We start from the raw sequence: 54867 nt of genomic DNA on the forward strand, positions 1-54867 counted from the left end.
GCGAGGGCGGGCTGCGCCGCGCCATCGAGCGCATCCGCCGCGAGGCCGAGGAGGGCGTGCGCGCGGGCTGCACCCATGTCATCCTCACCGATGAGGCGATGAGCCCCGAGCGCGCGCCGATCCCGATGATCCTGGCCACGGGCGCGGTGCATACGCATCTCGTGCGGCAATCGCTGCGCACCTTCACCTCGCTCAACGTGCGCGCGGCCGAGTGCCTCGACGTGCATTATTTCGCGGTGCTGGTCGGCGTGGGCGCCACCACGGTCAACGCCTATCTGGCGCAGGAATGCATCGCGGACCGCCATGCGCGCGGGCTGTTTGGCAGCGTCACGCTGAAGGAGGCGGTGAGCCGCTATAAGAAGGCGGTGGATAAGGGGCTGCTGAAGGTGATGTCCAAGCTCGGCATCTCCGTCATCTCCTCCTATCGCGGCGGCTATAATTTCGAGGCCATCGGGCTCTCGCGCGCGCTGGTGGGTGAGTTCTTCCCCGGCATGCCCTCGCGCATTTCCGGCATCGGTCTGCCCGGCATCGCGCATGAGGTGCTGGAACTGCACAAAGCCGCCTGGAGCGGCAATGTGGTGCCGCTGGATATTGGCGGGCAATACCGCCTGCGCCGCACCGGCGAGGCGCACGCGCTCGACAATAACGCGATTCATCTGCTGCAAACCGCGGTCGGCACCGGCTCGTACAAGACCTACAAGAAATATACCGAGATGGTGCGCAAGCAGAAGCCGATCGCGCTGCGCGACCTGCTGGATTTCCGGCGCGACGGGCTGAGCCCGATCTCGGTGGACGAGGTCGAGAGCATCACCGAGATCCGCAAGAAGCTGCTGGCGCCGGGCATCTCGCTCGGCGCGCTCAGCCCGGAGGCACATGAGACGCTCTCGATCGCGATGAACCGCATCGGCGCGCGCTCCGATTCCGGCGAGGGCGGCGAAGACCCCGCGCGCGCCGAGCCGCGCCCGAATGGCGACAACGCTTCCAGCGCCATCAAGCAGATCGCCTCGGGGCGTTTTGGCGTCACCGCCGAATATCTGAACGACTGCAAGGAGATCGAGATCAAGGTCGCGCAGGGCGCCAAGCCCGGCGAGGGCGGGCAGCTGCCGGGCTTCAAGGTGACCGAACTCATCGCCAAGCTGCGTCACTCCACGCCAGGGGTGACGCTGATCTCTCCGCCGCCGCATCACGACATCTATTCGATCGAGGATCTGGCGCAGCTCATCTACGACCTCAAGCAGATCAACCCGCGCGCCACGGTGTGCGTAAAGCTGGTCTCGCGCTCTGGCATCGGCACCATCGCCGCGGGCGTGGCCAAGGCCAAGGCCGACGCCATTCTGGTCTCCGGCCATGTCGGCGGCACCGGCGCGTCGCCGCAATCCTCCATCAAATATGCGGGCATGCCGTGGGAGATGGGGCTCTCGGAGACGCATCAGGTGCTGATGCTCAACCGCCTGCGCCATCAGGTGGTGCTGCGTACCGATGGCGGCATCAAGACCGGGCGCGACGTGGTGATCGCCGCCATGCTGGGCGCCGAGGAATACGGCATCGGCACGGCCTCGCTGGTGGCGATGGGCTGCATCATGGTGCGCCAGTGCCACTCCAACACCTGCCCGGTGGGCGTGTGCACGCAGGATGAGGCGCTGCGCAAGAAGTTCGAGGGCTCGCCGGAGAAGGTGATCAACCTGTTCTCCTTCGTGGCCGAGGAAGTGCGCGAGATCCTGGCCTCGCTCGGCTTCAAGTCGCTCAAGGAGATCATCGGCCGCACCGACCTGCTGCATCAGGTCTCGCGCGGCGCCGATTATCTCGACGACCTCGACCTCAACCCGATCCTGGCCCAGGCCGACCCCGGCCCCTTCGCGCGCTATTGCACCCGCGAGGGCCGCAACGAGGTGCCGGAGACGCTGGACGCGCAGATGATCGAGGACGCCGAGCCGTTTTTCATGAGCGGCGAGAAGATGCAGTTGCAGTACAATATCCGCAACACGCATCGCGCCATCGGCACCAAGTTCAGCTCGCAGATCGTGGCCAAATACCGCAAGGCCAAGCTGCAGCCGGACCATGTGACGGTGCGTCTGCGCGGCTCGGCCGGGCAGTCGCTCGGCGCCTTCGCGGTGCGCGGGCTGAAGCTGGAAGTGTTCGGCGACGCCAACGACTACGTGGGCAAGGGGCTTTCGGGCGGCATGATCGTGGTGCGCACCGGGCCGTCCTCCAAGCTCAAGACCAACGAGAACACGATCATCGGCAACACCGTGCTGTATGGCGCCACCTCGGGCGAGTTGTTCGCGGCCGGGCGCGCGGGTGAGCGTTTCGCGGTGCGTAACTCGGGCGCGACGGCGGTGGTCGAGGGCATTGGCTCCAATGGCTGCGAATACATGACCGGCGGCACGGTGGTGGTGCTGGGTGAGGTGGGCGATAATTTCGGCGCCGGCTTCACCGGCGGCGTGGCCTTCGTCTACGACCCGCACAAGACCTTCGAACTGCGCGTGAACCCGGACACGCTGCGCTGGCAGCGCGTGGCCTCGGCGCATTGGGCGGGCGTGCTGAAGGAGCTGGTCGAGCGCCATGTGCAGGAAACCGAGAGCCGCTACGCCGCGACGCTGCTGAATGACTGGAACCGCGAATTCCAGAATTTCTGGCAGGTGGTGCCGAAGGAGTACGTCAAGTACCTGCCGGTGCCGCTGGACGAGGCCGCCGAGGCCGCACGGGCCTGAGATTTATCCACCGGCGCCGCCTTTCAGCATGGCGGCGCCGGTGGCATAAAGCGCCTATGCGAGTCCTTTATCACCTCCCGCTCTCCCCCTATTCGCGCAAGGTGCGTCTGGTGATGGCGGAAAAGCGCCTGCCATTCGAATTGCGGGTGGAGAAGGTGTGGGACCGTCAGCCGGATTATCTGGAACTCAACCCCGCCTGCACCGTGCCGACGCTGGTCGAGGATAACGGGCTGGTGATCCCCGATTCGCGGGTGATCTGCGAGTATCTGGAGGAAGCCTATCCAGAGACGCCGCTGCTCAGCAAGGTGATGCCCGAGCGGGTGGAGACCCGCCGCCTCGTCGCCTGGTTCGATGAGAAATTCCATTCCGAGGTCACGCGCCATCTGCTCTGGGAAAAGACCATGAAGCAGGCGCTGAAGATCGGCCCGCCGGACGCCAACGCGCTGCGCGCGGGCTATGCCAATCTCAAGCAGCATCTGGTGTATATCGGCTGGCTGGCGGAGCATCGGCGCTGGCTGGCCGGGGCCAATCTGTCGCTGGCCGATTTCGCCGCCGCGGCGCAGCTCTCGGCGCTCGATTATATCGGCGATGTGGACTGGTCGGCCTCGCCCGCGGCCAAGGATTGGTATGCGCGGATCAAGAGCCGCCCGTCCTTCCGCGCCGTGCTGGCCGACAAGGTGACCGGCATCGCGCCGCCGCCGCATTACGCCGATCTCGATTTCTAGGCCCGGCGGATGAACACCGCGCCCGGCACGCTGCTGATCTTCGGGCTGGGCTATTCCGGCCGGGCGATCGCGCGCGCGGCTGTTGCCGCCGGATACGCCGTTACCGCCACCACGCGCGCGGGCGCCGCGCCGGAGCCGGGGGTGGCGCTGGTGCCGTTTTCGGCCGCCGGGGCCGCCATTGCCGCCGCCACGCATCTCATCGCCACCGCCGCGCCGGATGAGGATGGCGACCCGGTGCTGGCGCGCTATCGCGCCGCCATCGCCGCCGCGCCGCATCTGCGCTGGCTGGGCTATCTCTCCACCACGGGCGTCTATGGCGATGCCGGCGGCGCCTGGGTGGACGAGGCGACGCCGGTGAATCCAGGCTCCGCGCGCGCGCGCCGGCGTGTGGCGGCGGAGCAGGCCTGGGCGGCGCTTGGCAAACCGCTCGCCATTTTCCGGCTGGCCGGGATTTACGGCCCCGGACGCTCGATGTTCGACGATCTGCGCGCCGGGCAGGGGCGGCGCGTGGTCAAGCCGGGGCATGTATTCGGGCGCATCCATCGTGACGACATCGCCCAGGGCGTGTGCGCCGCGATGGCGCGCGCGGCCACCGGCATTTTCAACTTCGCCGACGACGAACCCGCCGCCAGCGCCGATGTGGTGGTTGAGGCCGCGCGGTTGCTGGGCATGGCGCCGCCGCCACCCGTGCCCTATGAGCAGGCGGTGCAGGGCATGTCGCCCATGGCGCGCAGTTTCTGGGCCGAAAACCGCAAGGTGAGCGCGGCCCGGACCAAGGCGGCGCTCGGAATCGCTTGGCGCTACCCCAGCTACCGCGAGGGCTTAGCCGCCATTCTGCGCGAGGAGCGCACGCAGCGCCGCGATCAATAGCGCCAGATCCTGCGGGCGCGAGAGCCGGTGGTCGCCATCCTTCACGAAGGTGAGGCGCACATCCGGGGTTTCCAGCCGCTCGGCCAGGGTCAGGCTGAGCCGCCAGGGCACATCGGCATCCTGCATGCCGTGCAGGATGCGCACTGGCCCCGCGATGGGCAGCGGCGCGTGCAGCAGCAGATGCGCCCGGCCTTCCTCCAGCAAGTGCCAGGTGAGCGGCAGCGGCTCGCCATATTCCGAGGGGCGGTGGAGCACGCCCTCGCGGCGCAGCGTGTCGAGCTGTGCGGGTGTGAGTTCCTCGCGGATCAGCGTCTCGGTGAAATCGGGCGCGGGGGCGATGAGCAGCAGCCCGCGCAGCCGGGCTTGCAGGCGCATGGCGAGCAACAGGGCGATCCACCCGCCCATCGAGGACCCGACCAGGATCACCTCCTGCTCCGGCACCACTTGTTCGATGATGAAGGCGGCGTCCTCGGCCCAGGCGCCGATGCTGCCCTCGATGAATTTGCCGCCGGATTGGCCATGGCCGGAATAGTCGAAGCGCAGCATGGCCTGGCGGTCGTGGCGGCAGATTTCCTCCAGCGCCAGGGCTTTGGTGCCCGCCATGTCCGAGGCGAAGCCGGGGCAGAACACCACCACCGGCCCGGCGCCGGGGAGGTATTCATAGGCCAGATCGATCCCCGGCTCGCGGCTGAGTTTTGGCATTGTCATTCCCCCCTGAATCGCTGATAGCCCGCTCATGAATACTCGACGGCTGACGATTCTCCAGGTACTGCCGCAACTTGGCATGGGCGGGGCGGAGCGTGTGGCGGTGGAAGGCGCGGCGGCTGTGCATCTGAGCGGGCACCGCGCGCTGATCGCCGCCGCCCCCGGGCCGCTGGCGGCGCTGGCCACGCGGGCCGGGGCCGAGCTCGTGCGGCTGCCGCTCGACGCCAAGAGCCCGCTCGGCATCTGGCGCAATATCCGGCGGCTGGAAGAGGTGATCGAGGAAAACGAGGTGGATTTGATCCACGCGCATTCCCGCGCGCCGGCCTGGTCAGCCTATCACGCGGCGCGGCGGCGCAAGATCCCGTTCGTGACCACGTATCATGGCGTTTACGGCGAGCAGAACGGGCTGAAGCGCCGCTATAACCAGGTGATGGCGCGCGGGGACCGGGTGATCGCGGTGAGCCATTACGTGGCGGAACTGATCGGCGCGCGCTATGGCGTGGGCGAGGAGAGGGTGCGGGTGATCCATGGCGGTGTGGATACCGCGGTGTTCGACCCCGCCACCGTGCTGGGCGACCGCGCGGTGAAGCTGGCGCGGGCATGGCGGGCCGATTCCGGGCAGCCCACGGTGGTGCTGCCGGGGCGGCTAACCGGCTGGAAAGGGCAGAAACTGTTCATCGAGGCGCTCGCCAAGATGCGCAACCAGGAGGTGCTGGGCGTTCTCGTGGGCTCCGACCAGGGGCGCGGGGCTTATACCGCCAGCCTGATGCGCCTGGCCGAAACGCTGGGCGTGGGGGCGCGGCTGCGCTTGACCGGGCATGTCGAGGATGTGCCCGCGGCGATGATGCTGGCCGATGTGGTGGTGAATTGCTCGACCAAGCCCGAGGCGTTCGGGCGCACCATCGTCGAGGCGCAGGCGATGGGCCGCGTGGTGGTGGCCGCCGACCATGGCGGCGCTCGCGAGACGGTGCTGGACGGGCAGAGCGGCTTTTTGGTGCCGCCCGGCAACGCCGCCGCCCTGGCCGCCATGCTGGACGCGATTTTGGAGATGCCGGCGCAGGCGCGCATCGAGTTCGGGCAGCAGGCGCGGGCGCATATCGTGCGCAGTTTCTCGCTGCCAGTGATGCAGACGCGCCTGCTCAACGTGTATGCGGAGCTGCTGGGGTGAAGGTGCTGGTGATCAAGCACGGCGCCTTTGGCGATATCGTGCTGGCTTTTCCGGCGATGGCGGCGATCCGGGCCGCGCATCTGGGGGCGCGCATCACGCTGCTCACCACCCGCCCTTATGCCGGGCTGCTCGGCGCTTCCCCATGGTTTGACGAGGTGCGGGTGGACGCCAAGCCGGAAGGGGGGAACCTGCCCGGGTTGTGGCGGCTGAAGCGGCAGCTCGCCGGGTTCGACCTCGTTTATGATCTGCAAACCTCCGGCCGCTCCTCGCGCTATTTCGCCCTGGCCGGGCGGCCGCGCTGGTCGGGCGTTGCCAGGGGCTGCGCCCTGCCGCACCGCGATGCGCGGCGCGATTTTATCCATACCCGTGAGCGGCTGGAAGGCCAGTTGCGCGATGCCGGGATCGTCACGCTGCCGCCGCCCGACCTCTCCTGGCTGGCGGGCGATGTCTCCGGTTTCTGCCTGCCCGCGCGCTATGCCGTGCTGGTGCCCGGCGCCGCCCCGCACCGGCCCGAGAAGCGCTTTCCGGCGGAGAAATTCGCCGAGGTGGCGCGCGGGCTGGGGATGCCGGTGGTGGTGGTCGGCACCGCCGGGGAGCACGATCTGGCGCGGGCGATCGGCGGCATCGACCTCACCGGGCGCACGGATTTCTTCCAGCTCGCCAGCGTATTCCGGGGCGCGGCGCTGGCCATTGGCAACGATACCGGGCCGATGCATCTGGCCGCCGCGCTCGGTGTGCGCTGCATCGCGCTGTTTTCCGCCGCCTCCGACCCGGCGCTCACCGCCCCGCGCGGCCCCGATGGCGGCTGGCCCATCATTCTGCGCGCGCCAAATCTGCAAGACCTGGCGGTTGCACAGGTCCTCGCCGCCCTGCCATAAGGCCCTAGATTTTCAAGCCAAAGAGAGAGACATGCCTGTAATCACACTGCCCGATGGTTCCGTTCGCTCCTTCGATGGCGCGGTGACGGGCACTACCATCGCCGAGGCGATCGGGCCGGGGCTGGCCCGCGCCGCGCTCGTCATGGTGGTGAATGGCGTGGACATGGACATGGCGCGCGAGATCACCGAGGATTCCGCGGTGAAGTTCATCACCCGCAAGGATGAGGCGGCGCTGGAGCTGATCCGCCACGACGCGGCGCATATCATGGCCGAGGCGGTGCAGGAGCTTTATCCCGGCACGCAGGTGACGATCGGCCCCGCCATCGAGAACGGGTTCTACTACGATTTCTACCGCAATGAGCCGTTCAAGCCCGAGGATCTGCCTGCCATCGAGGCGAAGATGCGCGAGATCGTGGCGCGCAACGAGAAATTCGTGCGTGAAGTGTGGAGCCGCGACGCGGCGATTGATTTCTTCGCCGCCAAGGGTGAGCGCTTCAAGGCCGAGCTGATCCGCGACCTGCGGGAGAGCGAGACGATCACCATCTACCGCCAGGGCGAGTGGCTCGATCTCTGCCGCGGGCCGCATCTGCGCTCCACCGCCGATATCGGTACCGCCTTCAAGCTGATGAAGGTCGCGGGCGCCTATTGGCGCGGTGACGCCAAAAACCCGATGCTGAGCCGTATCTATGGTACCGCCTGGCGCGACCAGAAGGAGCTGGATGCCTATCTGCACCAGCTGGAGGAGGCCGAGCGCCGCGACCACCGCAAGATCGGCCGCGAGATGGACCTGTTCCACATCCAGGAAGAGGCGGTGGGCAGCATCTTCTGGCACCAGAAGGGTTGGAAGCTCTACCGCACGGTGGAGGCCTATATCCGCCGCCGCCTGGAGCAATCCGGCTATGAGGAAGTGCGCACGCCGCAGCTGGTGGACCGCAAGCTGTGGGAGATGTCCGGCCATTGGGACAAATATCGCAAGAACATGTTCATCGCCGAGGTGGTGGAAGAAGACACCATGCTGGCGCTGAAGCCGATGAACTGCCCCTGCCATGTGCAGATCTTCAAGCAGGGGCTGCGCTCTTACCGCCAGCTGCCGTTACGCATGGCGGAGTTCGGCTCCTGCCACCGCTATGAGCCCTCGGGCGCGCTGCACGGCATCATGCGCGTGCGCGCCTTCACGCAGGATGACGCGCATATCTTCTGCACCGAGGACCAGATCGCTGATGAGACGGTGAAGTTCGTCGAGCTACTGGAGAGCGTGTACAAGGATTTCGGCTTCGAGAGCTTCACCGTGAAATTCTCCGACCGGCCCGAGGTGCGCGCCGGCGCCGACGAGGTGTGGGACCGCGCCGAGGGCGCGCTGAAGGATGCCTGCGCCAAGGCGGGCGTGGCTTATACGCTCAACCCCGGCGAGGGCGCGTTTTACGGGCCGAAGCTGGAATTCGTGCTGCGCGACGCCATCGGGCGCGACTGGCAATGCGGCACCATCCAGGTGGATTTCGTGCTGCCCGAGCGGCTGGACGCGGAATATGTGACCTCGGAGAGCGGGCGCGCCCGCCCGGTGATGCTGCACCGCGCGATCATCGGCAGCTTCGAGCGCTTCCTGGGCATCCTGATCGAGCAATATGCCGGGCGCTTCCCGCTCTGGCTGGCGCCGACCCAGGCGGTGGTGGCGACCATCGTGTCGGACGCCGATGACTACGCGGCCGAGGTGGCGGCGGCGCTGAACAAGGCCGGGTTGGCGGCGGAACTGGATGTGAGCAACCAGAAGATTCAGGCCAAGATCCGCGAGCATTCGCTGCATCACGTACCGAACATCCTGGTGGTGGGGCGCAAGGAGGCCGAGGAGCGCAAGGTCGCCCTGCGGCGGCTGGGCGGCGCGGCGCAGGAGATTTTGCCCCTGGAAGACGCCATCGCCCAGCTCAAGGCCGAGGCGACGCCGCCCGATCTGCGGAGGGCGTGAGGTGTCGCTGAAGATCGGCATCGTTCCCGTCACCGCGTTTCAGCAGAATTGCACCATCCTGTGGGATGACGCGACCATGCAGGGCAGCATCGTGGACCCGGGCGGCGATGTGCCGGACCTGCTGGACCTGCTGAACAAGGCGGGCATCACGCTCACCGGCATCTACATCACCCATGGCCATATGGACCATGCCGGAGGCGCGGCCGCGCTTTCCGAGGCGACGGGCGTGGCGGTGACCGGGCCTGATATCGCCGATAAATTCCTGCTCGAAGACATGGAGAGCGCGGCCAAGCGCTTCGGCCTCGTCGCGCGCAACTGCACGCCCACCGCCTGGGTGAAGGAGGGCGACATTATCACCCTCGGCGGCGCTGAATTTGAAGTGCGGCATTGCCCCGGCCATACGCCCGGCCATGTGGTGTTCATCAACCACGCGCATAAATTCTGCATCGTTGGCGATGTGCTGTTCCGCGGCTCAATCGGGCGCACCGATCTTGGCGCCTATGGCAACCATGAGCAGTTGATCGCGAGCATCCGCGCCAAGCTGCTCAGCCTGCCCGATGATTACCAGTTTACCTGCGGGCACGGGCCGAGCTCGACCATTGGCGAAGAGCGGCGCAGCAACCCGTTTCTATAACGGGTCGATATCCACCCAGGAGAGATGTCCGCCCTTGCCGGCGCCGGTGTCGAGAAACACCGCGGTGCCGCCGCTGCGGGCGGTGCGGACATACGGGCGGCCATCGGTGCTGCGCTGGTCATGCCCGGCATACACGGTCAGCCCGGCGGGAATATCCTCGACCCAGCGCAGCAGCCGCTCGGGCTTGCCGGAGCCGGTGACGCGGCCGCTGGTCTGGCCATAGAGCGCGCGAGAGAGCAGCGGCCCGGCGCGGCCGGGGGGAAAGGGCGGCGGCGCCTCGACCAGCATGCCCGGATGAAACGCGCCATGCACGAAAAACATCTCGCCAATCTGCGCCCAGGCTGGCGCGGCCATAATCGTCTCGCGCGTGCGCTCGCGCAGATGGAGGGGAAGTTCAACCAGGGTTCGGGCCAGCGGGGCGCCGCGCACATTGTCGCCGCGCAGGGCGCGGGCGAGTTTGAAATCGTGATTGCCTAGGATGAACAGGCCGCGCTTTTCCTCCAGCAGCCGGAACATGATATGCAGCGCGCCGGGCGTGTCCGGCCCGTCATCGACCAGATCGCCAAGCTGGATGACGAAACGGTCGGTCTCGGCGGCGGCGGCGAAGGCCCGGGAATCACCGTGGACATCACCGACAACGCGCAGCCTCGCGCCTGGGGGAATCATGCGCAGCCGCCTGAAATTGCTGACCTTAACAACATTACAACTGTTACATGGTCGGCCCCGGACGAATTGGCAAGATTGCGCCAGGATGAAACGGCAATAACCTTGCCTTAAGCGTCCTTCAATGTCTGATACGCGGCGAGCGCGCGCTCACGTCCCGTGGCGAGGTCGATGACCGGGCGGGGGTAGTTGCCGCCCAGCTTTACCCCGGCATGGGCCAGGATCGCCGGGTCGGTCTCCCACGGCGTGTGAATGCAGGCGGCGGGGAGCTTTGCCAGTTCCGGCACGAAGCGGCGGACATAGGCGCCCTCGGGGTCGAATTTCAGGCCCTGCAGCACCGGGTTGAAGATACGGAAATAAGGCGCGGCATCGGCCCCGCAGCCCGCCACCCATTGCCAGGAGGCGCCGTTGGCGGCTTCGTCGGCATCGACCAGCGTGTCCCAGAACCAAGCTTCGCCCGCCTGCCAGGGGATGAGCAGGTGTTTCACCAGGAAGGAGGCGCAGATCATCCGCACGCGGTTATGCATCCAGCCGGTCTGCCAGAGCTCGCGCATGCCCGCATCGACGATGGGGATGCCGGTGCGCCCGCGCTGCCAGGCGCGCAGGGCCGCCGCGTTGTCAGCCCAGGGGAAGCGGACGAATTCCGGGCGGATGGGGCTGCGGCGGATTTCGGGGTGTTGCCAGAGCAGGTGCAGCGAGAATTCGCGCCAGAGCAGTTCCTTGAGGAAGGTCTGCACGCCTTGGCCTTGGCCGCTGGCGGCGGCGCGGTGCCAGACGAGACGCGGCGAGATCTCGCCGAAATGCACATGCGGGGAGAGCTTGGCGGTACCGGGCTGGGCGGGCAGGTTCCGGGCCTCGGCATAAAGCTGCACCGGCCCGGCCAGGAAGGTCTCCAGCCGCGCCAGCGCGCCAGCCTCGCCGGGTGTCCACTCGGCGCGCATCCCGCCCGCCCAATCGGGCTTGGCGGGCAACAGCGCCCAGTCCTCCAGCCGGTCCGAGGCTACTTCGAGGCCATGGATCACCTTGGGCGCGGGCAGCAGCATCTCTGGCACCCCGGCGGCGAAGCAGGCCTTGGAGAAGGGCGTATAGACCCCGAACAGCCCGCCCGCCTTGGTGGTGATGCGCTCCGGCGCGAAGAGCGCGGTGGAGAGATGCCGGTGCAGGCCGATATTCAGCGGCTTCAGCGCGGCGTCGAGCGCGCGGTCGGTCTCGCGCCAAAAGGGCTCATGCGCGCGGGCGGCATGCACGGCGCTGACGCCGAGTTCGGCGGCCAGAGCGGGGATGATGCGCGCCGGGTCGCCCCGGCGCAGCAGCAGCGTGCCGCCGCGCGCCACGATGTCGGCCCCCAGCGCCGCCAGCGAGTGATGCAGCCACCAGCGGCTGGCCGCCCCGGCGCGTTCGTCGAGGATATAGAGTAGGGCCACCTTGCCGCCCGTGGCGCAGGCCGCGTGCAGGGCGGGATTATCAGCGAGCCGCAGGTCGTTGCGGAACCAGACGAGGCTCGCGCTCATGCCACGTCGGCCAGCCGCCCGAGCTGCTCCAGGGCGAAGGAGAAGAGTTGCTCCTGCCCGAGCAGGAACACGCGCAACCCGCGCGGGAACAGCCGGGAAATGGCCGGTTCGCGCACGTCCATGCCGCCAGCGGGGTCGCCAAAGGCGGGCAGGAGCAGGCGTTGCGCATCAGCCACGAAACAGGGGCGGGCGAGGCGCTTGCCGCGCAAATCGATGCTCGCGCGGGGGCGTAGCAGGCCGGAGATCTCGATCTCGCGCGGGGCGAGGCGGGTGGCGGGCTCGTGGCGGAAGATGAACGCCCCCTCGCGGTGCTGCGCCGTGCAGGTGCCGGGCAGGGCGCCGCCGGGTTCGCTGTTTTGCGCCGAGACCCAGATGAACGCCGCCTCGCGGGCCATCGCGTCGAGGCGGGCTCGATCCTCGCGGCTGAGGCGCTGGGCTGCCAGCTCCGCTCCGTTGCGCCCCAGCAGGATGAGCTTGGCGGGGCGATAGAGCCGCAGCAGCCGGTTCAGCTGCTCGATGGCGGCACGGGCGTCGTGCGCCAGCGGCAAGGGCGCGCCGAATTGCGGATCGGCGAGGATGAGAACACGCTTTTTCGGCAGAAACCCGGCGCCCGACGGGTCGAGCATCAGGCGTTCATCGCGGAAATGCAGGGGGGCTGCGGTCATGGCCTCGCAAAAGCATATTCCGCCGGGCGCCGCTATGCCTAAATTGTTTGTTACCTTTGCCCCTGTCGCGCGGGCAACATAACCGCCAGATTAAGCTTTGCTATAGATATGCATTGTTAACCCCGGCCGCGCGGGGCCGTGGCTATAGTCTCGCTCTCCCTAACGAAGGAACGTGGCATGTACGGAACTCATAGCAAGACGGCGCGTGGCTTCGAGCAGCAAATGGCGGCGTTTAACCCGGCTGGCGTGATGGATGACTGGCGCCAGCGCACGTTGCGCGTGTTGCGCGCGCAGGAGCGGCTGATGCAGGGCATGGCCGCCGCGGCGCGGTTGGAACTGCGCTTCGGGCAGGAATGCATGGTTAGCGGGTTTGGCTTGCTCAATGGCGGTTGGCCGGAGCCGGGCCATGCGAGCAAGCACATGGCCGATGACATGGAACGTCTGATGAGCGTGATCCGCGAGGTGAATGATGAGTTGCGGACCAGCTTCACCGAGGCCGGGAAAATGTTGAGCGAGGCCGAGGCCGCCCCAGCCAAGGGCGAGGCCGCCGCCAAGCCGGCGGAGCGGCGCACCAAGATCGTGGTTGAAGACTCGGCCGAGGAGAAGAACGCGAAAGCCGCCTGATCAGGCTGCCGTCGCGGCTTTCTTGGCTTTGGCGGCGGGCTTCTTTGCCGCCGCCTTTTTAGCCGGGGCTTTTTTGGCGGGCGCTGTCTTGGCCTCGGTTTTTTTGGCCGGGGCCGTTTTGGCGCCGGCTTTTTTGCCCGCCGCGCTCTTCTTGCCCTTGGGCGCCAGGGTCTTGCCCTTTTCGGCCAGCAGGGCGACGGCCTCGTCCAGCGTCACCTCGGTCATCTCCTGCCCGCGCGGCAGGTTGGCCACAGTGTTGCCCCATTGCGCATAGGGGCCGAAACGGCCCTTGCGCACCAGCACCGGCTCGCCATCCTTGGGATGCGCGCCGACGGTGCGGATCGAATCTTGCTTCTTGGCGATCAGGTCCATCGCCCGGTTGAGGCCGAGATGCAGCACGTTGTCGTCGCGGTCGAGCGAGGCGAAGATCGCGCCCATTTTCACATAGGGCCCGAAGCGGCCGATATTGGCCTCGATCTTCTGCCCGGTCTCGGGGTGCAGCCCAACCACGCGCGGCAGTGAGAGCAGGCCGAGCGCGTCCTCCAGCGTGATGTTGTTGCCATCCATGCCCCGCGCCAGCGAGGCGCGCTTGGGCTTGGCCTTCTTGTCGTTGGGGTCGGGCTCGCCCTGCTGCACATAAAGCCCATAGGGGCCGCGGCGCAGCGTGATGTCCTCGCCGGTTTCCGGGTTTTGGCCGAGCACGCGCAGCCCGTCCTTCAGGCTTTCATCCGGGGTGTCGCCGCCATCCACCGCGAGTTTGCGGGTATATTGGCAGGTGGGATAATTCGAGCAGCCGATGAAGCTGCCGAAGCGCCCGAGCTTCAGCCCCAGCCGGCCGCCGCCGCAGGAGGGGCAGGCGCGCGGGTCGGAGCCATCCTCGCGGGCGGGGAAGAAATGCGGGCCGAGATCGGCGTCTAGCGCATCGATCACGTCGGAGATCTTCAGCCCCTTGGTCTGCTCGATGGCGGCGGAAAAATCATCCCAGAACGCGCGCAGCACATGGCGCCAATTGGCGTCGCCCTCGGCGATCTCGTCGAGCTGCTCCTCCAGATTAGCGGTGAAGCCGGTATCGACGTAGCGGGCGAAGAAGCTGGTGAGGAAGGCGGTGACGAGGCGGCCGCGATCCTCGGGGATGAAGCGGCGGTTTTCCAGCCGCACGTAATTGCGGTCGCGCAGCACGCTCAGGATAGAGGCGTAGGTGGAGGGGCGGCCAATGCCCAGCTCCTCCATCTTCTTCACCAGCGAGGCCTCGGAATAGCGCGGCGGCGGCTGGGTGAAATGCTGGCTGGCGGTGACATCGCGGGTCTTCGCCGGGTCGCCCTTGGCGATGGGCGGCAGGATGCGGGTGTCGTCGTCATCCTGCGCGGCGTCGTCGGTGTCCTCGTGGTAGAGGCGCAGGAAGCCGTCGAAGGCGAGCACCGAGCCGGTGGCGCGCAGGGTCTGGCCGGCGCCGTCGGTGAGGTCCACAGCGGTTTGGTCGAGCTCGGCCGCGGCCATCTGGCAGGCGAGGGCGCGCTTATAGATCAGCTCGTAGAGCCGCGCCTGGTCAGGGCTGAGCATACGCGCGACCTTGGCCGGGGTGAGCGAGATATCGGTGGGGCGGATGGCCTCGTGCGCCTCCTGCGCGTTCTTGGCCTTGCTCTGATATTCGCGCGGCGCGGCAGGCAGGTAATTGTCGCCGAATTCCGCCTTGATCTGCTCGCGAATGGCCTGCACGGCCTCCTTGGCCAGCTGCACGCCATCGGTTCGCATATAGGTGATCAGGCCGACCGTATCGCCGCCCATGTCCACGCCCTCATAGAGCTGCTGGGCGAGACGCATGGTCTGCTGCGACGAGAAACCGAGCTTGCGGCTGGCCTCCTGTTGCAGGGTGGAGGTGATAAAGGGCGGCGGCGGGTTGCGCTTGGTGCGCTTCTTCTCGACGGCGCTGACGCTGAAGCGCCCGGCGCGCACCGCGGCCTCGGCGGCGCGGGCGGCGGTCTCGCTGGCCAGGTCGAACTGGTCGAGCTTCTTGCCCTGGTAATGCGTCAACCGCGCGGGATAGGGGGCGCCGGTGGGGGTGAGCAGCACCGCCTCCACCGTCCAATATTCGCGGGCCTTGAACACCTCGATCTCGGCTTCGCGCTCACACACCAGGCGCAGCGCCACCGATTGCACGCGCCCGGCCGAGCGTGAGCCGGGCAGCTTGCGCCACAGCACCGGCGAGAGGGTGAAGCCGACCAGGTAATCCAGCGCCCGGCGGGCGAGATAAGCCTCGATCAGCGGCATATCCAGCTTGCGCGGATGCGCCATCGCGGTCTTGATCGCGGTCTTGGTGATCTCGTTGAAGGTCACGCGCTCGACGGTCACGCCCTTGAGCGCGTGCTTGTCCTCCAGCATGGCGCGCACATGCCAGGAGATGGCCTCGCCCTCGCGGTCGGGGTCGGTGGCCAGATAGAGCGTCTTCGCCCCCTTCAGGGCGCGGGCGATCTCGCCGATCTGCTTGGCGCCGCGGTCATCGGCCTCCCAATCCATGGCGAAATCCTCGTCCGGGCGGACGGAGCCATCCTTGGGCGGCAGGTCGCGCACATGGCCGAACGAGGCCAAAACCCTGTAGCCGTCGCCCAGGTATTTGTTGATGGTCTTGGCTTTGGCGGGAGATTCGACAACGACGATATCAGTCAAAGGCCGTTCCAATCATAATTCTTCGAGCCGTGCCACCCGGTTGCCGGGGAGCATTTCCACCCGCCCGGCGAGTTCTAATTCCATGACGACCGCGTTGATCGCGGCGCTCGACAACTGGCAGCGCCGCGCGATCTCGTCAACACTGACGGGTTCCAGCCCGATCAGGGGCGCCACGTCGCGCCGGGCGCGGGTCAGTTCGTCGGTGCTGGCAGCTTCGTCGCGCGCCGGGGGGGCAGGCTCGGCGAAGCCGGGCAGGCGGGGGGCGCCGCGCGGGGCGGGGTAGACAGGCAGGTTGGCGAACACGTCCTCGGCGCAATCGACCAGATGCGCGCCCTGGCGGATGAGGTCGTTGGCGCCCTTGGCGCGCGGGTCGAGCGGCGAGCCGGGCACGCCGAACAGTTCGCGCCCGGCCTCGTTGGCGAGGCGCGCGGTGAGCAGCGAGCCGGAGCGGGCGGCGGCCTCGATCACCACCAGCCCCAGCGCCAGCCCGGCGATGATGCGGTTGCGCTTGGGAAAATGCCGCCCCTGCGGCGCCGTGCCGAGCGGGGCCTCGGCCACCACCGCGCCGGTCTCGGCGATGCGCTGTTGCAGCGCCGCATTCTCAGGCGGGTAGGGCGCATCCAACCCCCCGGCGATGACCGCCACCGTGCGCCCGGCGCGCAGGGCGCCGGCATGGGCCGCGGAATCGATACCGCGGGCGAGACCGGAGACGATGCTCAGGCGCGGGGCGAGATCGGCGGCGAGCAGCTCGGCGAAGCGCATGCCATTGGCCGAGGCGTTGCGCGCACCCACGATGCCGACCGAGGGCGCGCTGAGCAGCGCGGCGTCGCCCAGCACGGCGATGGCGGGCGGGGCGTCGGGCAGTTGGGCGAGATAATCCGGGTAGCCGGGTTCATCGAGGAACAGGAAGCGCCCGCCCAGCTTGGCGAGGGCGGTATATTCGCGCTCCACCTCGGCCAGGCTGGGGATGCGCGGCGCGGTGGCGCGCCCGCCCGCGCGGGCCAGGGCGGGCAGGGCGTCCAGCGCTTCCTCGGGCGTGGGGAAGCGCGCCAGCAGGCGGCGATACGTAACCGGGCCGACGCTCTCGGTGCGCACCAGGCGCAGGCGTTGCAGCGCGGCGCTCACCTCAGCCAGCGGCCTTTTTCTGGCCGATGCGCGGCTCGGTGCCCGCCAGCAGCCGGGCGATGTTGCCGCGATGCGTCCAATACACCAGCGCGGCGATGAGCAGGGCGAGCAGGGCGGTTTTGGGCGCGGCGACGAACCACGCGGCCACCGGAGCCACCGCATAGGCGACCAGGGCGGAGAGCGAGGAATAACGCAGTGTAAAGGCCGTGAGCAGCCATGCGGCGCAGCACACCAGCCCGAGCGGCCAGCTCAGGCCGAAGAACACGCCAAGCCCGGTGGCCACGCCCTTGCCGCCCTTGAAACCCAGCCAGACCGGGAAGAGATGCCCCAGAAACGCCGCCAGCCCGGCCACGAACACGCCGTGATGGCCATAAGCGCCGACCCAAACCACGGCGAGCGTGCCCTTCAGCGCGTCGAGCAGCAGGGTGGTGGTCGCCAGCGCCTTATTGCCGGTGCGCAGCACATTGGTGGCGCCGATATTGCCCGAGCCGATGGCCCGGATATCGCCCAGCCCGGCGGCGCGGGTGAGCAGCAAGCCAAAGGGGATGGAGCCGAGCAGATAGGCGAAGGCGGCGATCAGCAGATAAGTGGTGATCATCCATACACCCGCTTGCCGGATTTCCAGGTGCCAAGCACCACGCCCTCCAGGGCGCGGCCATCGAAGGGCGTGTTCTGCGCCTTGCCAGGCAGCGCGCCGGCCTGCACCTGCCAGGAGCGCTCGGGATGGAACAGCACGAGATCGGCCGGGCGGCCGCGCGCGATCACCCCAGCCTCGATGCCCAGCCATGCGGCCGGACGCTTGGTGAGCAGCGCCAGGGCCTGGGGCAGGGTGAGCTGCCCCTCCTGCACCCGCGCCAGGGTGACGCCGAGCAGCGTGGCCAGCCCGGCGCCGCCCGGGGCGGCATCGGCGAAGGGCAGGCGCTTATCGTCGGGGTCGCGGGGTTGATGATCGGAGGCGATGGCGTCGATCGTGCCGTCAGCCAGGGCGGCGATCACGGCGAGGCGGTCAGTCTCGGTCCGCAGCGGCGGCGAGAGTTTGCAATAGGTGCGGTAATCGCCAATCGCGGTCTCGTTGAGGTCGAAATACGGGGGCGCGGTGTCGCAGGTCACCTTCAGCCCCTTGTCCTTGGCCGTGCGGATCAGGTCCAGCGCCTCGCCGGTGGTGACATGGGCGAAATGTACCGCGCCGCCGGTGAGTTTGGCCAGCCTGATGTCGCGCGCCACGCAGATCGCCTCGGCGGCGGCGGGGATGCCGGGCAGGCCCATCCAAGTGGCCCGCGCGCCGGCGGTGGCGGCGCCGCCACGGGCCAGCTCCGCATCCTCGGGGTGTTGCACGATGCGCATGCCGAACCCGGCCGCGTAGGCCAGGGCGAGGCGCATCATGCGCGACGAGGCGATGGCCTTGCCGCCATCGGTGAACGCCACCGCGCCGGCGGCTTTCAGCAGCCCGTATTCGGCCAACTCCTCGCCCCGCAGCCCGCGCGTGGCGGCGGCGTAGGGCAACAGTGAGACGGACCCGGTCTCTACCCCGCGCGAGATGATGAGATGCAGCAGCGCCGGATCGTCGATCGGCGGGGCCGAATCCGGCAGCACGGCGATGCTGGTGATGCCGCCCGCGGCGGCGGCCTCGGCGGCGCTGGCGATGGTCTCGCGGTATTCAAAGCCCGGCTCGCCGAGCGAGGCGCGCAGATCAACCAGCCCTGGCGCCAACACCGCGCCCTCGGCCTCGACGATGGCGGCGCCATCCGGGCGGCCGAGATTCTGCCCGAAATCGGCGATCACGCCGCCCTGGACGAGCAGATCGCCCTCGATCAGATTTTGGGCGGCTTCGTCCAAGTAACGGATTTTACGGAATAATGTGCTCATGGCGTTATCCTCGCGCCAGGGTGTCGAGCACCGCCATGCGCACGGCGACGCCCATTTCCACCTGCTCTTGAATGCGCGAGCGCGCGGCGTCGTCGGCGATGGCGCTGTCGATCTCGACGCCGCGGTTCATCGGGCCGGGGTGCATCACCAGCGCGTCCGGCTTGGCGAAGCCGAGCTTGCGCCGGTCCAGCCCGTAATAGGCGAAGAATTCGCGCGTCGAGGGCACCATGCCGCCGGTCATGCGCTCCTTCTGCAGGCGCAGCATCATCACGATATCGGCGCCTTGCAGGCCTTCCTCCATGTCGTGGAACACGCTCACGCCGGAGGTGGCAATGCCGCCGGGGATGAGGGTGGGCGGGCCGATCAGGCGGACGAAATTGCCCATCATGGTCAGCAGCAGGATGTTGGAGCGGGCGACGCGCGAATGCGCGATGTCGCCGCAAATGGCCACGGTGAGGCCGGCGATGCGGCCCTTGTTGCGGCGGATGGTCAGCGCGTCGAGCAAGGCCTGGGTGGGGTGCTCATGCGTGCCGTCGCCCGCGTTGATCACCGCGGCGCCCACTTTCTCGGCCAGCAGATGCGGCGCGCCGGAGCGGTTGTGGCGCACGACCAGCAGGTCGCAATTCATAGCGTTGAGGGTGGCGGCGGTGTCGAGCAGCGTCTCGCCCTTGGTGACCGATGAGGTGGCGACGGACATGTTCACCACATCCGCCCCCAGGCGCCGCCCGGCCAGCTCGAAGCTGGTCCGCGTGCGCGTGGAGTCCTCGAAGAACAGGTTGATGAGGGTACGCCCGCGGAGCAGATCACGCTGGGTTTTGCCCGACCGGTTGAGGAGCACGTAGCTCTCAGCCAGATCGAGCAGCGAGGTGGCGGTGACGGGGTTGAGACCCTCGATCCCGAGCAGATGTTTCAGCGATGCCATTAAAGCCCGCTTAGATCACACTCACCCGCCTCTGGGGAAGCCCCGCGATCAGAGCGGGCGAAGATCGGCCATGCGCGCCTGGGTGACGGGGTAGCCCGCGTCCTCGGGGATGCAGAGATGCGGCTCGCCGCCGATGTCACGGATTTCCGGGATGATGAGCCGGGCCGGAATGGCGGCGAGATGCGCCAGCGTGGCGGCATGGCTGGGATGCGCGGCCAGGCGCTCCAGATTGCGCAGGGTGGGGAACACCAGCGGGTAGCCGCCGCCGAGAAATTCCGCCGCGCCGCGCCAAAGCAGATGCACGGCTTCGTCCTCGTCATGCGCGGCCTCGGCCTCGCCCTCGCGCCGGGCCACGTAAAAGCGGGTGTCGAAGCGCCGCTTCACCGCATGGCCGGGGCGCCAGCGGCTGAACGGGGTAAGCAAGCCGAGGTCCAGCGCGCGGCCCGATTCGGCGAGCAGCGCGCTGAACGCCGCCCCGGTTTTCAGCGCCGCGCGCCAGGAGGCGATTTGCGCCGGGCTGGGGGCAGGGCGGATGGCGGTGGCGATGCCGGTCTCCTCCAGCGTCTCGCGGATGGCGGCGACGCGGGCCGCGCCATCTTCGGCCTCGGCCGGGGCGTTGCGGGCGAGCGCGGCGCTGGCGGCGATGGCGTGGTCGTCATCCTCCACCCGCCCGCCCGGAAACACCAGCGCCCCGGCGGCGAAGCGCATCGTCTCGGTGCGCTGGAGCATCAGGTGACGGGCCGGGCCGGGGGCGGATTCGTCGAACAGGATGAGCGTGGCGGCGGGGGCGGCGGCGTCAGACATGGGCGTGCGCCGGGCGGACCAGGAAGAAATACAGCGCATTGGTAAGCAGGCCGAAGCCGAGCATCGGCACCACCATGGCGGCCACGCCGAATCGCGTGAAGCTGGCGGCGACGATGACGCTGGCCAGCACCGCCACCGACATTTGCAGCGTGGTGAGCACCGCCGCGGCCACGCCGGCGATCTCGGGCAAAGCCTGCATCGTGCCGTGCGAGGCGTTGGGCGCGGTGAGCCCGTAGCCATAGGCGCTGAGCACGAGCAGCGCGGTCAGGTTCCAGGCGCCAGCCGTGCCGGTGGCGAGCAGCGCCACCATGCCCAGCCCCGTGGCCAGATACAGCCCCAGCCCGGCCCTGAGCGCCGCGCCATGCCCCACGCCGAGGCGCGAGAGCATTGGGTTGCTGAGCGCGCCGAGCATGATGCCCGCCGAGGCAGCGGCGAAGACCAGCCCATAAACCCGCGCCGACAGCCCGTAATGCCCGATGAACACCAAAGACGAGCCGGAAATGAAGGAGAATTGTACCCCGAAGCTGACGCCGAACACCAGCGCGTAGCCCAGCGCCGCGCGGTGGCTGAACAGCAGCCCGTAGCCATGCAGCACCTGGCCGAACAGGCTGCCCTGGCGGTTGGGGGATTTATGCGTCTCCTCCAGCCCCAGCCAGATGGCCGCCAGCAGCACCAGCCCGCCCAGCGCCAGCGTGGCGTAAATGCTGCGCCAGCCGGCGATGAGCAGAAACGCGCCGATGCTGGGCGCGATCATCGGGGCCACGCCCATCACGGTTTGTATCTGCGAAAGCTTGGCGCGTCCGGCGGCGCCCTCGAAGCAATCGCGCACCAGGGCGAAGGCGAGGGCTGTGCCGCCACCAGCGCCGGCGCCCTCGATAAAGCGCGCGGTGAGCAGCCCCATGATGGAGGGGGCGGCGGAGGCGGCGAGGCTACCCAGGGTGAACAGCGCCAACGCCACGGCCAGCACCGGGCGGCGGCCGAAACGGTCGGAAAGCGGACCATAAACCACCGGCGTGGTGGCGAACCCGGCCATGAACAGGCTGAGGGTGAGGCCTGTCATGCCGGGGGCGGTGTTCAGGCTGGTCCCGATCTCGCGCAGGGCGGGCAAGGCCATGTCGATGGAAAACGGCGGCAGCGCCGCCAGCGCGGCGAGAAAAATAAGGAAGATCAGGCTATGCGGATTTTTCACACGGACGCTCCCGGCTATGGTTTTGCCCGCATGGCGGACCTTGGCGCAAGAATAGGGGGAACGGCGCGATTGTCGAGGTTCGCCAAAATATTCGGGATTTTTTAGGGCGGCCATAAAACGCAGAATCAATATTATGGAAAGTAAGAATGGCGGTAGCCGCGCATTAAGCAGATGGAAACACGGCCACCCGCATATTGCGAGTGCTTTTGAGCTATACAGATGGAGTGTTGCCGTGGAGCTCGTGCTGACGCCTGATCGCGGCCGCCGCCATAATGCAGTGCCTGGTGCATCAGCGCCCGCGAGCACGATGCAGCGCGTGAAAAGCATGGTCACCGGGCTGGAGCGGCGGTTTCAGGAAATCGCGGCGATCGCCGATGTCATCAACCATGTCGCGAAACACACCAAGCTGCTCTCCTTCAACGCCACCATCGAGGCCGCGCGGGCTGGCGAGGCCGGGCGCGGCTTTTCGGTGGTGGCTTCGGAGGTACGGACCCTGGCCGAGCGCACCGCCAGCGCCACGGCCGATATCAACGCCATCCTGCCCCAGGTGAAACGCGAGATCGCCGACGCAGTGCAGGGCGTGGAGCAGGAGGAGGCCGAGGCGCTGATGCAGAGCGCCATCCGCCTCGCCGGGCTGGAGGCGGCGCGGGTCGAGGCGTGGTTCCGGCAGATCGCCACCACGCTGCAAGCGCTAAAACACACTCTGCTCGGGCAGAGCAAAGTGCCCGGCGCCCTCACCCGCGAGGGGTTCGACGCCGTGATGGCGGAATTCCTGGTGCATAATCCGGGGCTGCTCGCGCTCTCCTGCTGCGTGGAGCCCAACGCCTTTGACGGGCGCGACGCCGAATTCGCGAACACCGAATACACCGACGCCACGGGCCGCTACATCCCCTATTGGAACCGTGGCAGCGGGCGGATCATCTGCGAGCCGCTGCAGGGCTACGACACGCCCGGCCAGAATGATTATTACGAATTGCCGCGCCGGGCCGGGAATGACGTGATGATGGAGCCCTATGACTACCCGGTGGCGGGACGGATCATGCGGATCACCTCGCTGATGTCGCCGTTCAATCTGCGCGGGCGATTTGCGGGCGTGTTCGGGGCCGATTTCGCGCTGGATGGCTTGCAGGCCGAACTCGCGGGCAACAAACCGTTCGGCACGGGCGATCTGGTGCTGCTCTCGCATGGCGGGATGTATGCCACCCACCCCGACCCGCTGCGCATCGGCCACATGGCGAACGACCTCCCCGGCCCGGCCAAACAGGCGGTGGCCGGCGGGCAGCGGCATGAATGGGTGGACGAGCAAGGGATGGCGCGCATCCTGCACCCGTTGCGCATTGGCGAGGCCGGGCAGCCCTGGGCGCTGATGCTGGTCTTCGACATCGCCGGCACGCTCAACCGCCGGGCGCGCTAAATCTCCAGCACCATGCCGTCATAGCCCGGCTCCACACCTGATGGCAGCGTGGCGCGGAGCGTGCCGTAATCCATCTCCGGGCCGAGATGCGTGAGCACCGTGCGCCGTGGCCTCAGCCGCTCGACCCAGGAGAGCACAGTCGGCAGCCCGGCATGGGTCGGGTGGTCGTGCGAGGGCGTGAAGCAATCCACCACCAGCAGGTCCAGCCCCTCCAGCGCGGCGAAATTGCCGGGGCTGAAGCGCACTACATCGGTACAATAGGCCGCGCGGCCTAGGCGCAAGCCGAGCGAGCGGGAATAGCCGTGATCCTGGTCGAGGGGCAGGATGATTTCTCCCGCAATCTCAAATGGTTTCTTCGGCTTGATGATCTCCGGGCGCAGGATCGGGCGGGAGATAAACCCGCCCCGGTACGGCGCGAACACATAGCCAAAGCGCTGCTTCAGCTCCGCCAGCACCGGCTTGGTGGTGTAGGTGGGCATCGGCCCGCCCATGATGCGGTTGAGGATGCGCACCTCATCGATGCCCGCGACGTGGTCGGCATGAGCATGGGTGTAGATCAACGCGTTGATCCGGCCGATGCCGCAGCGCGTGAGCTGGAGCCGCAGATCCGGCGAGGTATCGACCAGAATATTTTTATTATCAGAGGTTTGGATGACGATGCTGGCGCGGGTGCGGGCGTTGCGCGGCTCGTTAGGGTCGGTCTTGCCCCAATCGCCTCGCCCGTCCGGCCCGCCAATTTGCGGCAACCCGGCTGAGCCGCCCGTGCCCAGCAGGATGAATTTCATGCCGCCTTCCGGAACAGCGTCTTGAAGTTCCGCGTGGTGAGATCAGCCAGAGCATCCGGCGCCAAGCCCTTGATTTCGGCCAGCATCGCCGCCGTATGCACGGTATAGGCAGGCTCGTTGCGCTTGCCGCGGAAGGGCGCGGGGGCGAGATAGGGCGAGTCGGTCTCGACCAGCAGGCGCTCGGGCGGCACGTCCCTGGCGATCTCGCGCAGTTCCGGCGCCTTGGGAAAGGTCAGGATGCCGGAAAACGAGATATAGCCGCCCATCTCCAGCGCCGCCTCGGCCAGGGCGCGGGTGGAGGAGAAACAATGCAGCAGGAAGCCGAATGCCCCGCCCCGCGCCTGTTCTTCCTTTAAGATCAGCGCAATATCGTCATCGGCGTCGCGCGCATGGATGCAGAGCGGCAGGCCCGTGAGCTGGGCGGCGCGGATATTGGCGCGGAAATTCTCGGCCTGAATATCCTTGGGGGCTTTGTCGTAAAAATAATCCAGCCCGGATTCACCGATGCCGATCACCTTGGGGTGCTGGGCCAGCGCGGCCAGCGCCTCGGGCGTGGTCACGGGCAGCACATCCGCCGCGTGGTTGGGATGAACCCCCACGCATGCCCAGACATTATCAAATTTTTCTGTAATGTCAATGGCTTGTTTGGATTGTTCAAAGGTGACGCCGATCGTCACCATCTCCCCTACCCCCGCCGCCACGGCGCGCGCCACCACCTCGGCGCATTCGCCGGGCTTGTTGAAATAATCGAGATGGCAATGCGTATCGACCAGCATCAGCCGGCCTCCACCACGCGCGGGAACAGCCCGGAGGGCGTGGGCAGCGGCGTGCCCTCGGCCAGTGGCGCGTCCAGCGCCGCGAGGCTGCGGTCTTCGCCCACGGCCAGATAATCGAGCAGCTTGCCCATGGCCTCGGGCATGAAGGGTTGCAGCACCACGCCCAGCACGCGCAGCACGGCGCAGAGCGTGTAAAGCACCGTGTTCATGCGCGCCGTGTCGGTCTTGCGCAGGCTCCAGGGGGCTTGGTGGTCGATATAGGCGTCGGCGGCGGCGATCACACGCCAGATCTCGTTCAGCGCCTCGTGGAAGGCGATGCGCTCCATCGCCGCCCTCACCTTTTCGGGCAGTTCATCGGCGAGCGCCAGCAGCACATGGTCGGCCTCGTGCAACTCGCCCTTGGGCGGCACCGCGCCGCCCGCGTTTTTGGCGATGAAGGAAAGCGTGCGCTGCGCCAGATTGCCGAGCCCGTTGGCGAGGTCGGCATTGATCCGCCCGATCAGGGCCTTGCGGGAGAAATCACCGTCATTGCCGAAGGGCACCTCGCGCAGCAGGAAATAGCGCACCTGATCCAGCCCGAACTCGGCCACCAGCGGGCGGACATCGATGAAATTGCCCAGCGATTTGGACATTTTCTCGCCCTCGACCGTCCACCAGCCATGGCTGAACACGCGCTGGGGCAGGTCCATGCCCGCCGCCATCAAAAAGGCCGGCCAATACACGGCGTGGAAGCGGATGATCTCCTTGCCCACCAGATGCAGGCTGGCGGGCCAGAAATGCGCGCGCGGGCCGGTCATCTCCGGGTAGCCGCAGGCGGTGAGGTAGTTTTGCAGCGCGTCCAGCCAGACATACATCACATGCCGCTCATCGCCCGGCACTGGAATGCCCCAGGAGAACGAGGTGCGGGAGATGGAGAGGTCGCGCAGCCCGGATTTGACGAAGCTGACCACCTCGTTGCGCTTGGCCTGGGGCGCGATGAAGCCCGGGTTGGCCTCGTAATGGGCCAGAAGTTTATCCTGAAAGGCACTGAGTTTAAAGAAATAACTAGGCTCGACCACCCATTTCACCTCGGCCCCGGAGGCGGTCGCCACGCGCGTGCCGTCCGGCTTCACAGTGGTTTCCTCCTCGTCGTAGAAGGCTTCGTCGCGCACCGCGTACCAGCCCTCATATTTGCCGAGATAGATGGCGCCGCTCTCTTGCAGCTTGGCCCACAGCGCCTGGGCGGATTTCTTGTGGCGCGCCTCGGTGGTGCGGATGAAATCATCATTGGAGATGTTCATCACCCGCGCCATGTCCTGAAAATCGGCGGAGACGCGATCGGTGAACTCCTGCGGGTCGATCCCGGCGGCGCGGGCGGCGGCTTCCACCTTTTGGCCGTGCTCGTCGGTGCCGGTGAGGAAGAACACGTTATGCCCCTCCAGCCGGTTCCAGCGGGCCAGCGCGTCGGCGGCGGTGGAGGTGTAGGCATGGCCCAGATGCGGCGCGCCATTCACGTAATAGATCGGCGTCGAGATGTAATAGCTTTGTTTTTTCATGACCTGTGCAACTGCGTGAGCGCCGTGACGACCGCGGCGCGTTTGTCGAGGTTGAGGCCGATCACCTCGCGCTCCAATTTGCCGAATTCCTGCCAGAGCGTGACTTCGGCGGCAAGATTGCCCCCCTGCCCGGCCCGCGCGGCCGCGCGGGTGCGCGCCGCCAGCCGCCCGCGCAGCAGGGAGAAAAAGGTCTCGAACTTGTCCGCGCCGTCCACGGTGCGGGCCACGTTATCGGCGATGGCCTGCGCGCGCGCGGCCGGCACCGGGGCGGCGAGCGCTTCGTCCACCAGTTCAGCCAGGGCGATGCCGCCCTCCGCCGCCAAGGTGAGCGCGGTGCCGACGCTGCCCTCGGCCAGCTCCACCAGGCGCTCGCGCGCGGCGAAATCCAGTTCCGGCACATAATCCTTGAGCAGCGCGTGCATCTCGGTTTCGTCCAGCGGGGCCATAGGCAGCAGCCGGCAGCGGCTGCGGATGGTGGGTAGCAGCCGCCCCGGGGCCGAGGTGGTGAGCAGCAGGATCGCGCGCGGCGGCGGCTCTTCCAGCAGTTTCAGCAGCGCGTTGGCGGCGTTGGTGTTCATGTCCTCGGCGCCGTCGATGACCACCACGCGCCAGCCGCCCTCCGCCGGGGTGAGGCGCATGAAGGCGCTGGCCTCCTGGATGGTGGCGATGACGATCTCGCTTTGCAGCTTCTCGGTCTTGGCGTTGATCCGGCGCTCGACGGTGAACAAATCGGGATGCGTGCCGGCGGCGACACGGCGGAACACCGGCGAGGTCTCAGGCAGGAACAGATCGGGGTTTTCGTCGCCGGCCAGCAGCCAGCGGGCGAAGCGGTAGGCCAGCGTCGCCTTGCCGATGCCCGGCGGCCCGGCGAGCAGCCAGCCATGATGCAGCCGGCCCGAGATGGCGGCGTGGTAGAGAGCGTTCACCGCCCCCTCATGCCCGCGCAGCAGGGCGTTGGCGCGCGGCTCGTGCGGCATCAGCGCCCAGCCCGCGCGCGGATGAGCGCGCGCAGCCGCGCCGCCAGGGCCTCGGGCGGCAAGGTGGCGTCCACCCGCACGCAGCGTTGCGGCTCGCGCGCGGCGATGTCGTCGAACCCCGCCATCACCCGCGCGGTGAAATCCTCGCCCATCTGTTCATAGCGGTCCGACGCCCCGGCGCGGGCGGTCAGCCGGGCGGCGGCGGTGGCGGCGGGGAGTTCGAGGAAGAAGCTGAGATCGGGCGGCAGGCCGATCAGCTCGATCAGCCGCTCCACGGCGGCGCGCGGCACGCCCTGGCCATAGGCCTGATAAGCCATGGTGGAATCGTAATAGCGGTCGCAGATCACGATGGCGCCGCGCGCCAGGGCGGGGCGCAGCACGGTCTCCACATGGTCGGCGCGGGCGGCGAAATGCAGCATGGTCTGCGCCAGCGGGTGCAGCGGCGTGTCGGTGGTCAGCAGCAGGGCCCGCACCGCCTCGGCCCCCTTGGTGCCGCCAGGCTCGCGCGTGGCCAAAACCTCACGCCCTTCATCCCGCAGCAGCGCGGCCAGGGCGGCGGCGGCGGTGGATTTGCCCGCTCCTTCCCCGCCCTCCAGCGTCACGAAAAACCCGGGATATTGGCTCATCTGACGATGATTTCCGGATCGGTGATCCCGGCCTGGAGCATCTGCTGCAAGGCGGCGTCGGCATCGGCCACGGTGTGGTAGGGCCCGGCATTCACTGCCCAGAGCGGCCGGTCGCCACCCGTGACCGGCACCACGCGTGTGGGCATGGCGGGTAGTTTCGCCATGGTGCGGTAGGCGTCATCCTCGCTGCCAAAGCCGGGGATTTGCACCCAGAGCGGCCCCGGCGAGGGTGGAACCTTCGTGATCGCGCCCGAAAGCGTGACGCCCTGATTCAGCTCGCCCCCGCCGCCGCTCGGGCTGAGTTGCTGCACCGCGCCGCTGGCCCCGCCCCCCGGCGCGCCGAGCGATTGCGCGGTGATCCCCGCTACCGGCGCGGCGGTGAGCTTGGGCACGGCGCCCAGTGAGCTTTGCAGCGCCATGCTGTTGGTCTGGTCCAGCTTGACCTCGACCTCGACAATGCCACCCGCGGGGAAGCCCAGCATCCGCGCCACGCGCGGGGTGACGGCGAGCACCCGGCCGGGCTGCATCGGGCCGCGGTCATTCACCCGCACCTGCATCGAAAGCCCGTTCACCAAATTGGTGACGGTGACGATGCAGGGCAGTTGCAAAACCGGCGAGGCGGCGGCTAGCGCATTGGGGTCGTAGCTCTCATTATCGGCGGTATAGGGGCCGGCATTGGAGAGCACGGTGGCGAGGCCGGTGGCGTCGTAATCGTTGTAATCCTGCGGATATTGCCACTCGCCGCCGGCCTGATAGGGCTGGCCCACGGTGAATTTGGCCCCGCCGGGCGGCGGCGGCGCGACATGCGTGCAGCTGGCGAGAATCGCGAACAGGCCGAGGACAAAGCGGTTGATCATGCGGTAAGCACCATGCGCCCAAGCGCGCCGACGGCGAGGGCGTAGAAATCGGAAGGGTTGTAGCGGCGGATGACGGAGAAATTGGCATAGACCAGGAAGGCCTGGCCGCCAGGGCCGTCGGGCAGCAGCAGCGCCGCCTGGGTGGCGCCGGGCAGCGGCATGGCGCCGGGCAGGCGCTGCACGCCAAGCGCCTGCCAGTGATCCAGCGTGCGCATCGCTTGCCGCCCGGTCTGGGCGGGGTCGATGCTCGTCGGCACCAACACCGATTCGCTGGAGGGCAGCCCCGTTTGCCACCCCGCCTTGGCCAGGTAATTGCCGATCGAGGCGAGGCTGTCGGCATCCGAGTTCCAGATATCCGGCGCACCATCGCCCGCGAAGGAGACGGCGGTGGAGAGATACACGCCGGGCATGAATTGCGGCTGGCCCATGGCCCCGGCATAGGAGCCGAGCAGCCGCCCCGCCGGCGCGTCGCGGCGCGCGACGATGCGCATCGCGTCGATCGCCTGCCCGGCGAAGAATTTGCTCTGCCGGTCCCAGGCCAGGGTAGCCAGCGCGTCGATGACATGAAAGCTGCCCTGGAAGCTGCCATAGCCCGTCTCGATGCCCCAGATGCCGACCAGGGCCTCGGCCGAGACGCCGAAGCGGCTCGTCACCGCCGCCAGCAGCGGGGCGTCGGCGGCGTGCTTGGCCTGGCCGCCCGCGATGCGCGTGGCGCTGAGCACGCGGGCCGAATAATCGGCCCAGGTCAGGGTGAATTCGGCCTGGTGCTGGTCGTGTTTCAGCACATCGGCATTCGGCGTCAGCCCCGCGGTGGTGCTATGCACGATGCCCGCCGGAATGCCTGCGGCCAGCGCCCGCGCGCGCAGCCGGGCGAGAAAAGCGGTGAAACTCTCCGCGCGCGCCGCCGGCGCGGCACAGAGCGAGAGGGACATGCCGGCAATAAAGCTGCGTCGCTGCATGGCCGGACCATGCCATGCCAAACTGCCGCGCCGCAACAGCGCGGCGGCGATATCTGCTGGCGGCGCGGCGGATGGGGCTTTATGCTGCTTGCATGGGATTTTGGCGAGAGAAGCCGCTCAGCGCGATGAGCCGCGAAGAATGGGAGTCGCTCTGCGATGGCTGCGGGCGCTGCTGCCTGCACAAGCTGCGCGATGACGACACCGGCGAGATCGAGTTCACCGATGTCGCCTGCCGGTTGCTGGATGTGCGCACCGCGCGCTGCAAGGATTACGCGAATCGCCGCCGCAAGGTGCCGGATTGCGTACAGCTCACCCCGGAAACATTGGATCAGATCGACTGGTTGCCGCCAAGCTGCGCCTACCGGCTGCTGCGCGAGGGCAAGGAACTGCCGCCCTGGCACCCGCTGCGCTCGGGCACGGCGGAGAGCGTGATCGAGGCCGGGGCCTCGGTCGCCGGGCGTTGCATCAGCGAGCGCGAGGCCGGTCCGCTGGAGCACCATCTGGTGGACTGGCCGGGCCGGATGCCGCGACGGCGGCGCAAGGCGTGAGCGCCGGGGAGCTGCCGTCCGAGCTGGTGCCGGTGCAAGGCGCACTCACCACCGTGGCGTTCCGGCGCTCGGCGCGGGCCAAGCGGATTTCGCTGCGCATCGACCTCGCCGCGGGCGGGATTCTCATCACCCTGCCGATGCGCTCCTCGCGCCGGGCTGGCTTGGCGCTGCTGGAGCAGCACCAGGGCTGGGCGGCAGAGAAGCTGGCCGCCCTGCCCCGTGCCCTGCGCCTCGCGCCGGGGGCACGGGTGCCGGTGCATGGCGAGCCGTACCTCATCGTGCATGAGCCGGGCGCGCGGGGCGGGGCATGGCTGGAGCCGGGGCGGATCGTCGTGACCGGCGACGCGGCGTTTCTGCCGCGCCGGGTGGCGGATTGCCTGAAGCAGCTCGCCCGGCGGCATCTGGCCGCGATCACGGCGGAGAAGGCCCAGGCGGCGGCGCTGAAGCCGAAGGCGGTGCGGATCAAGGACACGCGCAGCCGCTGGGGCTCCTGCGCGCCAGATGGCACGCTGGCCTTCTGCTGGCGGCTGATCTGCGCGCCGGATTTCGTGCAGGATTACGTGGTGGCGCACGAGATCGCGCATCTGCGGCACATGAATCACGGCCCGCAATTCTGGGCGCTCACCGAGCGCCTCACCCCGCACCGCGACGCCGCCGCCGACTGGCTCAACCGCAACGGCGCGGAGCTGCTGCGGATCGGTTAAGCAATCCGCAGCACCCGGATCAGCACCAGGCTGATTCCGACCAGGACCAGCAGCGAGAGGGTGACGGCAGCGGTGACGCGCGGCCCCGCCATGGCGACGCTGCGCACATCCACCCCCAGGCCGAGCGCGGCCATCGATACCGTGGTGAGCAGCGAGGCGGTGGTTTTGAGCGGGCCAAGGGCGATGGCCGGGACCAGCCCAGCCGAGCGGGCGCCGAGCAGCGCCAGGAAGGCGAGAATGAACCAGGGGAGCAGATGTTTCAGCGGCGGCAAGCCCCGCGCCGGATGGCTGTCCGCGCCCGCCATCCCGCGATCCTGCCGGGCGGCCATCAGCCCCAGCACCGCCACCACCGGCCCGAGCATGAGCACGCGCACGAGCTTCACCACGGTGCCGACCTGATTGGCCAACGCGCCGATCGGCAGCGTGGCCGCGAGCACCTGCGGCACGGCGTAAACCGTCAGCCCGGCCAGCACGCCATATTGCGTCAGGCTCAGCAGCAGTACCGGCACCAGCAGCGGTAGCAGCAGCACCGTCACCACGCCGAGCACGGCGGTGAAGGCGATGGAGGACGCGACATCCGCCGCATCGGCGCCGATGACCGGCGCGACCGCGGCAATGGCGGAATTGCCGCAAATGGAATTGCCGCACGCCACCAGCAGTGACAGGCGGGGCGGCAAGCGCAACGTGCGGCAGATGAAATAGCTGGCGAAGATGGACAACCCCACCGCCCCCACGATGCCCGCCAGCAATTGCGGCCCCAAGGCTAGCACGGTGCGCACGCTCACCGCCGCGCCGAGCAGCGCCACCGCGACTTCGAGCAGGGTCTTGGCGCTGAAACGTATCCCAGACTGCCAGAGATGGCCCGGAGTCCAGGCCGCCCGCACGGCCAGCCCCACCAAGATCGCCAGCACCAGGGCTTCAAGCCAAGTCTGGCCGAAGAGCCGGTGCTCCAGCGCCTGCAAAAAAGTGGCAAGGCCGGAGACCACGATGCAGAGAACCATACCGGGGAAGATGTTTCTGTAATGAAGCATGACGAGGACATAATTTCCCTCGCCAATAATTAAAAACAGAATATTTTAGTTAAACCAATAGACCAAATTTATGAATCAGCCTTCAGCCTGTCGCGGAAGGCCTTGCGCAGCTTGGCGATCTTGGGCGCGATCACCGCCTGGCAATAGCCGGACCACGGGTTGCGCACGAAATAATCCTCATGCTCCGGCTCGGCTGGGTAGAATTCGACCAGCGGCGCGATCTGGGTGACGATTCGTCCCCAATGCGGGGTAAATTTTTCCACCGCCGCCAGCGCCGCCGCCTGCTGCGCGGGCGAGGCGTAGAAGATGGCCGAGCGATATTGCGTGCCGATATCATTGCCCTGGCGGTTGAGCGTGGTGGGGTCGTGGATGGTGAAGAACACGTCGAGCAGGTCGGCATATGAGATCACCGCCGGGTCGTAGGCGATGCGCACCACCTCGGCATGGCCGGTGGTGCCGGAGCAGACCTGCTTATAGCTGGGGTTAGGCACATGCCCGCCCGCATAACCCGACTCGACCTTCGTCACGCCCTTCAACTCGTCATACGCGGCTTCCAGGCACCAGAAGCACCCGCCCGCCAAGACCGCTGTTTCAGTCATCCACCCCTCCCATCTCGCACAGCATCTGCCAGTGCTCGGCGCTCACCGGCCCCACCGAGAGGCGGGAGTATTTGAGCAGCGCCAGCTCCTTGAACCTGGGGTCGGCCTTGATCATCGCAAGGGTGACGGGGGTTTTCAGCGGCTTCACCGCCTTCATGTCCACGCATACCCAGTCGCCGCTCTCGGCGCTCGGGTCCGGGTAGGCCTCGCGCATCACCTCGACGATGCCGACGATCTCGCGCCCGATATTGGAGTGGTAGAAGAACGCCTTATCGCCAAGGCGCATGGCGGCGAGATGCTTCTTCGCCAGATGGTTGCGCACGCCCGTCCAGGGCTCGACGCCATTTTTCACCTGCTGCTGCCAGGAGAACGCGTCGGGTTCGGATTTCACCAGCCAATATTGGGTCATGTAAAGAATAGTAATGCAAAGCCGCGCGGCTTCAAATTTCGCGCCGCATCGCCTAATACCGATATCATGAACGAGAACGTCCTGAGCCGCGCCGTGCCCGCCAAAACCAGCGGCTGGCTGCATTATTTCGCCAATCCGGGGCGGTTCTTGCGGTTCGTGCAGCCGATCCTGCCCTGGGCGGCGGGGGTTTCGCTCATCCTCACCCTGGCCGGGCTGGTCTGGGGCTATCAATTCGCCCCGGCGGATTGGGAGCAGGGCGATGCCGCGCGCATCATGTATGTGCATGTGCCAGCCGCCTGGGTGGCGATGTCGGGCTATGCGATGCTGGCGGTGTGCTCGCTGTTCTCCATTGTCTGGCGCCATCCGCTGGCCGATATCGCGGCCGAGGAGATCGGCCCCATCGGCGCCGGGTTCACCTTTGTGTGCCTGGTCTCAGGCTCGCTCTGGGGCAAGCCGATGTGGGGCGCCTATTGGGTGTGGGATGCGCGGCTGACCTCGGTGCTGGTGCTGTTCTTCCTCTATCTCGGCCATATCGCGCTCATCCGCGCCTTCGACAACAAAACCCATGGCTACCGGGCGGCGGCGATCCTGGCGCTGGCCGGGGCGATTAATTTGCCGATCATCGTGTACTCGGTGCAGTGGTGGAACACGCTGCACCAGGGTAACACCATCTCGCTCGCGGGCGGCGCCAAGATCTACATGACCATGCTCTACCCGCTGTTGATCTCCACACTGGGTTTTTATCTCAGCTTCCTCACCATGGTTTGCGCCCGCGTCGCCGCGGCGGTGTGCGAACGCAAGACGGCCTCGGCCCTGCTGGCGGCGGCGGAGCGCGGCTGATGCAGAACACCTGGCCCTATATCAACGGCGCCTATGGCGTCACCACGATCTTCCTCGTGGCGGCGGCGTGGCTGACATTTGCGCGCTACCGCCGCGCCCTCGCCCGGCTGCGCCAGGCGGAAACGCAGTAACATGCTCAAACCCAAGCGGCGGCGGCTATATCTGGTGATCGTGAGCGGGCTGTGCCTGAGCGCCGCGGTGGGGCTGACGCTTGCCGCGTTCTCCTCCAGCCTCACCTATTTCCTCTCGCCGCGGCAGGTGGCGGCCCAGCACCCGGCACCGGGCATGAGCTTCCGCCTTGGCGGCATCGTGCAGGCGGGCACCGTGCAGACCACCCTGGCCGGGCAAACGCCAACCACGCATTTCGCCGTCACCGATGGCCGCGCCGCGGTGCCTGTGGTGTTCACCGGCGTGCTGCCCGACCTGTTCCGCGAGGGCCAGGGCGTGGTGGCGATCGGCGCCATGAGCGGCGATGGCGTATTCCACGCCGATGAAGTGCTGGCCAAGCATGGCGCGGCCTATATGCCCAAGGATGTCGAGCAATCGCTGAAGGAGGCGGGAAAATGGGACCCGAAATTCGGCCCGCCGCCGCCCGCCTCAACCTGGAATGACATGAAGGTCGGCTCATGATCCCTGAACTCGGGCATTTCGCCCTGGCCTGCGCGGTGGCGCTGGCCTTCGCGCAAGGGGTGGTGGGCATTTTCGGCCCCAGCCTGCGCGATGCGCGCGCGCTCTACGCCACGCCGCTGCTGGCGCTCAGCCATTTCGCCGCCATTGGGCTGGCCTTTCTGGCGCTGGTGTGGTCCGGCGTGGTGTCCGATTTCACGGTCGAGAACATCGCCGATTTCTCCTCCTCCGCCGTGCCGCTGCTCTACCGGATCACCGGCGTCTGGGGGAATCACGACGGCTCGATCCTGCTCTGGTGCCTCATCCTCTCGCTCTGCGGTGCCGCGGTGGCGGTGGCGGGCGGTGGGCTGCCCGCCAGTTTGCGGGCGCGGGTGCTGGGCGTGCTGGGGCTGGTCTCGGGCGGGTTTCTGCTGTTCACGCTCACCGTCTCCAACCCGTTCACCCGTATCTGGCCGCCGCCGCTGGAGGGCGCGGGCATCAACCCGATCCTGCAAGACCCCGGCCTCGCCTTCCATCCGCCAGTGCTTTACACCGGCTATGTCGGCTTCTCGGTCGCCTTCGCCTTTGCCATCGCGGCGCTCATCGAAGGCCGGATCGACGCCGCCTGGGGCCGCTGGGTGCGTCCCTGGGCGCTAATTTCCTGGTGCTTCCTCACCGGCGGCATCGCGCTGGGGAGCTGGTGGTCTTATTACACGCTGGGCTGGGGCGGGTATTGGTTTTGGGACCCGGTGGAAAACGCCGCGTTGCTGCCCTGGCTCACCGGCACCGCCCTGCTGCATTGCGCCATCGTGGTGGAAAAACGCGAGAGCCTGAAGGCCTGGACCGTGCTGCTGGCCATCGCCACCTTTTCGCTCTCGCTGTCCGGCACCTTCCTGGTGCGCTCGGGCATTCTCAACTCCGTGCACAGCTTCGCCGCCGCGCCCGATCAGGGGCTGTTCATCCTGGCGCTGCTCGGGCTGACAATCGGCGGCTCGCTGCTGCTGTTCGCCATCCGCGCCCCGGTGCTGGCCGCTACCGGCATTTACGCGCCGATCTCGCGCGAGAGCGCATTGGTGCTTAACAACGTGTTTCTCTGCGCCATCGCCGCCGTGGTGTTCACCGGCACGCTCTACCCGCCTTTCGCCAATCTGCTGTTCGGCATCCAGCTTTCCGTCGGCGCTCCGTTTTTTAACCAGACCGTGCTGCCGCTCACCGCGCCGATCATCCTGGCCATGGGGGTGGGGCCGATGCTGCCCTGGAAGCGCGCCGATCTGCTGCCAGCGCTGCACCGGCTCTGGCTGGCCGGGGCGGCGGCGCTGCTGGTGTTCGCGGTGCTCACCGCCAGCCGCCATGTCATCGCCGCGCTGGGGCTGGCGGGTGGGGCCTGGGTGGTGGTCTCGGCGCTCACCGACCTGTTCCGGCGGCGCTTTTCCACCCTCTCGCGCAGCGCGCTGGGGGCGGCGCTGGGGCATATCGGCTTCGGCGTCTCGGTGCTGGGCATCGCGGGCATGACTCTGGCGGTGCAGAAGGTCGTGGTGCTGCAACCCGGCCAATCCACCACCCTGGGCGGTTATACCTGGACATTGCAGGACATTCACGACGCGCCGGGGCCAAACTACACCCAACGCGTGGCCGATATCGTGTTGAGTGAGGATGGCGCGCCCTTCCTCACGCTGCACCCTTCGCGCCGGTTCTTCGCGGCGCAGAAGGTCATCACCAACGACGCCGCCATTCACACCAACGGCTTCCAGGATATTTACGCGGTGTTCGCCGATGAGCCCGCCACGGGCGGGGCGGAGCTGCGGCTCAACCGCCACCCGATGGCGCCCGAGATCTGGTTTGGCGGGCTGATCATGGCGCTGGGCGGGTTTGTCTCGCTCTCCGACCGGCGGCTGCGCGTGGGCGCGCCCGCGCGGCGGCGGCACAAGCCGGAAGGAGTCGTGGCGTAATGTCCCCGCTGCGCCGCCGGTTGCTGTTCGGCATTCCGCTCGCGCTGGCCGTGGCCGGGGGCGAGGCGTTTTACGTCATCCTGCGCCGGATGCAGGCCAATAACTACGACCCGCACGCCCTGCCCTCGCCGCTGCTCGGCAAGCGTCCGCCCGCTTTCGCGCTGCCCGGCACCAACGGGATGCAGGGCTTCGCCAATACCGACCTCGCCGCCCCGCCCAAGCCGATGCTGGTGAACTGGTTCGCCTCATGGTGCGTGCCTTGCCTGCAAGAGGCGCCGATGCTGGCCAAGCTCGCCGCCGAGGGCCTGACGATCTGGGGCATCGCCTATGAAGACGATACGCAGGCCCTGGCGCAGTTTCTCCAGCAAAACGGCAACCCGTATCAGCGCCTCGCCACTGATGCCGCGGGCACGACCGCCATCAACTGGGGCGTTTACGGCGTGCCGGAGACGTATTTCATCGATAAGACCGGCATCGTGCGCTGGCGCTATGCCGGGGCGCTCACCGATGACGTCGTGGCGCGATACCTCAACCCGCTGCTGGCGAAATATTCATGAGGCGCTGGCTGTTTCTGCTGGCGCTGCTGCCCGCTTTGGCCCTGGCGCAGGACATGGTGACGCGCGACGGCGTGACGATGACCGCGGCGCAGGAGGCACAGGCCGAGGCGATCGGTGATCAGCTCCGCTGCCTGGTGTGCCAGAATGAGAGCATCGAGGATTCCGACGCCAAGCTGGCGGGGCAGCTGCGCGGCATCATCCGCCAACAGGTGGTGCAGGGCGTGCCGCCCAGTCAGATCATGGATTACATGGTGCAGCGCTATGGCATTTTCGTGCTGCTCAAGCCCCCGGTCTCGCCGCTCACCTGGCTGCTCTACGCCATGCCCGCTTTGGCCCTGGCGCTGGGTGGCATGGCTTGGCTCTTCGCCGCGCGGCGCAAGGCCGCGCCCCCCGCCCCGCTCTCCGAGGCCGAACGCGCCCGGTTGGATGAATTGCTATGATCTTCGCCGCGATGCTGGCCCTGGCGCTGGCGCTCACCGCCCCGCTGGCGTTCGCCTTCCGCCCGCCGCGCTTTTTACGCTCACGGCGCGAGGCGGCGCTCGCCACCCACCGCGCCCAGCTCGCCGAGCTGCGGCGCGAGCATGAGGAGGGCCGCATCCCCGAGGCCGAATATCAGGGCGCGCGGCTGGAGGTGGAGCGGCGGCTGCTGGCGGCGGATGGCTTCGCCGCGCCCGAGCTCACCGGCAACGCCAAGCCGCTGCTGATCGCCACGCTCATCGCCCTGCCGGTGATGGCCTTCGCGCTCTATCTGCCGGGCAGCACGCCGACCGTGCCCTCGGAGCCGCATACGCAATGGGCGGCGCGGCAGGCGGCGGAGACGGCAAAACTGGACCAGTTCATAGGCATTCTGCGCGCGCATCTGGCGCAGGTGGACCCGAACTCGCCCGATGCCAGCCAGGGCCAAGCCTATCTGGCCGAGGCGCTGGCCGAGGAGGCCGGGGCCGTGACCCCCGAGGCACTGTCGCTGTTCCAGCAATCTTTGGCGCATGCGCCGCCGGGGGCCTCGTGGCGGGCGCTGGATGAGCAGCGCATCGCCCAGGCCCAGGCAGTGTCTTCACAATAGGCCCAAACGGCTTACATAGGCTGACATGGAACAGCCAAAGACCGAAAACGCCGCCACGCCGGCGCCGCAGCCCGCCCCCGCCAAGCCCGCCGCCCCTAAAATGCCCAAGGAGATCGGCGGCCCCACCGGCCCCGAGCCGACCCGCTACGGCGATTGGGAAAAGAACGGCCGCTGCTCGGATTTCTGAGCCGCTGAAGGCTCAGGCGTTCGGCGCTTCCAGCCGTGCCAGTTTGACCAGCGCGCGCAGCGTATCCTGCGCATATTTCATGCGCGCCGCCACATCCATCTCGCGCGCCACCACCAGCTTCTGGTCGGGGCGCAGCTTGACCAGCCCGCCCTTGGTACCGATCCACTGGATCAGCCCGGCGGGGTTGGCGAAATCATTCTTGCGGAAGCCGATGACCATGCCCTTCGGCCCGGCATCCAGCTTCTCGACATTCGCCTCGCGGCAGGCGCGCTTGAGGGCCACGGTCTCCAGCAGGTTTTCGACCTCGGGCGGGAGCGGGCCGAAGCGGTCCGCCAGTTCCACCGCCAGGGCCTCGGATTCGGCGTCGGTGGTGAGCGCACCGATGCGCCGGTAGAGGCCGAGCCGCACCGGCAGGTCGGCCACATAGGTCTCGGGGATCAGCACCGGCAGGCCGAGATTGATGTTCGGCGTCCAGTCCCGCTCCACGGCCTTTTGCTTGCTGCCCTCGGCGCGGATGGCGTTCACCGCGTCTTGCAGCATCTGCTGATACAACTCGATGCCGACCTCGCGGATATGGCCCGATTGCTCGTCGCCCAGCAGATTGCCCGCGCCGCGCAGATCGAGGTCGTGGCTGGCCAGGGTGAAGCCCGCGCCCAGCGTGTCCAGCGTCTGCATCACTTCCAGCCGCTTCTCGGCGGCGGGCGAGAGGCGGTGATAAGGCGGCCAGGTGAGATAGGCGTAGCCCCGCTGCTTGCCGCGCCCCACGCGCCCGCGCAGCTGGTACAGCCCGGCCAGGCCGAACATGTCGGCACGGTGGATGATGATCGTGTTCACCGCCGGCATGTCGAGGCCGGATTCGACGATGTTGGTGGCGAGCAGGATGTCGAACTTGCCTTCGCCGAACTCGGTCATCACCCGCTCCAGCTCGCCGGCCGCCAGCCGGCCATGCGCCATCACGGTGCGGATCTCGGGCGCGATCTCGCGCAGCCGCGCGGCCATCGGGTCGAGATCCTCGATGCGCGGCACCACGCAGAAGATCTGCCCGCCACGGAATTTCTCGCGCGCGATGGCCTCTTTGATGACCAGGCTGTCGAACGGCATGATGAAGGTGCGCACGGCCAGCCTGTCCACCGGCGGAGTGGTGATGAGCGAGAGGTCGCGCACCCCCGTCAGCGCTAGTTGCAGCGTGCGCGGGATCGGCGTGGCGGTGAGGGTGAGCACATGCACGTCGGCCTTCAGCTCCTTCAGCCGCTCCTTGTGCTTGACGCCAAAATGCTGCTCCTCATCCACGATCAGCAAGCCGAGATCGGCGAATTCCACGCCCTTGGCCATCAGCGCATGGGTGCCGATAACGATGCTCACCGTGCCATCGGCCAGCCCGGCCTTGGTGGCGGTGGCGTCCTTGGCCGAGACCATGCGCGAGAGCTGCGCCACCTTTACCGGCAGCCCCTCAAACCGCGCGGCGAAGGCGCGGTAATGCTGGCGGGCGAGCAGCGTGGTCGGCACCACCACCGCCACCTGGGCGCCCGACATCGCGGCCACGAAGGCGGCACGCAGAGCCACCTCGGTCTTGCCGAAGCCGACATCGCCGCAGATCAAGCGATCCATCGGCTTGCCGGTGGCGAAATCCTCCAGCACGTCGTTGACGGCTTTGGCCTGGTCCTCGGTCTCGGTATAGGGGAAGCGGGCGCAGAATTCGGCGAAGGCGCCGTCATCGGCGGTGAGCATCGGGGCCTCGCGCATCTGCCGCTCGGCGGCTAGGCGGATCAGCCCCGCCGCCATGTCCTGAATGCGGTTCTTGGCCTTGGCCTTGCGCGCCTGCCAGGAGGCGCCGCCCAGCTTGTCGAGCGACACGCCATCAGTCTCGTTGCCGAAGCGCGAAAGCAGGTCGATGTTTTCGACCGGCAGGAACAGCTTGTCGCCGCCATCATAGATCAGCTTCAGGCAGTCATGCGCGGCGCCGTTCACCATCACGGTTTCCAGCCCCTCATAGCGGCCGATGCCGTGGTCCTGATGCACCACGAGGTCGCCCGCCTCGATCTCGGTGGCGTCGGCGATGAACTGGTCGGCGCGCTTCTTGCGCTTGGGCGGGCGGGCGATGCGGTTGCCCAGAAGGTCCTGCTCAGCCACCAGGGCCAGACGGTCGGTGAGGAAGCCGCGCTCCACCGCCAGCACCGCCAGCGCCACCGTGCCCTTGGGCAGGGCGCGGGCCTCATCGGCGCTGGCCACCGGGCGGGTCTCGCGGATGCCGTGCTCCTTGAGCATCAGCGCCAGGCGCTCGCGCGAGCCGAAGCTCCAGGCGGCAAGAATCACGGTGCGCCCGGTCTCGGCCCATTTGGCGCGCAGCTCGGCAAAGGCCTCGAACGCCGCCACTCCCTGCCCGGTGAGGATCGGCGCCGGGCGGCCGCCTATATCCACGCCCTGGGCGCCGCCATCGGGTTTGGCGAAGGGGGTGATCTCGAAGCACGGCCCTTTGGCCAGGGCGGCGTTCCAGCCCTCGCACTCCAGATACAACATGCCGGGCGGGATCGCGCGGTAAGCCGGCTCGCCCGCGCGGGCGGGGGCGCGGCGCTCGGCATAATGGTCGGCGATCAGTTCCAGCCGCGCCGCCACCGCGCTCTCGGCCTGATGGTCGAGGCTGACCGAGGCGCCGGGGAGATAATCGAACAGCGTCTCCATGCTCTCGGCGAAGAGCGGGCCGTAATGCTCGATGCCGGGATGGCGATGCGCCTCGGTGACCGAGACGTAGAGCGGATCTTCCACGGCGCGCGGGCCGAACAGCTCGCGCCAGTTGGTGCGGAAGCGCGCCACGGAGGCGCTGTCGAACGAGACCTCGGAGGCCGGGTGGAAGTCGAGCCGCGTCAGCGCCTCGCCGGAGCGCTGGGTCTCGGGGTCGAAGCGCTTGATGCTCTCGATGGTGTCCCCGAACAGGTCGATGCGCACCGGGGCGGTCTCGCCAGCGGGGAAGATGTCGATAATGCCGCCGCGCAGCGAGAACTCGCCCGCTTCCATCACCGTGCCGGTGCGCCGGTAGCCATCGGCGTCGAGGAAGGCGGCGACATCCTCCAGCGCCACGCTGTCACCCACCGCGAGGCGCATGCCCGCCCCGGCCAGCGCCGTGCGCGGCGGCACTTTTTGCAGCGCCGCGTTCACCGTGGTGAGCAGGATGCGCTTTTTGCCCGGCTCGGCCTGCAAGCGGCTCAGCGTGGCGATGCGCTCGGCGATGATGCCGCCATTGGGGGAAACGCGGTCATAGGGCAGGCAGTCCCAGGCCGGGAAGGTGAGCACCTCGGCCTCGGGGCCGAAAAACCCGATCTGCTCGGCCAGGGCGGCGAGGCGCGTATCGTCGCGCGCGATATGCAGCACCGGGCCGTTATGCTCGGCCAGACGGCGCACCAGCACCAGCGCGTCCACCCCCTCCGGCGCGCCGTAAACCGGGATCATGCGCGGTTCAGCGCCGCTTCGCGGATGCGCCGCAGCATCGGGCTGTCGGCGTGAGCGGGGATCGGCGCGCGCCCGGTCAGCCAATCGGCCAGCTCGGCGTCGGGGAATTCCATCACCGCTTCCAGCTCGTCCAGTTCGGCCTCGCTCATCCCGGCGATTCGCGCCTTCACGAAATCGCCGATCAGCAGATCGTTCTCATAAGTGCCGCGGTGCTGGGCGCGGAAGATCAGGCGCCGGCGGCGGGTGTCCAGCATCTCGGGCGGGGTTGTGTCGTCGCTGCTCATGTCGGGTTGCGGTATAGGCGCGGTTTGGCCAAGAGTCAGCATGTGACCATGGATATTCTGCTCCCCTTGCGCGCGCCGATCTCCACCCTGCCGGGGCTGGGGCCGCGCCTCTCCGTGCTGATGGCCAAGCTGGTCGGCGGCGACACGGTGCGCGACGTGCTGTTCCATCTGCCGGTGGATGCGATCGATCGCCGCGCCACGCCGAAGATCGCCGAGGCCCAGCCGGGCGGCGTGGCCACGCTGCGGGTGGAGGTGATCCGCCACGAGCCGCCCGCGCGCAAGGGCCAGCCCTACCGGATCATCATCGGCGATGAGACCGGCTTCGCCGAGATCGTGCTGTTCCACGCGGCGCGGCTGGTGCAATTCCCGCTCGGGGCGCGGCTCGTCGTCTCGGGCAAGCTGGAGCGGTTCAACGACACGCTGGTGCTGCATCACCCGGATTATGTCGCCTCCCAGGCGCAGGAGCGGGAGTTCCCGTGGATCGAGCCGGTCTGGCCGCTCACCGCCGGGATCGTGCCGCGCATCATGCGCCGCGCCGCGCTCGGCGCGCTGGCGCGGCTGGGCGAGTTCCCCGAATGGCACGACCCGACGCTGCTCGCGCGGCGGCGCTGGCCGGGCTTCGTGGCGGCGCTGCGCGCCCTGCACGCCCCCGCCGAGATCCCAGATGCGCGCCCGGCCGAGCGCCTCGCCTATGACGAACTCCTCGCCCGCCAGCTCACCTTCGCCATCGTGCGCGGGATGCGCCGCCGCCGCCCCGGCCGCGCCTTGCTGGGTGACGGGCGGTTGCGCAAGGCGGCGCTGGAGCGGTTCGGCTTCACCCCGACCGCCGGGCAGGTGCAGGCGCTGGCCGAGATCGATGCCGACATGGCCGCGCCGCACCGCATGTTGCGGCTGCTGCAAGGCGATGTCGGCTCGGGCAAGACGCTGGTGGCGGTGCTGGCCTGCCTGCGCGCGGTGGAGGCAGGCACGCAAGCCGCCTTCCTCGCCCCCACCGAGATTTTGGCGAAGCAGCATTTCGCCACCTTCCAGAAACTTTCCCCCGTGCCCGTGGCGCTGCTCACCGGCCATGTGAAGGGCGCGGCGCGGCGGCAGACCCTCACCGCGCTGGCCGATGGCAGCCTGCCGATCGTCATTGGCACACACGCGATTTTTCAGAAACACGTCGCATTCCACGATCTCGGCCTCGCGGTGATCGATGAGCAGCATCGTTTCGGAGTCGATCAGCGTCTGGCACTGGGCGAGAAGGGCGACGCCACCGATCTGCTGGTGATGACCGCCACGCCGATTCCGCGCACGCTGCTGCTCACCCATTGGGCGGAGATGGATGTCTCGCGCATTACCGAAAAGCCGCGCGGGCGTGAGAAAATCACCACGACCTTGCACAGTCTTTCGGATCTCGAAAAAGTGGAGGCGGCGATCGCGCGGGCGATTACGGCGGGCGGGCGCGTGTATTGGGTTTGTCCGCTGGTGAGCGAGTCCGAGGCGCTGGACATCACCGCCACCGAGGCACGCTTCGCCCAGCTTCGCCAGCATTTCGGCGCGGCGGTGACGATGGCGCATGGCCAGATGGACCCCGCTCAACGCGACGCCGCGCTGCGCGACTTCGCCGAGGGGCGCGCGAGCATTCTTGTCGCCACCACGGTGATCGAGGTGGGGGTGGATGTGCCGGAGGCGAATGTGATGGTGATCGAACATGCCGAGCGCTTCGGCCTTGCCCAGCTGCACCAGCTGCGCGGGCGCGTGGGCCGCGGCGCGGCGAAAAGCTATTGCCTGTTGCTGCATGATACGAAACTCGGCGCCACCGCGGGCAAGCGCCTCGCCCTGCTGCGCGACACCGATGACGGTTTCCTGATCGCGGATGAGGATTTCCGCCTGCGCGGCGGCGGCGATTATCTGGGCACGCGCCAATCCGGCCTGCCCGGCTATCGCCTGGCCGACCCGGAGAAGCACGAGAAACTGCTAGAGATGGCGCGGCAGGATGCGGTGCTGCTGCTCCAGCGCGACCCCAAACTCACCAGCCCGCGCGGGCAGGCGGCGAAGATTCTGCTGAACCTGTTTGACCAGCGCGACGCCATCCAAACCCTGAGAGCCGGTTGATGCCCCCCTACCCCACACGCCCGCAAGTCGGGATTGGCGTGGTTCTGTTGCGCGGCGATGAGGTGCTGCTCGTGCGCCGGGGCAAGCCGCCCGCCATGGGCGCCTGGGCGCTGCCCGGCGGCAGCCAGGAGCTGGGCGAGACCGCCGAGGACGCGGCGCGGCGCGAACTGCGCGAGGAAACCGGGCTGGCATGCGGCCCGCTGGTGCTGGCCGGGCATGTGGATTCCATCCATCACGACCCGCATGGGCGCATCCAATTCCACTACACGATCCTGGACTTCGCCGCGCGCTATACCGGCGGCGAGGCCAAAGCCGGTGACGACGTGACCGAAACCGCCTGGGCGCGGCCGGAAGAGTTTGACGATTACGCGTTGTGGGACGAGGCTCGGCGGATCATCCGCGCAGCAATGTCTCTATTGCCCCCTTGAACTTCGCGGAATCCGGCGCGGTGGCGGAGGCGAACCAATCGGCGAAGCTGCCGTCGCGGCGGATCAGGTATTTGTAGAAATTCCAGCGCGGGCGCGCGAGAAACCCACCCTGCGCCGCGGCCCAGGCGAAGAACGGGTGCGCCTGCTTCCCCTTCACATGCACCTTCGCCATCATCGGGAAGCTGACGCCGTAATTCACCTCGCAGAACTGACCGATCTGCGCCGCGTCGCCCGGCTCCTGGTTGCCGAAATCATTGCATGGCACGCCGATCACGATCAGCCCCTTCGGCGCGCATTCCGTCCACAGCGCCTGCAACGCCTTGTATTGCGGGGTGAAGCCGCATTTGCTCGCGGTGTTCACCACCAGCAGCGGATGCCCGGCCAGGGCGCTGAGCGGATAAGGCTCGCCGCGCAGGGTCTCGAACGCGAAATCATGGGCGCTGGTCATTTTCATCCCCCGAACTTACACTTCCCGTATGAGCACAGAACCACCGATTACGGCGCTGATCAATGTGATGGCCGCGCTGCGCGACCCAGAGACCGGCTGCCCGTGGGACAAGGAGCAGAGCTTCGAGACCATCGCGCCCTATACGATCGAGGAAGCCTATGAGGTGCGCGCCGCCATCGAATCCGGCGATCCGGCGCAGCTCAAGGATGAGCTGGGCGATCTGCTGTTTCAGGTGGTGTATCACGCGCAGATGGCGGCTGAGCGCGGCTGGTTCAATTTTGACGATGTGGCGCGCAACATCGCCGACAAGATGATCCGCCGCCACCCGCATGTGTTCGGCGAGGAGGCCGCGCGCAGCGCCGCCGCGCAGACCGCCGCCTGGGAGGCGCAGAAAGCACAGGAGCGTCTGGCCAAGGCGCAGCACGGCGTGCTGGACGGCGTGGCCACCGCCCTGCCCGCGCTGAAACGCGCCCAGAAACTCACCGCCCGCGCCGCGCGGGTGAAATTCGACTGGCCCGACGCCGAAGCGGTTTTGGACAAGCTGGACGAGGAGGTCGCCGAGCTGCGCGCCGAACTGCCCGCCGCCGCGCCCGCACGCCTCAGCGACGAACTCGGGGACATGTTGTTCGTGCTCGCCAACCTCGCACGCAAGCTCGGCCAAGATGCCGAGACTTGCCTTGAGGGCGCAAATGAGAAATTCATCCGCCGGTTTTCACGCGTCGAGACTCTGCTCGCCGCCGAAGGCAAGACGCCCGCCTCCTCCAGCCTGGATGAGATGGATCGTCTCTGGAATGTCGCCAAGACGGAGGGGTTATGAAGACGCTGCTTGAAGGTTACGAGCGTTTCCGCAAAGGGTATTGGCAGGAGCACGAAGCGCTCTACACCACCCTGGCGCGGGACGGGCAATCGCCCCCGGCGATGGTCATCGCCTGCGCCGATTCGCGCGTGGCCCCGGAGATGATCTTTGATTGCGCGCCGGGCGATATCTTCGTGGTGCGCAATGTAAGCGCGCTGGTGCCGCCCTATGCGCCGGACAAGAATTATCACGGCACCTCGGCGGCGCTGGAATTCGCGGTTACCGAACTCCAAGTGCGCACCATTCTGGTGCTTGGCCATTCGCGCTGCGGCGGCATCCGCGCGCTGATGAAGGGGCCGGGCCAGGGCGGCGGGGACTTCATCAATTCCTGGATGGAAATCGCCAAGACGGCGCGGGCGCGGGTCTGCGATTCGCCCGAGGCCCCGGCGGATTTCGACGCCGCTTGCGAGCTGTGCGAGCATGAGGCGATCCGCGTCGCGCTCGATAACCTGCGCACCTTCCCCTGGGTGGCCGAGCGGGTGCGCGCGGGTACGTTGAGCCTGGCGGGGATGCATTTCAACGTCGAGACCGGGCTGCTCGAAGAAGTGAAGTGAAGCCTAGTTCCCTTGTAGGGAAAGCCGCGATGTGACATGCTGCGCCCCTAACCAAAACGAGGGACGCACGCATGGCCATCAACTCCAAACACCCCGAGACTCTGGCGCTGCACGCCGGCTGGCGCGCCGATGCCAGCACCGGCTCGGTGGCGGTGCCGATCCATCAGACCACGTCTTACCAGTTCCACTCCCCCGAGCACGCCGCGAATCTGTTTGCGCTGAAGGAGCTGGGGAACATCTATACGCGGCTGATGAACCCGACCACCGATGTGCTGGAGCAGCGCCTGGCGGCGATGGAAGGCGGCGTGGCCGCGCTGGCGGTAGCCTCGGGCCAGGCGGCGTCGGCCTATTCCATCCAGAACCTCGCCCGCGCCGGGGATAATGTGGTGGCCTCGACCGATCTTTACGGCGGCACCTGGAACCTGTTCGCCAACACGCTGAAGGACCAGGGCATCGAGGTGCGCTTCGTCGACCCCGCCGACCCGCACGCCTTCGCCAACGCCACCGATGCGCGCACCCGCGCCTATTACGCCGAAACCCTGCCCAACCCCAAGCTGCGCCTGTTCCCCATCGCCGAGGTGGCGGAAATCGGCCGCAAGCAGGGCATTCCGCTGATCATGGACAACACCGCCGCGCCGCTGCTGGTGCGCCCGTTCGAGCATGGCGCCGCGGTGGTGATGTACTCCACCACCAAATATATCGGCGGGCATGGCACCTCGCTGGGCGGGGTGATCATCGATGGCGGCAATTTCGACTGGGAAGCCTTCCCCGAGCGCCAGCCTCTGATGAACACTCCAGACCCGAGCTATCACGGCGCGGTCTGGGCCCAGGCGGTGAAGCCGCTGGGGCCGATCGCCTACATCATCCGCGCGCGCGTGGTGATGTTGCGCGACCTTGGCGCGGCGCTGTCGCCCTTCAATGCCTTCCAGCTCATCCAGGGGCTGGAGACGCTGCCGCTGCGCATGGCCCGCCATTGCGAAAACGCTGTGGCCGTGGCCAAGTTCCTGGCTCAGCGCAAGGATGTGACCAAGGTGATCCACCCCTCGCTCGCCACCGGGCCGGAGAAGGCTCTGGCCGACAAATATCTGCGCGGCGGCTATGGCGGGCTGCTGGGTTTCGAGCTGGCTGGCGGGGCCGAGGCGGGCAAGCGCTTCATCTCGGCGCTGGAGATGTTCTACCACGTCGCCAATATCGGTGATGCGCGCTCTCTGGCGATTCACCCGGCCAGCACCACGCATAGCCAGCTCAGCGAGGCCGACCAGCGCGCCACGGGCGTCTCGCCGGGCTATGTGCGCCTCTCCATCGGGCTGGAGCATATCGACGATATTCTGGCCGACCTGACCCAGGCGCTGGACAAGGCCCAGGGCTAAGGAGACGATCGGGGGCGCTCAGGCGCCCCCGGTTATTTGGTGAATTTCAGCGTCCAGCGGTCGCTCTCGCCAATGGCGAGATATTTGGCGCGGTTGGTTTGGCCCTCGCGCAGCGTCGGCGGCAGCGACCACACGCCATCCGGGTAGGTCTTGGTATCCTTCGGGTTGGCGCCGATCTCGGATGCCGCCACGAATTTGAAGCCCACGCTCTCGATCAGCGCCTTCGCGTAATCCTCGCGCACATAGCCGTTTTTCGCCTTCGGGTCCTGCGGCGCGGTGGTGGGAGCGCGGTGATCCTCGATGCCGAACACCCCACCCGGCTTCAGCGCCGCGTAAACCGCTTGCAGCAGCGCCGTGGCGCGGTCCTGGGCCATCCAGTCATGCAAGTTGCGGAAGGACAGGATGAGGTCGTAGCTGTCCGGCGCGCCGAGCGGGCCATGGCCAAACGGCACCGTATGCACACCGGGAAATTTCCGCGCGAAGGCGGCCTTGAGATCCTGCTCATGCGGGGTGAGGTCGGTGATCGCCCCGGTGTAGCTACCATGCGCTCGCAGATAAGGGGCGAGGATCTCGGTCCAATAGCCGCCGCCAGGCTGGAGCTCCAGCACTGATTGCGTGGGGCGCAGGCCGAAAAAGGCGAGCAATTCGGCGGGGTGGCGGTAGCGGTCGCGCGCCACATTGGCAGGACTGCGGCGCGGGCTCGCGATGGCGGCGGCGAGCGTGGCATCGGGCGTGTCAGCCGCGGCGGGCAAAGTCAGCGCCGAGGCGGCAAGCGTGGTGAACAGGCGGCGCGACAGATGCATGGCGGTCTTCCCGGCGGTTTGTCGTGATATAACGGGCACGGGAAACGGGAATTTTAGAGAATGGTCGGAGCGGCGGGATTCGAACCCACGACCCCCAGTCCCCCAGACTGATGCGCTACCAGGCTGCGCTACGCTCCGATCATCGTGGGGGCAGCCTGTAGCAACTTATCGCCGCGCCGCCAAGGGCAGCGGTGGATTTATTCAAAAATCAATCGAGAAGACGGCGCAATTCCTCCAGCGCGGAGAGTGTCTCGCCCAGCAGGGCGCGCAGGCGGTCGATCTCCGCCTCGGCCTTGTGGCGCAATTCGGGCTGCGGCTGGCGGCGCGGCGCGGCGGGGGCCGCTGCTGGCTCTGGCGCGGTTTCGGCCTGTAGGCCCGGCATCGGCAGTTCCGGCGCCGGCGGCGGGGCGGGCTTCCGGGGCGCGGCGGGCTCGTCCGGTATCTGGGCCTGGCGCTCAGCCTCGGCGGCGAGGCGCTCCTCCGCCGGCGCGGGCGGGATATTGTCGTGGAAACTGCCGCCGCCCTCGCGCAGCAGGCGCTGCACGCCCTTGATGGTGTAGCCCTGGGTGTAGAGAAGATCGGCTACGCGGCGCAGCAGCGCGACATCCTCGGGGCGGTAATAGCGCCGCCCGCCGCCGCGCTTGAGCGGGCGCACCTGCGGGAATTTGGTCTCCCAGAAGCGCAGCACATGCTGGGGCACGTGCAGCTCATCGGCCACTTCAGAGATGGTGCGGAACGCGTCGGCGGTCTTGCGCAGGCGCGGACGCCCCCCCTCGTGGCCGGCTTCGGTCAGGGCGTCGTCATCCGCGTTGAAGTCGTCTTCATCCACCATGCGGACCATCGATCTTTCCATCAGTGATTAGGATGCGGCCTGCCGGGGCGCCGACGTATTCACCGCATCACGCAAAATCTGGCTGGGGCGGAAGACAAGCACCCGCCGCGGCAGGATCGGCACTTCTATGCCGGTCTTCGGATTCCGGCCGATTCGGCGCCCCTTCTGGCGGACAGAAAATGTCCCGAACCCGCTGATTTTAACTGATTTCCCTTCCGCAAGCGCGTCGGCCATACGGTTGAGCACCAGCTCCAGCAGATCCGCCGATTCGTGCCGTGACAACCCCACGGTGGCATAGATCGCCTCTGTTAGTTGTGCACGGGTCAATGTGTTCATTTTGCAAGATTAGCACGAGATGTCTAAGAATCAATAATAACGTGCGCGAATCGCAGCGATCTCGCTAATCTTTGATAATGCTATTTGTTTTTGCGGCTTTTTATTGCGGCCGCCGGGTGGGGCTTACAGGCGCAACAGCGCTGAACCCCATGTCAAGCCCCCGCCGAGCGCCTCTAGCAGCACCAGCTGGCCGGGTTTGATCCGCCCATCCCTGACCGCCAGCGCCAACGCCAGCGGGATCGAGGCGGCGGAGGTGTTGGCATGCTGGTCGACGGTCACGACCACCCGCTCAGGCGGCAGGCCCAGCTTCTTGCCCACGCCGTCGATGATGCGCTTATTCGCCTGATGCGGCACCAGCCAGTCAATATCGGCGGCGCTCAGGCCGTTGGTCTCCAGCGCCTCGCTCACCGCGCCCGAGAGCAGGGTGACGGCATGGCGGAACACCTCCTTACCATGCATCACCAGATGCCCGGTCATCTCGGGGCGTCCCACCGCGCCATCCACATAGAGGATGTCGGCCAGCGTGCCATCGGCATGCAGGTGGGTGGAAAGCAGGCCAGGGCCGGATTTGGCGACGTTGCGCGCCTCCAGCAGCACGGCTCCGGCGCCATCGCCAAACAGCACGCAAGTGCCGCGATCCTCGAAATTGAGAATGCGGGAATAGACCTCGGAGCCGATCACCAGCACGCTCTCGACCTGCCCGGCGCGGATCATCGCATCGGCCACTGAAAGCCCGTAGATGAACCCCGAGCAGGCGGCGGAGAGATCGAAGCCAAAGGCGTTTTTCGCCCCGAGCGCGGCTTGGATATGCACGGCGGTGGAGGGAAAGGCGTTATCGGGCGTCGAGGTGCCGACGATGATCGCGCCCAGCGCCTCGGGGGTCAGCCCGGCGGCCGCCAGCGCCTCGCGCCCGGCGGCGGCGCCCATGAAGCTCGCGGTCTCGTGCGGGGCGGAGAAATGGCGCTGCCTGATGCCGGTGCGCTCGGTGATCCAGTCATCCGAGGTGTCCACGCGCTGCGCCATCTCGGCATTGGTGACGATGTGTTCCGGCAGGTAGGCGCCGGTCCCGGTGAGTACGGCGCGGCGGATCAGGATATCAGACATTCGGTGCGGCCATCGGCTTGGCGGAGAGCAGGGCACGATCCATCGCCGTCAAGCCTTCGGCGATGCGGCTATTGAAATCGTTGCTGATCATGTCCAGCGCCACATCAACCGCATGGGCGAAGCCCAGCGCATCCGTACCGCCGTGGGATTTAACGACAACGCCATTGAGCCCGAGCAGCACGGCGCCGTTATAGCGGCGCGGGTCCAGGGTCTCTTTCAGGCGCTTGAGCGCGCCGCGGGCGAAGATATAGCCCATTTTGGCCAGCGGCCCGGCGGTGAACACGCTGCGGAGCAGTTGGGCGACGAGCTTCAGCGCGCCCTCCCCCGTCTTCAGCGCCACATTGCCGGTGAAGCCGTCCGTCACCACCACATCGACAGTGCCGGCGGTGATATCGTGCCCCTCGACAAAGCCGTGAAACTGCTTCGCGATCGGGCTTTCGCGCAAACTGGCGGCGGCGGCGTTCAGCACTTCATCGCCCTTGCCTTCCTCGGAGCCGATATTCAGCAGCCCGATCGTGGGCGCCGGGAGCCCGAGCACGATGCGCGCGAAAACATCACCCATCAGCGCGAATTCGGTGAGGTTGCGGGAGTCGCAGACCACGTTCAGACCGAGGTCGAGCATCACCACATCGCCCTTGGCGGAGGGGGCGGTGGCGGCCATGGCCGGGCGGTCGATGCCATTCATGGTCTTCAGCACGATCTTGGACAGCGCCAGCAGCGCGCCGGTATTGCCAGCCGAGACGACGCCCGCGGCGTCTCCCGCCAGCACGGAATCAATCGCGCGGCGCATCGAGGAATCGCGCAGCCGCAACGCCACCGTCGGCTTCATGTCGCCGGTGATCGTCTCGCTCGTATGCCGCAGCGTGCAGCGGCCTTTCAGGCGCTTTGACGCGGCAATGAGCGGCGCCACCCGCGCTTCGTCCCCAAAGATCAGGAACTGCGCGAGTTGATGCCGCTCGGCCGCGATATCCAGCCCGGCGATGATCGCCTCGGGGGCGTGGTCTCCGCCCATGGCATCGACAGCCAGCATTTGGCTCCGGCTCATTGCCTACCTCGGGCGTTATCCATGACCGCCAAACCGGGGCTGCAGCGCTTAGACGCGAACGACGCCCTTGGCTTCCTTGCCGGCGCCGACAACCTCACGGTTGTCATAATGGCCGCAATGGCTGCAAACGTGGTGCGGACGCTTCAGCTCGCCGCAATTGGCGCACTCGGCATGCGCCTCGGCGCGCAGAGCGTGGTGGCTGCGGCGCATGCCAGCGCGCGACGGGGAGGTTTTACGTTTAGGTACGGCCATGAGCTTACGCCTTAAAATACTGTCTGAGTGATTGGAAGGCGCGGCGTAGCAGAGCCGCCGCCGCATCGCAAGTCATGCCTGCCCGCTCGCCCCGCATTCCTGGCCCGAATGGCGCATTTTCGCGCAAAATCTGGGGCTTAGTCGGGCTTGGCGACGCGGTTTTTCAGCTCTGCGAACGGGTGCGCGGAGTCGTCGCTGGCCTCTGCGGGCAGCGCGGCGCCGGGCTTGCGCGGATACGGGTCGAGCGCCAGGGCCAACTGCTCGGCCAGTGCGGCGCCGAGGTCGATGATCCCGTTGGCATAGGGCAATTCGTCCGGGTCATCGAGGGTTTCGGGCGAGAACGCCGCTTCCTCGTCATCTTCCGAGAACATCGACTCCGGCACGAAGCGCAGCTCGGCCTCCTCGGCGATGGCGGTCTCGAACGGCTCCAGCGTGACCACGCAGGTCTGAGTGACGCGGGCGCGCATCGTCAGAGTCGCGGCGATCACGCCGCCGCGCTCATGGCGCAGGGTGAACACCCCGCGCAGCGCGGCGATGCCGGGCAGGCCGAAGCGGCGGGCCAGCATGACGCACGCGGCGGGCTCGGCCACCAGCTCGTGTGTTTGTGGGTTTTCCTGTATAAGAGCGGCCTTGACCGTGCGGCTGAGTTCTTCGTCCATGCGCCTTTATATAGTATGAGCGCATTGACACGAAAGCCCCAGCCGTGAGACCCAGCCTGGGAAACACCTTGTCGTGGAATTGAGGATCATCGCGTGCGCCCTGCCAAGCTGACCTTTTCGCTCCTGTCCTGCGCGCTGCTGTCCTTGTCGGGATGCGCTGTGTTCTCCGACGCGCCGCATTACCGCGGCGTGGCCGTGTCTCAGCACGACCTTAACGAGCTGACGCCGGGGCTCTCGCAGCAGGCCGACGTGCAGGCCGTGCTCGGCCCGCCGACCTTTGTTGAAGAGTTCAACCAGAATAACTGGGATTACGTCTCGCAGGTCACGCATATGCGCATCGGCCAGACCGAGGGCATGAGCAAGCAGCACGTGGTGGTGATGAGCTTCGACAATAACGGCACGCTGCAGAGCATCACGCAGAAGGACACCGGCGACGCCATGCAGGTGGCGATGGATCGCAAGCGCACCCCGGCGCCGGGCGGGCGCGCCAGCTTCTTCCAGATGCTGATCGGCGGTGTCGGCAGCTACAACCCGCTCGGCACGGCCTCCGACACCAGCGGCAGCACCCCAGGCGCCGCCGGGCCAAGCATCGGCGGCACCGGCAATAGCGGCACGGGGTTCTGAGCCATGCGCCGGCGGGCTTTTCTCTCCGGCGTTTCCCTCAGCAGCCTGGGCGCGGCCTCGGCCCGGGCGCAATCGGTGCTCGGCGGCAGCCAGCCTTCCCTGCCCACGCCACCCAACCAGCAGGCAGCCAAGCTCGACGACACCGTGGGCGACGGGTTTTCGCGCATCGTCATCGCCCGCTGGGGCGACGGTGTGCTGCCCGGCGCGCCGCCCTTCAACCCGTTTCCGCTCACCGGGGCGCAGGCTGACACGCAATTTCCATATGACGGCGTCATCGCCGGGATGATCACGCCGCCCGTGGCGCAAGACGGCATCCCGCGGCAGGTGCTGCTGGTGGCCACGGGTGATGTGCCCGCGCGCATGGTCTTCCCCGACGGGGTTGATAATCCCGCCGTCGCCGGGCGCGAACAGGGCGTGACCATCCTCAACCTGCAATATCTCGGCGGGCGCTGGGTGACGGTGGATGGCGGCTATCAGTCCCGCCGCATTGCCGATGGCACGCTCTGCCGGATCTCCGGCCCCGTGGCGGCGGCGATCGGCACCACGGTGCAGGGCGTGCTGGCTCCACAGGCGGGCTGCGCGACACCCTGGGGCAACGCGCTGCTGGCCGAGGGGCATACCGGCCCATGGCTGCAACGTCTGGCCGGGGTGGGCTACGGCTATGCCGATCCGGCTCAGGCGCCGCGCTTCGGCTGGGTGGTGGAGTTGGATGCGCTCCACCCGTTGAGCATTCCGGTGAAGCGCACGGCGCTGGGGCGGATCGCGCGGGCGGGCATCGCCGCCACGCAGACCAGCGATGGCCGCCCGGTGGTGTTTTTCACCCAGGATGATCCGGCCGGGTTCCTGTTCCGCTTCATCGCCGCCACCAACGCCACGGACGGCACGGCGCTGGATTCGGGCACGCTGGCGGTGGCGCAGATCCAGGGCAGCGCGATCAACTGGGTTGAACTCGGCACCGATGTGCCGAGTCTGGTTGGGCTGGTCGGAGCGGCGGCACAGGCGGGCGGCTCGGCCTTCGATGCTCCGGGCGGCCTCGCGCTTTCGCCCGACGGCAATGCGCTCTACCTCGCCTGCCGCGGCAACCCCGCACGCACCCAGGCCGACGCGCTCAACCCGCGCACCGGCGACGATAACGGCCACATCATCCGCTTCGCCATTCCGGGCGGCGATTTAACGGCCAGGAGCTTCGCCGGCCGGCTCGTGCTGGTGGCGGGGAATCCGGCCAGTGCCCCGGCCACGCAATATGGTCCGGGCAGCATGGCCTGGCTGCGTCAGCCGCGCACCCTCAACCTCGGCCCGCAAGGGCAGCTCTGGATCGGTACCGATCAGGGCGGCGACACGAGTCAGACGGCGGACGGGTTGTTCGTGATGCAGACCGGCGGCGCGGTGCCCTGGATGGTGAGCGCCGCCTATCTCGCCCCCAAGGGTGCGGCCATCGGCGGTGCGGCGTTTGACGCCGCCACCCACACCATTTTTGGCATGGTCCGCCACCCTGGCGCCACGCCGACGGCGAGTTTCAACTTCCCCGCCACGCGCTGGCCGACATTATTGCCGAACATGCCGCCGCAGAGCACCGTGATCGGGCTCGTGCAGCAAATGTAAAGATCGGGCGGCGGAGGGATGAA

General features: G+C 67.6%; 57 protein-coding genes and 1 tRNA gene (1 of these 58 cut by a window edge). 26 read left to right on the forward strand and 32 right to left on the reverse strand.

Going from position 1 to position 54867, the window contains the following annotated elements; translation table 11 throughout:
• The 3 genes in view from gltB to LI953_RS00550 are tightly spaced (at most 56 nt apart) and all read left to right on the forward strand, a layout consistent with a single transcriptional unit that may run on beyond the window.
• Positions 1 to 2711, forward strand: partial view of a glutamate synthase large subunit gene (gltB, locus tag LI953_RS00540; protein WP_227074016.1) — the 3' portion only. It extends 1822 nt beyond the left edge of the window; 2711 of the gene's 4533 nt are visible here — the last part of the coding sequence; the start codon falls outside the window, past its left edge; its stop codon occupies positions 2709 to 2711.
• Between the two features lie 56 nt (positions 2712 to 2767).
• A complete protein-coding gene (locus tag LI953_RS00545) occupies positions 2768 to 3436 on the forward strand; it encodes a glutathione S-transferase family protein (RefSeq protein WP_227074017.1) in 669 nt (222 codons plus the stop codon).
• A gap of 9 nt (positions 3437 to 3445) precedes the next feature.
• Positions 3446 to 4306, forward strand: a complete 861-nt coding sequence (locus LI953_RS00550; protein ID WP_227074018.1) for an SDR family NAD(P)-dependent oxidoreductase — start codon at positions 3446 to 3448, stop codon at positions 4304 to 4306.
• Here LI953_RS00550 and LI953_RS00555 read toward each other — a convergent pair.
• Complete coding sequence (locus LI953_RS00555; RefSeq protein WP_227074019.1) at positions 4259 to 5008, reverse strand: carboxylesterase; 750 nt, start codon at positions 5006 to 5008, stop codon at positions 4259 to 4261. The two genes, LI953_RS00550 and LI953_RS00555, sit on opposite strands and share 48 nt — an antisense overlap.
• Positions 5009 to 5042: 34 nt before the next feature.
• On the opposite strand from LI953_RS00555, the gene LI953_RS00560 reads away from it, so the two are divergent.
• From LI953_RS00560 to LI953_RS00575, 4 genes are read left to right on the forward strand one after another with little or no spacing between them, the layout of a single operon-like run.
• Complete coding sequence (locus LI953_RS00560; protein ID WP_227074020.1) at positions 5043 to 6179, forward strand: glycosyltransferase family 4 protein; 1137 nt, start codon at positions 5043 to 5045, stop codon at positions 6177 to 6179.
• 56 nt (positions 6180 to 6235) lie between these two features.
• On the forward strand, positions 6236 to 7057 hold the full coding sequence (locus LI953_RS00565) for a glycosyltransferase family 9 protein (protein WP_227074219.1): 822 nt from the start codon (positions 6236 to 6238) through the stop codon (positions 7055 to 7057).
• A 31-nt stretch (positions 7058 to 7088) separates the two neighbouring features.
• Entirely contained in the window at positions 7089 to 9017 is a 1929-nt protein-coding gene (thrS, locus tag LI953_RS00570) for a threonine--tRNA ligase (protein WP_227074021.1), read from the forward strand.
• Between the two features lies 1 nt (position 9018).
• Entirely contained in the window at positions 9019 to 9651 is a 633-nt protein-coding gene (locus tag LI953_RS00575; RefSeq protein WP_227074022.1) for an MBL fold metallo-hydrolase, read from the forward strand.
• Here LI953_RS00575 and LI953_RS00580 read toward each other — a convergent pair.
• From LI953_RS00580 to LI953_RS00590, 3 genes are all read right to left on the reverse strand, one after another.
• Positions 9646 to 10317 (reverse strand): metallophosphoesterase, encoded by a 672-nt coding sequence (locus LI953_RS00580; protein WP_227074023.1) that lies wholly within the window; start codon positions 10315 to 10317, stop codon positions 9646 to 9648. The two genes, LI953_RS00575 and LI953_RS00580, sit on opposite strands and share 6 nt — an antisense overlap.
• Before the next feature lie 107 nt (positions 10318 to 10424).
• Positions 10425 to 11825, reverse strand: a complete 1401-nt coding sequence (locus LI953_RS00585; RefSeq protein WP_227074024.1) for a deoxyribodipyrimidine photo-lyase — start codon at positions 11823 to 11825, stop codon at positions 10425 to 10427.
• On the reverse strand, positions 11822 to 12490 hold the full coding sequence (locus LI953_RS00590) for a phosphoesterase (RefSeq protein WP_227074025.1): 669 nt from the start codon (positions 12488 to 12490) through the stop codon (positions 11822 to 11824). Before LI953_RS00590 ends, LI953_RS00585 begins: the two co-directional genes overlap by 4 nt.
• Positions 12491 to 12667: 177 nt before the next feature.
• On the opposite strand from LI953_RS00590, the gene LI953_RS00595 reads away from it, so the two are divergent.
• On the forward strand, positions 12668 to 13114 hold the full coding sequence (locus LI953_RS00595) for a hypothetical protein (protein ID WP_227074026.1): 447 nt from the start codon (positions 12668 to 12670) through the stop codon (positions 13112 to 13114).
• Here the strand turns inward: LI953_RS00595 and topA are convergent, their stop codons facing one another.
• From topA to LI953_RS00630, 7 genes are read right to left on the reverse strand one after another with little or no spacing between them, the layout of a single operon-like run.
• Positions 13115 to 15778: a type I DNA topoisomerase gene (gene topA, locus LI953_RS00600; protein ID WP_227074027.1), complete on the reverse strand. Its 2664-nt coding sequence runs from the start codon at positions 15776 to 15778 to the stop codon at positions 13115 to 13117.
• A 12-nt stretch (positions 15779 to 15790) separates the two neighbouring features.
• The gene (gene dprA / locus LI953_RS00605) at positions 15791 to 16903 is read right to left on the reverse strand and encodes a DNA-processing protein DprA (protein WP_370635721.1); all 1113 of its coding nucleotides are present in this window, start codon (positions 16901 to 16903) and stop codon (positions 15791 to 15793) included.
• Between the two features lies 1 nt (position 16904).
• Positions 16905 to 17501: a glycerol-3-phosphate 1-O-acyltransferase PlsY gene (plsY, locus tag LI953_RS00610; protein WP_227074028.1), complete on the reverse strand. Its 597-nt coding sequence runs from the start codon at positions 17499 to 17501 to the stop codon at positions 16905 to 16907.
• Positions 17498 to 18769 carry a dihydroorotase family protein gene (locus tag LI953_RS00615; RefSeq protein WP_227074029.1) on the reverse strand — a complete coding sequence of 424 codons (1272 nt, stop codon included), beginning with the start codon at positions 18767 to 18769 and terminating at the stop codon, positions 17498 to 17500. Before LI953_RS00615 ends, plsY begins: the two co-directional genes overlap by 4 nt.
• 4 nt (positions 18770 to 18773) lie before the next feature.
• Positions 18774 to 19691 (reverse strand): aspartate carbamoyltransferase catalytic subunit, encoded by a 918-nt coding sequence (locus LI953_RS00620; RefSeq protein ID WP_227074030.1) that lies wholly within the window; start codon positions 19689 to 19691, stop codon positions 18774 to 18776.
• A 48-nt stretch (positions 19692 to 19739) separates the two neighbouring features.
• Entirely contained in the window at positions 19740 to 20495 is a 756-nt protein-coding gene (locus LI953_RS00625) for an NUDIX domain-containing protein (protein ID WP_227074031.1), read from the reverse strand.
• Positions 20488 to 21684 (reverse strand): multidrug effflux MFS transporter, encoded by a 1197-nt coding sequence (locus LI953_RS00630; protein WP_227074032.1) that lies wholly within the window; start codon positions 21682 to 21684, stop codon positions 20488 to 20490. Before LI953_RS00630 ends, LI953_RS00625 begins: the two co-directional genes overlap by 8 nt.
• A 307-nt stretch (positions 21685 to 21991) precedes the next feature.
• Here LI953_RS00630 and LI953_RS00635 point away from each other — a divergent pair, with 307 nt between their 5' ends.
• The gene (locus tag LI953_RS00635; RefSeq protein WP_370635722.1) at positions 21992 to 23098 is read left to right on the forward strand and encodes a methyl-accepting chemotaxis protein; all 1107 of its coding nucleotides are present in this window, start codon (positions 21992 to 21994) and stop codon (positions 23096 to 23098) included.
• Here the strand turns inward: LI953_RS00635 and LI953_RS00640 are convergent.
• Genes LI953_RS00640 through LI953_RS00670 form a run of 7 tightly spaced genes read right to left on the reverse strand, consistent with a single transcriptional unit; the run spans position 23095 to position 29613 of the window.
• Complete coding sequence (locus tag LI953_RS00640; RefSeq protein WP_227074034.1) at positions 23095 to 23883, reverse strand: MBL fold metallo-hydrolase; 789 nt, start codon at positions 23881 to 23883, stop codon at positions 23095 to 23097. The genes LI953_RS00635 and LI953_RS00640 overlap by 4 nt on opposite strands.
• Positions 23880 to 24659, reverse strand: a complete 780-nt coding sequence (locus tag LI953_RS00645) for a TatD family hydrolase (protein ID WP_227074035.1) — start codon at positions 24657 to 24659, stop codon at positions 23880 to 23882. The genes LI953_RS00640 and LI953_RS00645 overlap by 4 nt, the downstream gene beginning before the upstream one ends.
• Positions 24659 to 26194, reverse strand: a complete 1536-nt coding sequence (gene metG / locus LI953_RS00650) for a methionine--tRNA ligase (protein ID WP_227074036.1) — start codon at positions 26192 to 26194, stop codon at positions 24659 to 24661. Before metG ends, LI953_RS00645 begins: the two co-directional genes overlap by 1 nt.
• The gene (locus LI953_RS00655; RefSeq protein ID WP_227074037.1) at positions 26191 to 27171 is read right to left on the reverse strand and encodes a DNA polymerase III subunit delta'; all 981 of its coding nucleotides are present in this window, start codon (positions 27169 to 27171) and stop codon (positions 26191 to 26193) included. The genes metG and LI953_RS00655 overlap by 4 nt, the downstream gene beginning before the upstream one ends.
• A complete protein-coding gene (gene tmk / locus LI953_RS00660; protein WP_227074038.1) occupies positions 27171 to 27797 on the reverse strand; it encodes a dTMP kinase in 627 nt (208 codons plus the stop codon). Before tmk ends, LI953_RS00655 begins: the two co-directional genes overlap by 1 nt.
• Positions 27794 to 28654: an RlpA-like double-psi beta-barrel domain-containing protein gene (locus LI953_RS00665; protein WP_227074039.1), complete on the reverse strand. Its 861-nt coding sequence runs from the start codon at positions 28652 to 28654 to the stop codon at positions 27794 to 27796. The genes tmk and LI953_RS00665 overlap by 4 nt, the downstream gene beginning before the upstream one ends.
• Complete coding sequence (locus tag LI953_RS00670; RefSeq protein ID WP_227074040.1) at positions 28651 to 29613, reverse strand: lytic transglycosylase domain-containing protein; 963 nt, start codon at positions 29611 to 29613, stop codon at positions 28651 to 28653. Before LI953_RS00670 ends, LI953_RS00665 begins: the two co-directional genes overlap by 4 nt.
• A 92-nt stretch (positions 29614 to 29705) precedes the next feature.
• Between LI953_RS00670 and LI953_RS00675 the strand changes: the two genes are divergently transcribed.
• Together LI953_RS00675 and LI953_RS00680 are read left to right on the forward strand one after the other, a co-directional pair.
• The gene (locus LI953_RS00675; protein ID WP_227074041.1) at positions 29706 to 30161 is read left to right on the forward strand and encodes a YcgN family cysteine cluster protein; all 456 of its coding nucleotides are present in this window, start codon (positions 29706 to 29708) and stop codon (positions 30159 to 30161) included.
• Positions 30158 to 30865, forward strand: coding sequence for a SprT family zinc-dependent metalloprotease (locus tag LI953_RS00680; protein ID WP_227074042.1), 708 nt, complete (start codon positions 30158 to 30160; stop codon positions 30863 to 30865). The genes LI953_RS00675 and LI953_RS00680 overlap by 4 nt, the downstream gene beginning before the upstream one ends.
• On the opposite strand, the gene LI953_RS00685 is transcribed toward LI953_RS00680, so the two are convergent.
• The 3 genes from LI953_RS00685 to LI953_RS00695 form a co-directional block, all read right to left on the reverse strand.
• Positions 30862 to 31896 carry a YeiH family protein gene (locus LI953_RS00685; RefSeq protein ID WP_227074043.1) on the reverse strand — a complete coding sequence of 345 codons (1035 nt, stop codon included), beginning with the start codon at positions 31894 to 31896 and terminating at the stop codon, positions 30862 to 30864. The two genes, LI953_RS00680 and LI953_RS00685, sit on opposite strands and share 4 nt — an antisense overlap.
• 68 nt (positions 31897 to 31964) lie before the next feature.
• Positions 31965 to 32495: a peptide-methionine (S)-S-oxide reductase MsrA gene (gene msrA, locus LI953_RS00690; protein ID WP_227074044.1), complete on the reverse strand. Its 531-nt coding sequence runs from the start codon at positions 32493 to 32495 to the stop codon at positions 31965 to 31967.
• Positions 32488 to 32904, reverse strand: a complete 417-nt coding sequence (locus LI953_RS00695) for an EVE domain-containing protein (protein WP_227074045.1) — start codon at positions 32902 to 32904, stop codon at positions 32488 to 32490. The genes msrA and LI953_RS00695 overlap by 8 nt, the downstream gene beginning before the upstream one ends.
• Positions 32905 to 32970: 66 nt before the next feature.
• Between LI953_RS00695 and ccmC the strand changes: the two genes are divergently transcribed.
• Genes ccmC through LI953_RS00735 form a run of 8 tightly spaced genes read left to right on the forward strand, consistent with a single transcriptional unit; the run spans position 32971 to position 38106 of the window.
• The gene (ccmC, locus tag LI953_RS00700) at positions 32971 to 33744 is read left to right on the forward strand and encodes a heme ABC transporter permease CcmC (RefSeq protein WP_227074046.1); all 774 of its coding nucleotides are present in this window, start codon (positions 32971 to 32973) and stop codon (positions 33742 to 33744) included.
• Positions 33744 to 33875 (forward strand): heme exporter protein CcmD, encoded by a 132-nt coding sequence (gene ccmD / locus LI953_RS00705; RefSeq protein WP_227074047.1) that lies wholly within the window; start codon positions 33744 to 33746, stop codon positions 33873 to 33875. Before ccmC ends, ccmD begins: the two co-directional genes overlap by 1 nt.
• Before the next feature lies 1 nt (position 33876).
• Entirely contained in the window at positions 33877 to 34374 is a 498-nt protein-coding gene (gene ccmE, locus LI953_RS00710) for a cytochrome c maturation protein CcmE (protein WP_227074048.1), read from the forward strand.
• Entirely contained in the window at positions 34371 to 36299 is a 1929-nt protein-coding gene (locus LI953_RS00715; RefSeq protein WP_227074049.1) for a heme lyase CcmF/NrfE family subunit, read from the forward strand. Before ccmE ends, LI953_RS00715 begins: the two co-directional genes overlap by 4 nt.
• Positions 36299 to 36856, forward strand: a complete 558-nt coding sequence (locus LI953_RS00720; RefSeq protein WP_227074050.1) for a DsbE family thiol:disulfide interchange protein — start codon at positions 36299 to 36301, stop codon at positions 36854 to 36856. The genes LI953_RS00715 and LI953_RS00720 overlap by 1 nt, the downstream gene beginning before the upstream one ends.
• Positions 36847 to 37296, forward strand: coding sequence for a cytochrome c-type biogenesis protein CcmH (locus LI953_RS00725; RefSeq protein WP_370635726.1), 450 nt, complete (start codon positions 36847 to 36849; stop codon positions 37294 to 37296). Before LI953_RS00720 ends, LI953_RS00725 begins: the two co-directional genes overlap by 10 nt.
• Positions 37293 to 37919, forward strand: coding sequence for a c-type cytochrome biogenesis protein CcmI (gene ccmI, locus LI953_RS00730; protein ID WP_227074052.1), 627 nt, complete (start codon positions 37293 to 37295; stop codon positions 37917 to 37919). Before LI953_RS00725 ends, ccmI begins: the two co-directional genes overlap by 4 nt.
• Positions 37920 to 37944: 25 nt before the next feature.
• On the forward strand, positions 37945 to 38106 hold the full coding sequence (locus LI953_RS00735) for a DUF1674 domain-containing protein (RefSeq protein ID WP_227074053.1): 162 nt from the start codon (positions 37945 to 37947) through the stop codon (positions 38104 to 38106).
• A 12-nt stretch (positions 38107 to 38118) separates the two neighbouring features.
• Here LI953_RS00735 and mfd read toward each other — a convergent pair whose 3' ends face one another.
• Together mfd and LI953_RS00745 are read right to left on the reverse strand one after the other, a co-directional pair.
• Complete coding sequence (gene mfd, locus LI953_RS00740) at positions 38119 to 41550, reverse strand: transcription-repair coupling factor (protein WP_227074054.1); 3432 nt, start codon at positions 41548 to 41550, stop codon at positions 38119 to 38121.
• The gene (locus LI953_RS00745) at positions 41547 to 41834 is read right to left on the reverse strand and encodes a succinate dehydrogenase assembly factor 2 (RefSeq protein WP_227074055.1); all 288 of its coding nucleotides are present in this window, start codon (positions 41832 to 41834) and stop codon (positions 41547 to 41549) included. The genes mfd and LI953_RS00745 overlap by 4 nt, the downstream gene beginning before the upstream one ends.
• Before the next feature lie 48 nt (positions 41835 to 41882).
• On the opposite strand from LI953_RS00745, the gene recG reads away from it, so the two are divergent.
• Positions 41883 to 43931, forward strand: a complete 2049-nt coding sequence (gene recG, locus LI953_RS00750; RefSeq protein WP_227074056.1) for an ATP-dependent DNA helicase RecG — start codon at positions 41883 to 41885, stop codon at positions 43929 to 43931.
• Positions 43931 to 44359, forward strand: coding sequence for an NUDIX hydrolase (locus LI953_RS00755; RefSeq protein WP_227074057.1), 429 nt, complete (start codon positions 43931 to 43933; stop codon positions 44357 to 44359). Before recG ends, LI953_RS00755 begins: the two co-directional genes overlap by 1 nt.
• Here the strand turns inward: LI953_RS00755 and LI953_RS00760 are convergent.
• A complete protein-coding gene (locus LI953_RS00760; RefSeq protein WP_227074058.1) occupies positions 44325 to 44807 on the reverse strand; it encodes a glutathione peroxidase in 483 nt (160 codons plus the stop codon). The genes LI953_RS00755 and LI953_RS00760 overlap by 35 nt on opposite strands.
• A gap of 28 nt (positions 44808 to 44835) precedes the next feature.
• Between LI953_RS00760 and mazG the strand changes: the two genes are divergently transcribed.
• The 3 genes from mazG (at position 44836) to LI953_RS00775 (ending at position 47587) form a co-directional block, all read left to right on the forward strand.
• Positions 44836 to 45624, forward strand: coding sequence for a nucleoside triphosphate pyrophosphohydrolase (gene mazG, locus LI953_RS00765; RefSeq protein ID WP_227074059.1), 789 nt, complete (start codon positions 44836 to 44838; stop codon positions 45622 to 45624).
• Complete coding sequence (locus LI953_RS00770) at positions 45621 to 46217, forward strand: carbonic anhydrase (RefSeq protein WP_227074060.1); 597 nt, start codon at positions 45621 to 45623, stop codon at positions 46215 to 46217. Before mazG ends, LI953_RS00770 begins: the two co-directional genes overlap by 4 nt.
• A 71-nt stretch (positions 46218 to 46288) precedes the next feature.
• On the forward strand, positions 46289 to 47587 hold the full coding sequence (locus LI953_RS00775) for an O-acetylhomoserine aminocarboxypropyltransferase/cysteine synthase family protein (RefSeq protein WP_227074061.1): 1299 nt from the start codon (positions 46289 to 46291) through the stop codon (positions 47585 to 47587).
• Between the two features lie 32 nt (positions 47588 to 47619).
• Here the strand turns inward: LI953_RS00775 and LI953_RS00780 are convergent, their stop codons facing one another.
• The 8 genes from LI953_RS00780 to LI953_RS00815 form a co-directional block, all read right to left on the reverse strand.
• Positions 47620 to 48390 (reverse strand): class I SAM-dependent methyltransferase, encoded by a 771-nt coding sequence (locus LI953_RS00780; RefSeq protein WP_227074062.1) that lies wholly within the window; start codon positions 48388 to 48390, stop codon positions 47620 to 47622.
• A 61-nt stretch (positions 48391 to 48451) separates the two neighbouring features.
• A tRNA-Pro gene (locus LI953_RS00785) sits at positions 48452 to 48528 on the reverse strand.
• A gap of 70 nt (positions 48529 to 48598) precedes the next feature.
• Complete coding sequence (locus tag LI953_RS00790) at positions 48599 to 49222, reverse strand: MerR family transcriptional regulator (protein WP_227074221.1); 624 nt, start codon at positions 49220 to 49222, stop codon at positions 48599 to 48601.
• 27 nt (positions 49223 to 49249) lie between these two features.
• Positions 49250 to 49558, reverse strand: coding sequence for an integration host factor subunit alpha (locus LI953_RS00795; RefSeq protein WP_227074063.1), 309 nt, complete (start codon positions 49556 to 49558; stop codon positions 49250 to 49252).
• 123 nt (positions 49559 to 49681) lie between these two features.
• Positions 49682 to 50662, reverse strand: coding sequence for a beta-ketoacyl-ACP synthase III (locus tag LI953_RS00800; protein WP_227074064.1), 981 nt, complete (start codon positions 50660 to 50662; stop codon positions 49682 to 49684).
• Entirely contained in the window at positions 50655 to 51707 is a 1053-nt protein-coding gene (plsX, locus tag LI953_RS00805) for a phosphate acyltransferase PlsX (protein ID WP_227074065.1), read from the reverse strand. Before plsX ends, LI953_RS00800 begins: the two co-directional genes overlap by 8 nt.
• Positions 51708 to 51755: 48 nt before the next feature.
• The gene (gene rpmF / locus LI953_RS00810) at positions 51756 to 51959 is read right to left on the reverse strand and encodes a 50S ribosomal protein L32 (protein ID WP_227074066.1); all 204 of its coding nucleotides are present in this window, start codon (positions 51957 to 51959) and stop codon (positions 51756 to 51758) included.
• Positions 51960 to 52096: 137 nt separating this feature from the next.
• Positions 52097 to 52618, reverse strand: a complete 522-nt coding sequence (locus LI953_RS00815) for a DUF177 domain-containing protein (RefSeq protein WP_227074067.1) — start codon at positions 52616 to 52618, stop codon at positions 52097 to 52099.
• 93 nt (positions 52619 to 52711) lie between these two features.
• Between LI953_RS00815 and LI953_RS00820 the strand changes: the two genes are divergently transcribed.
• The gene (locus LI953_RS00820; RefSeq protein ID WP_227074068.1) at positions 52712 to 53242 is read left to right on the forward strand and encodes an outer membrane protein assembly factor BamE; all 531 of its coding nucleotides are present in this window, start codon (positions 52712 to 52714) and stop codon (positions 53240 to 53242) included.
• 3 nt (positions 53243 to 53245) lie between these two features.
• Positions 53246 to 54844: a PhoX family phosphatase gene (locus tag LI953_RS00825; protein ID WP_227074069.1), complete on the forward strand. Its 1599-nt coding sequence runs from the start codon at positions 53246 to 53248 to the stop codon at positions 54842 to 54844.
• Positions 54845 to 54867 lie beyond the last annotated feature (23 nt).

Origin of the sequence: Acidocella sp. KAb 2-4, from assembly GCF_020567705.1 — a bacterium.
GTDB lineage: Bacteria > Pseudomonadota > Alphaproteobacteria > Acetobacterales > Acetobacteraceae > Acidocella.

Excerpts from the sequence above, each read along its gene's own strand:
- LI953_RS00545 (WP_227074017.1), top strand. The coding sequence starts at position 2,768 with ATGCGAGTCCTTTATCACCTCCCGCTCTCCCCCTATTCGCGCAAGGTG.
- LI953_RS00550 (WP_227074018.1), top strand. The coding sequence starts at position 3,446 with ATGAACACCGCGCCCGGCACGCTGCTGATCTTCGGGCTGGGCTATTCC.
- LI953_RS00555 (WP_227074019.1), bottom strand. The coding sequence starts at position 5,008 with ATGCCAAAACTCAGCCGCGAGCCGGGGATCGATCTGGCCTATGAATAC.
- LI953_RS00560 (WP_227074020.1), top strand. The coding sequence starts at position 5,043 with ATGAATACTCGACGGCTGACGATTCTCCAGGTACTGCCGCAACTTGGC.
- LI953_RS00565 (WP_227074219.1), top strand. The coding sequence starts at position 6,236 with ATGGCGGCGATCCGGGCCGCGCATCTGGGGGCGCGCATCACGCTGCTC.
- thrS (WP_227074021.1), top strand. The coding sequence starts at position 7,089 with ATGCCTGTAATCACACTGCCCGATGGTTCCGTTCGCTCCTTCGATGGC.
- LI953_RS00580 (WP_227074023.1), bottom strand. The coding sequence starts at position 10,317 with ATGATTCCCCCAGGCGCGAGGCTGCGCGTTGTCGGTGATGTCCACGGT.
- LI953_RS00585 (WP_227074024.1), bottom strand. The coding sequence starts at position 11,825 with ATGAGCGCGAGCCTCGTCTGGTTCCGCAACGACCTGCGGCTCGCTGAT.
- LI953_RS00590 (WP_227074025.1), bottom strand. The coding sequence starts at position 12,490 with ATGACCGCAGCCCCCCTGCATTTCCGCGATGAACGCCTGATGCTCGAC.
- LI953_RS00595 (WP_227074026.1), top strand. The coding sequence starts at position 12,668 with ATGTACGGAACTCATAGCAAGACGGCGCGTGGCTTCGAGCAGCAAATG.
- plsY (WP_227074028.1), bottom strand. The coding sequence starts at position 17,501 with ATGATCACCACTTATCTGCTGATCGCCGCCTTCGCCTATCTGCTCGGC.
- LI953_RS00615 (WP_227074029.1), bottom strand. The coding sequence starts at position 18,769 with ATGAGCACATTATTCCGTAAAATCCGTTACTTGGACGAAGCCGCCCAA.
- LI953_RS00620 (WP_227074030.1), bottom strand. The coding sequence starts at position 19,691 with ATGGCATCGCTGAAACATCTGCTCGGGATCGAGGGTCTCAACCCCGTC.
- LI953_RS00625 (WP_227074031.1), bottom strand. The coding sequence starts at position 20,495 with ATGTCTGACGCCGCCGCCCCCGCCGCCACGCTCATCCTGTTCGACGAA.
- LI953_RS00635 (WP_370635722.1), top strand. The coding sequence starts at position 21,992 with ATGCAGCGCGTGAAAAGCATGGTCACCGGGCTGGAGCGGCGGTTTCAG.
- LI953_RS00640 (WP_227074034.1), bottom strand. The coding sequence starts at position 23,883 with ATGAAATTCATCCTGCTGGGCACGGGCGGCTCAGCCGGGTTGCCGCAA.
- LI953_RS00645 (WP_227074035.1), bottom strand. The coding sequence starts at position 24,659 with ATGCTGGTCGATACGCATTGCCATCTCGATTATTTCAACAAGCCCGGC.
- metG (WP_227074036.1), bottom strand. The coding sequence starts at position 26,194 with ATGAAAAAACAAAGCTATTACATCTCGACGCCGATCTATTACGTGAAT.
- LI953_RS00655 (WP_227074037.1), bottom strand. The coding sequence starts at position 27,171 with ATGCCGCACGAGCCGCGCGCCAACGCCCTGCTGCGCGGGCATGAGGGG.
- tmk (WP_227074038.1), bottom strand. The coding sequence starts at position 27,797 with ATGAGCCAATATCCCGGGTTTTTCGTGACGCTGGAGGGCGGGGAAGGA.
- LI953_RS00665 (WP_227074039.1), bottom strand. The coding sequence starts at position 28,654 with ATGATCAACCGCTTTGTCCTCGGCCTGTTCGCGATTCTCGCCAGCTGC.
- LI953_RS00670 (WP_227074040.1), bottom strand. The coding sequence starts at position 29,613 with ATGCAGCGACGCAGCTTTATTGCCGGCATGTCCCTCTCGCTCTGTGCC.
- LI953_RS00675 (WP_227074041.1), top strand. The coding sequence starts at position 29,706 with ATGGGATTTTGGCGAGAGAAGCCGCTCAGCGCGATGAGCCGCGAAGAA.
- LI953_RS00685 (WP_227074043.1), bottom strand. The coding sequence starts at position 31,896 with ATGCTTCATTACAGAAACATCTTCCCCGGTATGGTTCTCTGCATCGTG.
- msrA (WP_227074044.1), bottom strand. The coding sequence starts at position 32,495 with ATGACTGAAACAGCGGTCTTGGCGGGCGGGTGCTTCTGGTGCCTGGAA.
- LI953_RS00695 (WP_227074045.1), bottom strand. The coding sequence starts at position 32,904 with ATGACCCAATATTGGCTGGTGAAATCCGAACCCGACGCGTTCTCCTGG.
- ccmC (WP_227074046.1), top strand. The coding sequence starts at position 32,971 with ATGAACGAGAACGTCCTGAGCCGCGCCGTGCCCGCCAAAACCAGCGGC.
- ccmD (WP_227074047.1), top strand. The coding sequence starts at position 33,744 with ATGCAGAACACCTGGCCCTATATCAACGGCGCCTATGGCGTCACCACG.
- ccmE (WP_227074048.1), top strand. The coding sequence starts at position 33,877 with ATGCTCAAACCCAAGCGGCGGCGGCTATATCTGGTGATCGTGAGCGGG.
- LI953_RS00715 (WP_227074049.1), top strand. The coding sequence starts at position 34,371 with ATGATCCCTGAACTCGGGCATTTCGCCCTGGCCTGCGCGGTGGCGCTG.
- LI953_RS00720 (WP_227074050.1), top strand. The coding sequence starts at position 36,299 with ATGTCCCCGCTGCGCCGCCGGTTGCTGTTCGGCATTCCGCTCGCGCTG.
- ccmI (WP_227074052.1), top strand. The coding sequence starts at position 37,293 with ATGATCTTCGCCGCGATGCTGGCCCTGGCGCTGGCGCTCACCGCCCCG.
- LI953_RS00735 (WP_227074053.1), top strand. The coding sequence starts at position 37,945 with ATGGAACAGCCAAAGACCGAAAACGCCGCCACGCCGGCGCCGCAGCCC.
- mfd (WP_227074054.1), bottom strand. The coding sequence starts at position 41,550 with ATGATCCCGGTTTACGGCGCGCCGGAGGGGGTGGACGCGCTGGTGCTG.
- LI953_RS00745 (WP_227074055.1), bottom strand. The coding sequence starts at position 41,834 with ATGAGCAGCGACGACACAACCCCGCCCGAGATGCTGGACACCCGCCGC.
- recG (WP_227074056.1), top strand. The coding sequence starts at position 41,883 with ATGGATATTCTGCTCCCCTTGCGCGCGCCGATCTCCACCCTGCCGGGG.
- LI953_RS00755 (WP_227074057.1), top strand. The coding sequence starts at position 43,931 with ATGCCCCCCTACCCCACACGCCCGCAAGTCGGGATTGGCGTGGTTCTG.
- LI953_RS00760 (WP_227074058.1), bottom strand. The coding sequence starts at position 44,807 with ATGACCAGCGCCCATGATTTCGCGTTCGAGACCCTGCGCGGCGAGCCT.
- mazG (WP_227074059.1), top strand. The coding sequence starts at position 44,836 with ATGAGCACAGAACCACCGATTACGGCGCTGATCAATGTGATGGCCGCG.
- LI953_RS00770 (WP_227074060.1), top strand. The coding sequence starts at position 45,621 with ATGAAGACGCTGCTTGAAGGTTACGAGCGTTTCCGCAAAGGGTATTGG.
- LI953_RS00775 (WP_227074061.1), top strand. The coding sequence starts at position 46,289 with ATGGCCATCAACTCCAAACACCCCGAGACTCTGGCGCTGCACGCCGGC.
- LI953_RS00780 (WP_227074062.1), bottom strand. The coding sequence starts at position 48,390 with ATGCATCTGTCGCGCCGCCTGTTCACCACGCTTGCCGCCTCGGCGCTG.
- LI953_RS00790 (WP_227074221.1), bottom strand. The coding sequence starts at position 49,222 with ATGGTGGATGAAGACGACTTCAACGCGGATGACGACGCCCTGACCGAA.
- LI953_RS00795 (WP_227074063.1), bottom strand. The coding sequence starts at position 49,558 with ATGAACACATTGACCCGTGCACAACTAACAGAGGCGATCTATGCCACC.
- LI953_RS00800 (WP_227074064.1), bottom strand. The coding sequence starts at position 50,662 with ATGTCTGATATCCTGATCCGCCGCGCCGTACTCACCGGGACCGGCGCC.
- plsX (WP_227074065.1), bottom strand. The coding sequence starts at position 51,707 with ATGAGCCGGAGCCAAATGCTGGCTGTCGATGCCATGGGCGGAGACCAC.
- rpmF (WP_227074066.1), bottom strand. The coding sequence starts at position 51,959 with ATGGCCGTACCTAAACGTAAAACCTCCCCGTCGCGCGCTGGCATGCGC.
- LI953_RS00815 (WP_227074067.1), bottom strand. The coding sequence starts at position 52,618 with ATGGACGAAGAACTCAGCCGCACGGTCAAGGCCGCTCTTATACAGGAA.
- LI953_RS00825 (WP_227074069.1), top strand. The coding sequence starts at position 53,246 with ATGCGCCGGCGGGCTTTTCTCTCCGGCGTTTCCCTCAGCAGCCTGGGC.